At 64.4% G+C, this 55541-nt stretch carries 58 protein-coding genes (2 of these 58 only partly in view); 31 read left to right on the forward strand and 27 right to left on the reverse strand.

Annotated features, from left to right (window positions below):
• The 7 genes from fabG to IYW40_RS11175 form a co-directional block, all read left to right on the forward strand.
• Positions 1-9, forward strand: the final stretch of a protein-coding gene (fabG, locus tag IYW40_RS11145; protein ID WP_196400213.1) for a 3-oxoacyl-[acyl-carrier-protein] reductase. 729 nt of this gene lie to the left of the window's left edge; the window shows 9 of its 738 coding nt (coding positions 730-738); the start codon falls outside the window, past its left edge; the stop codon is at positions 7-9.
• 298 nt (positions 10-307) lie between these two features.
• Positions 308-547, forward strand: coding sequence for an acyl carrier protein (locus IYW40_RS11150; protein ID WP_014891668.1), 240 nt, complete (start codon positions 308-310; stop codon positions 545-547).
• A 90-nt stretch (positions 548-637) separates the two neighbouring features.
• A complete protein-coding gene (fabF, locus tag IYW40_RS11155; RefSeq protein WP_196400212.1) occupies positions 638-1900 on the forward strand; it encodes a beta-ketoacyl-ACP synthase II in 1263 nt (420 codons plus the stop codon).
• Between the two features lie 593 nt (positions 1901-2493).
• Positions 2494-4278 carry an endolytic transglycosylase MltG gene (gene mltG / locus IYW40_RS11160; protein WP_348644262.1) on the forward strand — a complete coding sequence of 595 codons (1785 nt, stop codon included), beginning with the start codon at positions 2494-2496 and terminating at the stop codon, positions 4276-4278.
• A 75-nt stretch (positions 4279-4353) separates the two neighbouring features.
• Positions 4354-5241, forward strand: coding sequence for a YicC/YloC family endoribonuclease (locus IYW40_RS11165; protein ID WP_196400210.1), 888 nt, complete (start codon positions 4354-4356; stop codon positions 5239-5241).
• Between the two features lie 72 nt (positions 5242-5313).
• Entirely contained in the window at positions 5314-5955 is a 642-nt protein-coding gene (gene gmk, locus IYW40_RS11170) for a guanylate kinase (protein WP_196400209.1), read from the forward strand.
• 31 nt (positions 5956-5986) lie between these two features.
• Complete coding sequence (locus tag IYW40_RS11175; RefSeq protein ID WP_196400208.1) at positions 5987-6346, forward strand: DUF488 domain-containing protein; 360 nt, start codon at positions 5987-5989, stop codon at positions 6344-6346.
• Here the strand turns inward: IYW40_RS11175 and IYW40_RS11180 are convergent.
• From IYW40_RS11180 to purL, 8 genes are all read right to left on the reverse strand, one after another.
• A complete protein-coding gene (locus tag IYW40_RS11180; protein ID WP_196400207.1) occupies positions 6340-7299 on the reverse strand; it encodes a 16S rRNA (adenine(1518)-N(6)/adenine(1519)-N(6))-dimethyltransferase in 960 nt (319 codons plus the stop codon). The two genes, IYW40_RS11175 and IYW40_RS11180, sit on opposite strands and share 7 nt — an antisense overlap.
• The gene (gene pdxA, locus IYW40_RS11185) at positions 7300-8301 is read right to left on the reverse strand and encodes a 4-hydroxythreonine-4-phosphate dehydrogenase PdxA (protein WP_196400206.1); all 1002 of its coding nucleotides are present in this window, start codon (positions 8299-8301) and stop codon (positions 7300-7302) included. It lies immediately after the preceding gene.
• Between the two features lie 144 nt (positions 8302-8445).
• Complete coding sequence (locus IYW40_RS11190; RefSeq protein ID WP_196400205.1) at positions 8446-8682, reverse strand: hypothetical protein; 237 nt, start codon at positions 8680-8682, stop codon at positions 8446-8448.
• Between the two features lie 221 nt (positions 8683-8903).
• Positions 8904-9251 (reverse strand): Grx4 family monothiol glutaredoxin, encoded by a 348-nt coding sequence (grxD, locus tag IYW40_RS11195; RefSeq protein WP_175093792.1) that lies wholly within the window; start codon positions 9249-9251, stop codon positions 8904-8906.
• A gap of 34 nt (positions 9252-9285) precedes the next feature.
• The gene (locus tag IYW40_RS11200) at positions 9286-9519 is read right to left on the reverse strand and encodes a hypothetical protein (RefSeq protein ID WP_196400204.1); all 234 of its coding nucleotides are present in this window, start codon (positions 9517-9519) and stop codon (positions 9286-9288) included.
• A gap of 42 nt (positions 9520-9561) precedes the next feature.
• Positions 9562-9747 (reverse strand): hypothetical protein, encoded by a 186-nt coding sequence (locus tag IYW40_RS11205; RefSeq protein ID WP_196400203.1) that lies wholly within the window; start codon positions 9745-9747, stop codon positions 9562-9564.
• Positions 9748-9862: 115 nt separating this feature from the next.
• Positions 9863-10102 (reverse strand): BolA/IbaG family iron-sulfur metabolism protein, encoded by a 240-nt coding sequence (locus IYW40_RS11210; RefSeq protein WP_196400202.1) that lies wholly within the window; start codon positions 10100-10102, stop codon positions 9863-9865.
• 1 nt (position 10103) lies between these two features.
• Positions 10104-12350, reverse strand: a complete 2247-nt coding sequence (gene purL, locus IYW40_RS11215) for a phosphoribosylformylglycinamidine synthase subunit PurL (RefSeq protein ID WP_196400201.1) — start codon at positions 12348-12350, stop codon at positions 10104-10106.
• A gap of 346 nt (positions 12351-12696) precedes the next feature.
• Between purL and IYW40_RS11220 the strand changes: the two genes are divergently transcribed.
• Positions 12697-14397, forward strand: a complete 1701-nt coding sequence (locus tag IYW40_RS11220) for an OmpW family outer membrane protein (RefSeq protein WP_196400200.1) — start codon at positions 12697-12699, stop codon at positions 14395-14397.
• A gap of 171 nt (positions 14398-14568) precedes the next feature.
• Here IYW40_RS11220 and IYW40_RS11225 read toward each other — a convergent pair whose 3' ends face one another.
• From IYW40_RS11225 to IYW40_RS11250, 6 genes are read right to left on the reverse strand one after another with little or no spacing between them, the layout of a single operon-like run.
• A complete protein-coding gene (locus tag IYW40_RS11225; RefSeq protein WP_196400199.1) occupies positions 14569-15462 on the reverse strand; it encodes a ParB/RepB/Spo0J family partition protein in 894 nt (297 codons plus the stop codon).
• A gap of 55 nt (positions 15463-15517) precedes the next feature.
• Positions 15518-16330, reverse strand: coding sequence for a ParA family protein (locus IYW40_RS11230; protein ID WP_196400198.1), 813 nt, complete (start codon positions 16328-16330; stop codon positions 15518-15520).
• On the reverse strand, positions 16327-16965 hold the full coding sequence (locus IYW40_RS11235; RefSeq protein ID WP_196400197.1) for a 16S rRNA (guanine(527)-N(7))-methyltransferase RsmG: 639 nt from the start codon (positions 16963-16965) through the stop codon (positions 16327-16329). Before IYW40_RS11235 ends, IYW40_RS11230 begins: the two co-directional genes overlap by 4 nt.
• Positions 16962-18803 (reverse strand): tRNA uridine-5-carboxymethylaminomethyl(34) synthesis enzyme MnmG, encoded by a 1842-nt coding sequence (gene mnmG / locus IYW40_RS11240; protein ID WP_246720720.1) that lies wholly within the window; start codon positions 18801-18803, stop codon positions 16962-16964. Before mnmG ends, IYW40_RS11235 begins: the two co-directional genes overlap by 4 nt.
• Before the next feature lie 39 nt (positions 18804-18842).
• A complete protein-coding gene (gene mnmE / locus IYW40_RS11245) occupies positions 18843-20141 on the reverse strand; it encodes a tRNA uridine-5-carboxymethylaminomethyl(34) synthesis GTPase MnmE (RefSeq protein WP_196400195.1) in 1299 nt (432 codons plus the stop codon).
• Positions 20138-20341 (reverse strand): hypothetical protein, encoded by a 204-nt coding sequence (locus tag IYW40_RS11250; protein WP_175093803.1) that lies wholly within the window; start codon positions 20339-20341, stop codon positions 20138-20140. Before IYW40_RS11250 ends, mnmE begins: the two co-directional genes overlap by 4 nt.
• Before the next feature lie 140 nt (positions 20342-20481).
• Here IYW40_RS11250 and IYW40_RS11255 point away from each other — a divergent pair, with 140 nt between their 5' ends.
• Complete coding sequence (locus IYW40_RS11255) at positions 20482-20940, forward strand: GNAT family N-acetyltransferase (protein ID WP_246720719.1); 459 nt, start codon at positions 20482-20484, stop codon at positions 20938-20940.
• Between the two features lie 23 nt (positions 20941-20963).
• Here the strand turns inward: IYW40_RS11255 and rho are convergent, their stop codons facing one another.
• From rho to hemE, 3 genes are all read right to left on the reverse strand, one after another.
• Positions 20964-22229, reverse strand: coding sequence for a transcription termination factor Rho (rho, locus tag IYW40_RS11260; protein ID WP_018406432.1), 1266 nt, complete (start codon positions 22227-22229; stop codon positions 20964-20966).
• Between the two features lie 342 nt (positions 22230-22571).
• A complete protein-coding gene (gene hemJ, locus IYW40_RS11265; protein ID WP_196400193.1) occupies positions 22572-22991 on the reverse strand; it encodes a protoporphyrinogen oxidase HemJ in 420 nt (139 codons plus the stop codon).
• Positions 22992-22993: 2 nt separating this feature from the next.
• On the reverse strand, positions 22994-24025 hold the full coding sequence (gene hemE / locus IYW40_RS11270; protein ID WP_196400192.1) for a uroporphyrinogen decarboxylase: 1032 nt from the start codon (positions 24023-24025) through the stop codon (positions 22994-22996).
• A gap of 395 nt (positions 24026-24420) precedes the next feature.
• Between hemE and IYW40_RS11275 the strand changes: the two genes are divergently transcribed.
• Genes IYW40_RS11275 through dnaQ form a run of 3 tightly spaced genes read left to right on the forward strand, consistent with a single transcriptional unit; the run spans position 24421 to position 26369 of the window.
• A complete protein-coding gene (locus IYW40_RS11275) occupies positions 24421-25047 on the forward strand; it encodes a Maf family protein (protein WP_348644256.1) in 627 nt (208 codons plus the stop codon).
• Between the two features lie 11 nt (positions 25048-25058).
• Positions 25059-25649 carry a dephospho-CoA kinase gene (gene coaE, locus IYW40_RS11280; protein WP_196400331.1) on the forward strand — a complete coding sequence of 197 codons (591 nt, stop codon included), beginning with the start codon at positions 25059-25061 and terminating at the stop codon, positions 25647-25649.
• A 3-nt stretch (positions 25650-25652) separates the two neighbouring features.
• Positions 25653-26369 carry a DNA polymerase III subunit epsilon gene (dnaQ, locus tag IYW40_RS11285; protein ID WP_196400190.1) on the forward strand — a complete coding sequence of 239 codons (717 nt, stop codon included), beginning with the start codon at positions 25653-25655 and terminating at the stop codon, positions 26367-26369.
• Positions 26370-26480: 111 nt separating this feature from the next.
• On the opposite strand, the gene secB is transcribed toward dnaQ, so the two are convergent.
• Both secB and IYW40_RS11295 read right to left on the reverse strand, forming a co-directional pair.
• A complete protein-coding gene (secB, locus tag IYW40_RS11290; protein ID WP_196400189.1) occupies positions 26481-26969 on the reverse strand; it encodes a protein-export chaperone SecB in 489 nt (162 codons plus the stop codon).
• An 85-nt stretch (positions 26970-27054) separates the two neighbouring features.
• On the reverse strand, positions 27055-27498 hold the full coding sequence (locus IYW40_RS11295; protein WP_196400188.1) for an FxsA family protein: 444 nt from the start codon (positions 27496-27498) through the stop codon (positions 27055-27057).
• Between the two features lie 115 nt (positions 27499-27613).
• On the opposite strand from IYW40_RS11295, the gene IYW40_RS11300 reads away from it, so the two are divergent.
• From IYW40_RS11300 to IYW40_RS11310, 3 genes are all read left to right on the forward strand, one after another.
• Positions 27614-28315 carry a Tim44/TimA family putative adaptor protein gene (locus tag IYW40_RS11300; RefSeq protein WP_196400187.1) on the forward strand — a complete coding sequence of 234 codons (702 nt, stop codon included), beginning with the start codon at positions 27614-27616 and terminating at the stop codon, positions 28313-28315.
• A gap of 2 nt (positions 28316-28317) precedes the next feature.
• On the forward strand, positions 28318-29433 hold the full coding sequence (locus IYW40_RS11305) for an MltA domain-containing protein (RefSeq protein WP_196400186.1): 1116 nt from the start codon (positions 28318-28320) through the stop codon (positions 29431-29433).
• Positions 29434-29618: 185 nt separating this feature from the next.
• Positions 29619-29981 carry a Smr/MutS family protein gene (locus tag IYW40_RS11310; RefSeq protein ID WP_246720718.1) on the forward strand — a complete coding sequence of 121 codons (363 nt, stop codon included), beginning with the start codon at positions 29619-29621 and terminating at the stop codon, positions 29979-29981.
• 2 nt (positions 29982-29983) lie between these two features.
• Here the strand turns inward: IYW40_RS11310 and IYW40_RS11315 are convergent, their stop codons facing one another.
• The 3 genes from IYW40_RS11315 to IYW40_RS11325 form a co-directional block, all read right to left on the reverse strand.
• Complete coding sequence (locus IYW40_RS11315; RefSeq protein ID WP_196400184.1) at positions 29984-31381, reverse strand: heme biosynthesis HemY N-terminal domain-containing protein; 1398 nt, start codon at positions 31379-31381, stop codon at positions 29984-29986.
• Between the two features lie 15 nt (positions 31382-31396).
• Entirely contained in the window at positions 31397-32761 is a 1365-nt protein-coding gene (locus tag IYW40_RS11320) for a hypothetical protein (protein WP_196400183.1), read from the reverse strand.
• Between the two features lie 66 nt (positions 32762-32827).
• Complete coding sequence (locus IYW40_RS11325) at positions 32828-33697, reverse strand: CoA ester lyase (protein WP_123174468.1); 870 nt, start codon at positions 33695-33697, stop codon at positions 32828-32830.
• Between the two features lie 158 nt (positions 33698-33855).
• On the opposite strand from IYW40_RS11325, the gene IYW40_RS11330 reads away from it, so the two are divergent.
• The 11 genes from IYW40_RS11330 (at position 33856) to IYW40_RS11380 (ending at position 46132) form a co-directional block, all read left to right on the forward strand.
• Positions 33856-34572, forward strand: a complete 717-nt coding sequence (locus IYW40_RS11330) for a carbonic anhydrase (RefSeq protein WP_196400182.1) — start codon at positions 33856-33858, stop codon at positions 34570-34572.
• Complete coding sequence (locus IYW40_RS11335) at positions 34569-35477, forward strand: TIGR01459 family HAD-type hydrolase (RefSeq protein WP_196400181.1); 909 nt, start codon at positions 34569-34571, stop codon at positions 35475-35477. The genes IYW40_RS11330 and IYW40_RS11335 overlap by 4 nt, the downstream gene beginning before the upstream one ends.
• A gap of 61 nt (positions 35478-35538) precedes the next feature.
• Positions 35539-36024, forward strand: coding sequence for a MaoC family dehydratase (locus tag IYW40_RS11340; RefSeq protein WP_123174465.1), 486 nt, complete (start codon positions 35539-35541; stop codon positions 36022-36024).
• 17 nt (positions 36025-36041) lie between these two features.
• Positions 36042-37025, forward strand: a complete 984-nt coding sequence (locus tag IYW40_RS11345) for a bifunctional riboflavin kinase/FAD synthetase (RefSeq protein ID WP_196400180.1) — start codon at positions 36042-36044, stop codon at positions 37023-37025.
• Between the two features lie 51 nt (positions 37026-37076).
• Positions 37077-37349: a hypothetical protein gene (locus IYW40_RS11350; protein WP_175093820.1), complete on the forward strand. Its 273-nt coding sequence runs from the start codon at positions 37077-37079 to the stop codon at positions 37347-37349.
• Between the two features lie 216 nt (positions 37350-37565).
• Positions 37566-40679 carry an isoleucine--tRNA ligase gene (gene ileS, locus IYW40_RS11355; RefSeq protein ID WP_196400179.1) on the forward strand — a complete coding sequence of 1038 codons (3114 nt, stop codon included), beginning with the start codon at positions 37566-37568 and terminating at the stop codon, positions 40677-40679.
• 229 nt (positions 40680-40908) lie between these two features.
• Positions 40909-42336, forward strand: a complete 1428-nt coding sequence (locus IYW40_RS11360; protein WP_196400178.1) for a lipopolysaccharide biosynthesis protein — start codon at positions 40909-40911, stop codon at positions 42334-42336.
• A 54-nt stretch (positions 42337-42390) separates the two neighbouring features.
• The gene (locus tag IYW40_RS11365) at positions 42391-43209 is read left to right on the forward strand and encodes a rhomboid family intramembrane serine protease (RefSeq protein ID WP_196400177.1); all 819 of its coding nucleotides are present in this window, start codon (positions 42391-42393) and stop codon (positions 43207-43209) included.
• A 145-nt stretch (positions 43210-43354) separates the two neighbouring features.
• Positions 43355-44101, forward strand: coding sequence for an electron transfer flavoprotein subunit beta/FixA family protein (locus IYW40_RS11370; protein ID WP_196400176.1), 747 nt, complete (start codon positions 43355-43357; stop codon positions 44099-44101).
• Positions 44102-44103: 2 nt separating this feature from the next.
• Positions 44104-45048, forward strand: coding sequence for an FAD-binding protein (locus IYW40_RS11375; protein ID WP_196400175.1), 945 nt, complete (start codon positions 44104-44106; stop codon positions 45046-45048).
• A gap of 202 nt (positions 45049-45250) precedes the next feature.
• Positions 45251-46132, forward strand: a complete 882-nt coding sequence (locus tag IYW40_RS11380; RefSeq protein WP_196400174.1) for a 3-hydroxybutyryl-CoA dehydrogenase — start codon at positions 45251-45253, stop codon at positions 46130-46132.
• A gap of 25 nt (positions 46133-46157) precedes the next feature.
• On the opposite strand, the gene IYW40_RS11385 is transcribed toward IYW40_RS11380, so the two are convergent.
• A complete protein-coding gene (locus IYW40_RS11385; protein ID WP_196400173.1) occupies positions 46158-46697 on the reverse strand; it encodes a DNA starvation/stationary phase protection protein in 540 nt (179 codons plus the stop codon).
• A 110-nt stretch (positions 46698-46807) separates the two neighbouring features.
• Complete coding sequence (gene trmD / locus IYW40_RS11390) at positions 46808-47515, reverse strand: tRNA (guanosine(37)-N1)-methyltransferase TrmD (RefSeq protein ID WP_196400172.1); 708 nt, start codon at positions 47513-47515, stop codon at positions 46808-46810.
• A gap of 107 nt (positions 47516-47622) precedes the next feature.
• On the opposite strand from trmD, the gene IYW40_RS11395 reads away from it, so the two are divergent.
• On the forward strand, positions 47623-48234 hold the full coding sequence (locus IYW40_RS11395) for a hypothetical protein (protein WP_232365972.1): 612 nt from the start codon (positions 47623-47625) through the stop codon (positions 48232-48234).
• A 22-nt stretch (positions 48235-48256) separates the two neighbouring features.
• Here IYW40_RS11395 and rimM read toward each other — a convergent pair whose 3' ends face one another.
• The 3 genes from rimM to ffh all read right to left on the reverse strand — a co-directional run bounded on the left by rimM (position 48257) and on the right by ffh (position 50940).
• Positions 48257-48793 carry a ribosome maturation factor RimM gene (gene rimM / locus IYW40_RS11400; protein ID WP_196400170.1) on the reverse strand — a complete coding sequence of 179 codons (537 nt, stop codon included), beginning with the start codon at positions 48791-48793 and terminating at the stop codon, positions 48257-48259.
• A 188-nt stretch (positions 48794-48981) separates the two neighbouring features.
• Positions 48982-49341: a 30S ribosomal protein S16 gene (gene rpsP / locus IYW40_RS11405; RefSeq protein ID WP_018406465.1), complete on the reverse strand. Its 360-nt coding sequence runs from the start codon at positions 49339-49341 to the stop codon at positions 48982-48984.
• 60 nt (positions 49342-49401) lie between these two features.
• Positions 49402-50940, reverse strand: coding sequence for a signal recognition particle protein (gene ffh / locus IYW40_RS11410; RefSeq protein ID WP_196400169.1), 1539 nt, complete (start codon positions 50938-50940; stop codon positions 49402-49404).
• 217 nt (positions 50941-51157) lie between these two features.
• Here ffh and IYW40_RS11415 point away from each other — a divergent pair, with 217 nt between their 5' ends.
• The 4 genes from IYW40_RS11415 to acnA all read left to right on the forward strand — a co-directional run.
• Entirely contained in the window at positions 51158-51454 is a 297-nt protein-coding gene (locus IYW40_RS11415) for a hypothetical protein (RefSeq protein WP_196400330.1), read from the forward strand.
• Positions 51451-53034: a RecQ family ATP-dependent DNA helicase gene (locus tag IYW40_RS11420; RefSeq protein ID WP_196400168.1), complete on the forward strand. Its 1584-nt coding sequence runs from the start codon at positions 51451-51453 to the stop codon at positions 53032-53034. Before IYW40_RS11415 ends, IYW40_RS11420 begins: the two co-directional genes overlap by 4 nt.
• Before the next feature lie 71 nt (positions 53035-53105).
• Complete coding sequence (locus IYW40_RS11425) at positions 53106-54542, forward strand: MDR family MFS transporter (protein ID WP_196400167.1); 1437 nt, start codon at positions 53106-53108, stop codon at positions 54540-54542.
• A gap of 91 nt (positions 54543-54633) precedes the next feature.
• Positions 54634-55541: the beginning of an aconitate hydratase AcnA gene (acnA, locus tag IYW40_RS11430; protein WP_196400166.1), read on the forward strand. 1804 nt of this gene lie beyond the right edge of the window; only the first 908 of its 2712 coding nucleotides appear in the window; the start codon lies at positions 54634-54636; the stop codon falls past the right edge of the window.

Consider the following 55541-nt stretch of genomic DNA (forward strand, 5'->3'; position numbering starts at 1 on the left):
ATGATCTAGGAGAGGCGAATCGCCCGGAAAACACGTCTGCGGCGACCTTTCGCCGCGTCCGTGAGAACGCGGGGACGCCTCTCGCCATGCCCAGGGAAGTATGCTACCAGACCTCGCCGCTGAGGGGCGGCGTCGCCGCGATTTAAACCCGGTGGAGCAAGCCGCAACGCGTCTCGCACACATCAGGGCGATCAGCGCGCGATTGCACGTTAAAGGGATGAAGGGCGATCATGGAGCACGCCAGCAGGCCTGCTCCAAATCGCCACACGGCGCGTGAGGCGCCAAACGCAGACAGGGATCAAAGAAGATGAGCGATGTCGCCGAGCGCGTGAAAAAGATTGTTGTCGAGCATCTCGGCGTCGAAGCCGACAAGGTCGTCGACAAGGCCAATTTCATCGACGATCTGGGAGCCGATTCGCTCGATACCGTCGAACTCGTCATGGCTTTCGAGGAAGAATTCGGCGTCGAGATTCCCGACGACGCCGCCGAGACGATTCTCACTGTGGGCGATGCAGTGAAGTTTCTCGAAAAGGCGAAGGCCGCCTGACGAACTGAACATCCAAGCGCGCGGCGAATCTTCTCGCGAGGCTTCGCCGACGCCGCCATTTCCGACAACATAAAGGTTGAGAGTAGAGCCATGCGCAGGGTGGTCGTCACCGGTCTTGGCGTCGTATCTCCTTTGGGCTGCGGCGTGGACACCAATTGGCGCCGTCTCGCCGCCGGAGAATGCGGCTTCAAACGTATCGACACATTCGAGGCCTCCGACCTCGCATGTCAGATCGCGGCGGTCGTGCCGCGCGGCGACGGCACGGACGGCACGTTCAATCCTGACGACTGGTTCGATCCCAAAGAGCAGCGCAAGGTCGATGATTTCATCATCTATGGCGCGAGCGCAGCGACGCAGGCGCTAAAAGACTCCGGTTGGGTGGCCGACACCCCAGAGAAGCAGGAATCGACTGGCGTTCTGATCGGCTCCGGCATCGGCGGCCTCGGCGGCATTTATGAGACCTCCGTCACCTTGAGGGAGAAGGGACCGCGCCGCGTGTCGCCTTTCTTCGTCTCGGGCAGAATCATCAATCTCGTGGCGGGCTATGTCTCCATCATGCATGGCCTGAAGGGCCCGAATCATGCGGTGGTGACGGCCTGCGCCACCGGCACGCACGCCATCGGCGACGCGGGACGCATCATCGCGGTGGGCGACGCAGACGTGATGGTCGCCGGCGGCGCCGAATCGCCCGTCAATCGCATTGGCGTCGCTGGCTTCGCCGCGTGCCGCGCGTTGTCGACCGGCTTCAACGATCGCCCCGAAGCCGCCTCCCGGCCCTATGACAAGGACCGCGACGGCTTCGTGCTTGGCGAAGGCGCAGGCTGCGTCGTGCTTGAGGAATATGAGCACGCCAAGGCGCGTGGCGCGAAAATCTACGCCGAACTCATCGGCTACGGCATGTCGGGCGACGCCTATCACATCACCGCCCCGGCGCCCGACGGCGACGGCGCCTATCGCTGCATGAAGGCGGCGCTGAAGCGCGCCGGCATTTCCGTGACCGACATCGATTACGTGAACGCGCACGGCACGTCGACGCCGCTCGGCGACGAGATCGAACTCAAGGCCGTCGAACGCCTTCTCGGCAACATCGAACCCAAGCTCGCCATGTCATCGACGAAATCTGCGATCGGCCATCTGCTCGGCGCCGCCGGCGCCGTCGAAGCGATCTATTCGATCCTGGCGATGCAGGCGAATGTCGCGCCGCCGACCCGCAACCTCGACAATCCCTCGGTTGCAACGACGATCGACCTCGTGCCGCACAAAGCACGCGAGAAGGAAATCAATATCGCTTTGTCGAACTCGTTCGGCTTTGGCGGCACGAACGCCTCGCTGGTGTTTCGCCGCGCCTCCTGAGCCCGGGCGCTCAGCCGGCGCATTCGAACGCCTATCTCGCGATACGCCGGAGCCTGCGAACGGAAGCGGCGCATTCCTGAATTCGCCACAATGAGGCATAGTGTAAGTCTTCGGCGATAATCGGCGTGAGATCTTCGACGTTTGATGGGCGTAGTGCGATGAGCGAAGCGGACAATAAAGGCGCGCCCGAAAAGCCAACAGACGCCGCAGTAGCGGCGCCGAGCGAGCCGACCCCGGCCAAAAACGCCGAAACCGCCGCCCCGCCACACGAAGATCTCGCAGTTCAACCGACCCTGAACGCGCCCGCAAAGGACTCTGGCTCGCCGCCGACGGAAGTTTCGCCGTCCGACGCCGCCTTGGTGAAAGGGCCGGCCATGGTCGCGTCCGCGCCGGAACCGCCAAGCCAGCCGCCGATCGCAGCGAAGGCTGAAGCGCCTCTGCCCGAGCCGCCGAAAGCTCCCGCACCGCCATCAGGCGACATCGCGAAGCCCGCGCCGCCGCCGTCGTCACCTACAGCCAAGTCTGAAGCGCCCCCGCTCCAACCGCCCGGCCAGCCCTCGGCGAAAAAGCCCGACGCCTCCCCCGTAGCCGGCATGTTCGGGCGGCGCGCCACGCCGCAAAGCGCTAAGCAGGTAGAACCCGCGCCTCCGCCAAAAAAGCGTAAGCGCCGCGAAGGAACGCTTTCGGTGGCGAGCGGCTTCCTGAGTTTCGTGCTCGTCGCGCTTGTCGCCGGCGTCTTCGGCCTCATCGCCGCCATGCACAAACTGAAAGAGCCCGGACCGCTCGCGGCCGACAAGGTCGTCTATATTCCGCCGCGCAGCGATTTGATTGAGATCATCTCCCAACTCGAGCGCGAAGGCGTCATCGCCAATTCGACGCTCATGCAGCTCGGGATCGTTCTCGAAGGCAAGCTCGGCAAGCTGAAACCCGGCGAATATGGCTTCAAGAAAAACATCAGCCTGCGCGACGTGATCAATCAGATCGCCTCCGGCCGCCAGATCATGCACAGCGTGACCATTCCGGAAGGTCTGACTTCGGAACAAATTGTGCAAAAGCTGAAAGAGGCCGAACTGCTGGCGGGCGATGTCGTCGACCTTCCGAAGGAAGGCGCTCTGCTGCCGGAGACCTATAAATACCCGCGCGGCTACCCTCGGGCGCGTCTCCTCACAAAGATGCAGGAGGATCAGCGCAAGACGCTCGATGCAATCTGGGCGAAGCGCTCCCCGGACCTGCCATTGCGCACGCCCTACGAACTGGTGACGCTGGCGTCGATCGTCGAAAAGGAGACCGGCAAGGACGAAGAGCGGCCGCACGTCGCCGCCGTATTCGTCAATCGGCTGCGCAAAGGCATGCGCCTTCAGTCTGATCCCACGATCATCTACGGCCTCGTCGGCGGAAAAGCGACGCTCGGCCGTCCGATCATGCGCGCCGAGATCGAGAAGTGGACGCCTTACAACACCTACGCCATCGACGGTCTTCCGCCAGGACCGATCGCCAATCCTGGCCGCGCAGCGCTTGAAGCCGCCGCGCATCCGGCGCCGACGCGCGATCTTTATTTTGTCGCCGACGGCACGGGCGGTCATGTCTTCTCCGAGTCGCTCGACCAGCATTCGCGCAACGTCCAGAACTGGCGGCGACTGGAGAAGGAGAAGACCGATGGCGCGGTTGATCGCGCCACGCCCGGCGTCCCCGCGCCGGCCGCGCCCAAGCCCGACAAGCGCACGCAGGCGCCCATCGGACGTCTCGTCACGCTTGCCGAGAGCCACGAAGACTTCCCGCCGAACCGGGCGATGGCGCCCGATGACGGCCCGACTCACCGGCTCGGCAAATTTGGTTACGCCGAAGCCGATTTTTTCCTCGGCGGCCATGGCGACCGCACGCAGGTCCAGGCGGCTGAATATGCCGCCTTAAGGCGGGCGCGGCCCTTCTTTACCGAGGACTCCGTGCAGCTGCGCGCCAAGGCGCTGTTCGACCCTATGCTTTTCGTCGGCCGCCCGCCGCCGCCCCGTGCGGAGGAGGAGCGGCTTAATCCGGATATGACGACGATCGCGCGCGAAAATCCTGACGCTCAGCCTGACGATGGCGGCGAGATCGCCGCCTATCCCGTCTCGCCGGCGCAGCGCGCCGAACAGAGGGCCCGCGCGGCGCGTCTCGGACTTGCGGCAGGCTCCGACGAGCTTCCCAGCGAAGCGCTCGGCGGACGGCTCGCCCAGGACGCCGCGCCGCCGGCGGGCGCCACGGCTTTGGCCGCGACGGGTCGGCCCCTTCGTCCCCGCGCCTTCGACGCCTCGGAAGGCACGCCGCTCGACCCGCTGCGTGACAAGAGCTGGGATCTCACCTCAGCTAAGACTGTCCCTATGACGAGCGATTTGCGGTAAGGCCGGCGCGGCGATAGTGAGGCGCGGCGCACGTCGGCCTCACGCCGATTCGCCGTCTCGGAGTCGCCGCCGCAAATGAGCATTCACAGCATGACGGGATTCGCCCGCGTTCAAGGCGCCGTCGCCGCCTTTCGCTATGCGTGGGAGCTCAAGAGCGTCAACGCCAAGGGGCTGGACCTGCGTCTGCGCGCCCCGCCCGATTTCGACTTCGTGGAGATCAAGGCGCGGGAAAAAATCGCGGCGCGGCTCGCCCGCGGGGCGGTCTTCGCCAATCTTGTCGCAAGGCGCGAAGACGAGAGCCAGGTCGCCCGTCTCAACCGCGCCGCTCTCGACGCCCTTCTTGCCGCGCTCTCAGAACGCCCGCCGCCCGCCCATGTCGGACCCGCGACGCTCGACGGTCTGCTCGCGGTGCGCGGCGTGGTCGAGATCGTCGAGCCGGAGCTATCTGAGGCAGAGCGCGCCGAGCTCGACGCGCATATTCTCGGATCGCTGGATGAAGCTCTTGACGCGCTGACCGCCTCGCGCGCCGCGGAGGGCGATGCTCTGGCGGCGGTTCTTCGTCAGCGGCTCGACCGCATATCGATCCTCGCCGCGCAGGCCGACGCGGCGCCGGCGCGCCAGCCCGAAGCGATTCGCGCGCGGCTGAAGCAGCAGCTCGCGCGCCTCTTGGAGAACGCCGAGTCCCTCGATCCGGCGCGACTGCATCAGGAGGCGGCGCTGCTTGCGGTTCGAGCCGACATCCGCGAGGAGCTCGACCGCCTGAAGGCGCATGTCGAGAGCGCCTCCAAACTGCTCGTCGCGGGTGGGCCGATCGGCCGTCGTCTGGATTTTCTGGCGCAGGAGCTTGGCCGAGAGACCAACACGCTTTGCGCCAAATCGAACGACGCTGGACTCTCGGCGATCGGGCTTGAACTGAAGATCGAGGTCGAGCAGCTGCGCGAGCAGGTTCAGAACATCGAGTGAGTCGCGAGTGGACAGAGAGGCCGCTACTCGCTAACTCGCTACTCACTATTGGCTACTACCTCTCGAAAAGTCATGCTTCCGACTCCATCCAGCCGCCGCGGCATTGTCCTCATCCTTTCCTCGCCCTCCGGCGCGGGCAAGACGACGCTGACGCGAATGCTGCTGCAGGACCGCGATCTCGATCTGACGCTGTCGATTTCAGTAACGACGCGCACAAGACGTTCGAGCGAAGTCGACGGCATCCACTACAGCTTCATCCCCGAGCGTCGATTCGTCGCCATGCGCGACGCCGGCGAACTGTTGGAATGGGCCGAGGTTCACGGCAATTTCTACGGCACGCCGCGCGGGCCGGTCGAAGACATCCTTGCGCAAGGCCGCGACTGCCTCTTCGACATCGACTATCAGGGCACGCGCCAGGTGCGGGAGAAGATGGGCGCTGACGCCGTCACCGTCTTCATCCTGCCGCCGTCGATGGATGAACTGCGCGCCCGACTTGAGCGGCGCGCAGAGGATTCGCGCGACGCGATGGCGCGGCGTCTGGAGAATGCGCGCAAGGAAATCGCGCGCTGGAAAGACTACGACTATGTGATCGTCAACGACGATCTGCAGCGCGCCTTCGACGATCTGATCGCGATCCTGCGCGCCGAACGGCAGAGGCGGCCAAGGCGCGACAAGGAAATCGAGCAATTCGTCGCCAAGCTATTGAGCGAATAGCTCTTCGCGCGCCGCGCGCTATCTCGTCACCATGGCGCCTATTGCTCTCAAGCGCGTTTACGAGCAAGCCGAAGCGGAAGACGGAACCCGCGTGCTCGTCGATCGGCTTTGGCCGCGCGGCTTGCGCAAGGACAAGGCGCAAATCGACTTCTGGGCGAAGGACGTTGCGCCAAGCAATACGCTGCGGCGCTGGTTCGGCCATAGACCTGATCGGTGGGAAGAATTCGCAAAGCGTTATCGCGCCGAGCTTGCCGCGCCCGAGACGCAGCCGCAGGTCGAGTCGCTTCGCGCATTGACGCGCAAGGGCCGCGTCACATTGCTCTATGCGGCGCACGATGAATCGATGAACAACGCCGTCGTGCTGCGAGACGATCTACGCAAGCGTCACTGAGCCGAAAGCGCGTTCGCCAGAGCGACGAAGCCGGCGACGTCGATCTCTTCCGCCCGCTTGGTTTCGCCTATTCCGGCCGCTTCGAGCAGCGCCGCCGCGTCGACGCCAAGCGACTTCAAACTTTGCCGCAACATTTTTCGGCGCTGTCCAAAGGCGGCTTGCGTGACGCGCGACAACGTCCGTGGATCGCAGTGAAGCGGATTCGGATTTGGCGTCAGCTCAATGACGGAAGAGGTCACTTTCGGCGGCGGCGTGAAGGCGGCGGGCGACACATCGAAAAGAATGCGCGCCTTTGTGCGCCAGCCGCACAGCACGGCGAGCCGACCATAATCGGCGCGCTCTTTCGGCGTCGCGACGATGCGCAATGCGACCTCTTTTTGAAACATCAGCACATAGCGATCGAAGACCGAGGGCCAGGGTTCCGCTGCGATCCACCTCGTCAGCAGCGCCGTCGCGACGTTATACGGAAGGTTGGCGCAGATGCGGGCGGACCGACGGCTGTTCTTCCCAACGGGCCGCAGGTCTGATCGGGGATCCAGAGCAGCGGCGTTGTTATCGGAATTTGCCCTGGATTCCCGATCGCTCGTTTCACGAGCGTCGGGAATGACAGGCGCGTGGGTCCGCACGAGCGCTGCAATGTCTATCTCCAAAGCATCGCCTTCGACGATCGTCAGCCGGCCTGGATAATGCGCCGCGATCTCTTCGAGCGCCGGCAGACAGCGAGGATCGCGTTCGACGGCGATGACTCGCGCGCCTTGCTCGAGCAGCGCACGCGTCAGCCCGCCGGGACCGGGACCGATTTCGACGATGGTCGTGTCGTCGAACGGCCCGGCGGCGCGGGCGATGCGCGCGGTGAGATTGAGATCGAACAGAAAGTTCTGTCCAAGCGATTTTCTTGCGTCGAGTCCGTAGCGGGCGACGACGTCTCGCAAAGGCGGCAGCGCGTCGACCACTTAACTGATGCGTCCTGCAAGTTTGATCGCCTCGATCAGGCTTGTCGGATCGGCGATTCCTTTGCCGGCGATGTCGAAGGCCGTTCCATGATCGGGCGACGTGCGCACGAAAGGAAGGCCGAGCGTGACATTCACGCCGCGCTCAAAGGCGAGCGTCTTGATCGGAATCAGCGCCTGATCATGCGTCGGACACAGCGCCACGTCATATTTCGCGCGAGCGGATTCGTGGAACATCGTGTCGGCGGGAAAAGGTCCAGACGCATTGACGCCGCGCGCGCGCAATTCGGCGATCGCCGGCGCGATGGTGTCAATCTCCTCACGGCCAAGCGCGCCCTCTTCGCCCGCATGAGGGTTGAGGCCGGCGAAAGCCAGGCGCGGCTTACTGACGTGAAAACGCGCGCGCAGATCATGGGCCACAATCTCTCCCGTCTCGACGATCAGTTTGCGCGTCAGGTTTTTCGAGGCGTCGGCGAGCGGAATGTGAATCGTGATCGGAACGACGGCGAGTTCGTCCGACCACAGCATCATCACCGCGCGGTAATCGCCGCCATAATGGCGATGCGCGAGCTCCGCCAAAAACTCGGTGTGCCCGGGATGTTTGAATCCGGCTTCATAGAGAACCGATTTCGCGATCGGATTGGTGACGACGGCGCGCGCTTCGCCCTTTGCGACGCATTCCACCGCCTTCTCGATCGAGCCAATCGTTGATTGAGCGTCTTGAGAATCGGGTCTGCCTGGCGCGCCGGCGACAACATGACGCCCCGTATCGACGACAGGCAGCGCGCGGGAGAAGACATCGCGGGCCTGCGCCGCCGTTGTGCTTTCAATCTGGATTTCGAGCGCGAGAGTGGCCGCGACGCGGGCGATAAAGGCGGGATGGCTGAGCAAAAAAAACGGTGGCAGATCGCGTGATTCGCGCAAGACATAGGCCATGAGCGCGAGCTCCGGCCCGATGCCTGAAGGGTCGCCTTGAGTGAGGGCGATGGGCGCTACGGCGTTCATCTCGCCGCGAAACGCAGCGAAGCGCGAAGGTCAAATTGGCCACAAGAAGACATTGCGCGAAATTGGCGCAATGCAGTCAGGAAATCAAATCCGTTCCAGCGCAAATCGCGTCCTGGCGGCGTCAGGACGCGCTGATCCGACTGCTCAGTCGTACATCATGCCATGTACGCCATAGTAACGCTGATCCGGCCAAGCATAGGTCTCGCGGCGCGGAGTGGCGGCGGGCCCCTGCGCAGGGTTTTGATCCGCGATCGCTGGGTGGCTGGGATGGGCAGAGCGACGAGCGCGAGCGGAGCCATAATTGTCTTGGGCGACGGCCGACGCGATTGATGCGGGCGCAATGAAAGCCGCCAGCGCGACAACCGTAAGCATGCGTTTCATGGGAGCGCTCCTTCGTCGAAGCTCATCCGCCTGAGGCGCCGGAAATCCGGACGCTCGGATACTCGACCCTTACTGTAATATCACTGTCATAAAACCGTGGTAGGGGCGCCGCCCGAAATTCTCATAGGTCCACGCACGCGCAAAAAATCCGGCGCGTGCATGCCACCAGCGCGCCGGATTATTCTAAAGACGTATTCGACCGAGATGTGTTGCGACGCGCGCTAGGCCTTGCTGGCCTGAGCGCGCGGCACGCCTTCCTTGTCGAGCAGCGCGACGAGCTCGCCGCTCTGGAACATTTCCTTGGCGATGTCGCAGCCGCCGATGAATTCGTTCTTCACGTAAAGCTGCGGAATCGTCGGCCAGTTGGAATAGGCCTTGATGCCGTCGCGTATCGCTCCATCGGCGAGCACGTTGATTGCCTTATAAGGCACGCCGAGGTGGTTGAGGATCTGAACCACCTGCATGGAGAAGCCGCACTGCGGCGCCTGCGGCGTGCCCTTCATGAAGAGCACGACGTCGGAGGATTCGATCTCGTTCTTGATGCGCGTGTTTGTGTCTGCAGTGCTCACTTTGTCTCCTCGCAGGGCCTGGTCGGCGCGGCCGTCAGTCGAACATCATCCCCTGACAGGCGCGCCTTGCGTCGACGTCATCGCCGTATTTGTACAGCTGCCGCAAATAATTGCAGCCCAGAAAATAGCCGTTGGCCCATTGCTGATACTGCACCCACGCCGGCGCGGCCGGCGCGCAGCAAGGCCCGCGCCAACGCTGTGCAAAAGCGTTGCCACTTGAGAGCGCGCAAACAAGGGCGAGAAGCGCTACCGTCAATGTCTTCCTCATGACCTATCTCCGACTCTTGAGCGCGCCTTCGCCCCAAGCGGATCAGTCCAGCGCCATTCCGTGATGCCGGCGCCGATCATGGTGATAGTAGTAGTGAGTGCTGTCTCCGTAGTGGCCGAGATGGGCGCAGGAGCGATGATTCCATCCGCTGCGCTCACAAGCGGCGTGGCTCGGATGGCGGTCCGGCGACACATGACGCTTGTGATCCGCAAGCGCGGACTGACTCAAGGCGGATGTTCCCAAAACTGCCGCCAACAACACGCGTTTTATCATTTTGAGAGCTCCCCAGCTGAGCGAAGGCTACGTGTCACAGATATGTCACGCGCAGTCCGCTTCAACGGGGCTAAACGCTTTCCGGCGCCCGCGTCGTCAGCTGCAACGCATGCAATTCGCCGCCGAGCCGGTCGCCGAACGCGGCGTTGACCAGTTGATGCTGCTTGACGCGGGTGAGACCGCGGAAACTTTCGGAGACGACCGTCGCCGCCCAATGATCGTCATCGTTGACGAGCGCGGTCAGCTCCACCTGCGCGTCGGGTATGGCGGACTTGATGAGACGCTCGATTTCAGCGGAGGGCATGGGCATTTTATGACACCTGTGTCGGGAAAGCGCACGAAAGCGCGTTGTCATCTCCGGCCATGAAGGCCGGCAGCGGGGCTTCATGCGCCTTGCGCAGCTCGGTCAGCAATATCGGCGCCTCGCCGGGCAGGATCAAGGCGCCGCCCCCGGCGCGGCCGATCGCCAGAATGGGCACGCCCGCCGCCGCGCCCTCTCGGACCACCTCGGCGGCGTCCTCGCCCTGTGGAATGGTGACGAGATAGCGGGCCTGGTCTTCTCCAAACAGCGTCGCGTGTCCAGGACCCGTTGGGAGCTCCGCGATTTCGGCTCCCATGTCGCCGGAGAGCGCCATTTCCGCCAGCGCCACGGCGAGGCCGCCGTCCGAGAGATCATGCGCCGCGCTGGCGCGCCCGGAAAGTATCAGCCCCCGAACGAAGTCGCCGTTGCGGCGCTCGGCGGCGAGATCGACCGGCGGCGGCGCGCCGTCCGTGCGCCCGCATAGATCGTGCGCATAGGCTGACTGGCCGAGCCAGCCTTTCGTCTCGCCGATGAGCAGGATCGCGTCGCCGTCTCTCGCAAAGCCGGTTTGCGCCGCCTTGGCGACGTCGGCGATCAGTCCGACGCCGCCGATCGCCGGGGTGGGCAAAATGCCGGCGCCCTGGGTTTCATTGTAGAGCGAGACGTTTCCCGAAACGATGGGGAAATCCAGCGTGCGGGCGGCTTCGCCGATCCCCTGAAGGCATCCGACGAACTGGCCCATATATTCGGGCCGCTCCGGATTGCCGAAATTCAGATTGTCGGTGAGCGCCAGCGGCGTCGCGCCGCGCACGGTGATATTGCGCCAGCTTTCAGCGACCGCCTGCTTGCCGCCCTCGTAAGGATCGGCGGCGCAATAGCGCGCGGTGACGTCGGTGGTCAGCGCCAGGCCTTTCGGTCCCTCCTTCAGCCGGACCACGGCGGCGTCGCCGCCGGGCGGCCGTACGCTATTGCCGAGTATGAGGTGATCGTATTGCTCCCAGACCCAGCGCTTCGAGCAGAGATTTGGCGTCGCCAGGAGTTTCAGCAGCGCTTCGCGGTTCGACAGGGGCGATTTGATCGACGCCGCGTCAAGCGCCGGCTGTTTCGGCGTCTGCGTCCAGGGACGGTCATAGAGCGGCGCCTCGTCGCCCAATTCCTTGATCGGCAGATCGACCTTCACCTCGCCCCTGTGCTTGACGACGAAGCGCAGCGTATCGGTCGTCCTGCCGATGATCGCGAAGTCGAGCCCCCATTTTTTGAAGATCGCCTCAGCCTGCTCTTCGAGTTCGGGCTTGAGAACCATGAGCATGCGCTCCTGGCTCTCCGAGAGCATCATTTCATAGGCGGTCATGCCCTCTTCGCGGCAGGGAACGGCGTCGAGGTCGAGCTCGATGCCGAGATTGCCTTTGGCGCCCATCTCGACCGCCGAAGATGTCAGTCCGGCGGCGCCCATGTCCTGGATGGCGATGACCGCGCCCGACGCCATGAGCTCCAGGCAGGCCTCTAACAGCAGCTTTTCCGAAAAAGGATCGCCGACCTGCACGGTGGGGCGCTTTTCCTCGGCGTCCTCCTCGAAGGACGCCGAGGCCATGGTGGCGCCATGGATGCCGTCGCGGCCGGTCTTGGAGCCAAGGTAAACGATCGGATTTCCGACGCCGGCGGCGGCCGAATAGAAAATCGAGTCGGCCCGCGCAAGCCCGACCGCCATGGCGTTGACGAGAATATTGCCGTCGTAGGAGGGATCGAATTCCGTCGAGCCGCCAACGGTGGGCACGCCGAAACTATTGCCGTAGCCGCCAACGCCGGCGACGACGCCCGCCACCAGCCGCCGCGTTTTCGGATGCGAAGGGCGGCCGAAACGCAGGAGGTTCAAGCAGGCGATCGGCCGCGCCCCCATCGTGAACACGTCGCGCAGAATGCCGCCGACGCCCGTCGCCGCGCCTTGATAGGGTTCGATGAAGGAGGGGTGGTTGTGGCTCTCCATCTTGAAGACGCAGGCGTCGCCATCGCCAATGTCGATGACGCCGGCGTTCTCGCCCGGACCGCGAATCACCCAAGGGGCTTGGGTCGGAAGCTTGCGCAGATGGACGCGCGACGACTTGTAGGAACAGTGTTCGTTCCACATCGCCGAGAATATGCCGAGCTCGGTGAAGCTCGGCGTGCGGCCGATGAGAGTCAGGATGCGCGCATATTCATCGGGCTTGAGGCCATGCGCGGCGGCGAGCTCCGGCGTAACGGCGGGTTCGGTCGCGCTCACTTAACCTCGCATTGACGTGAAAATCTCGGCCGCGCTTCGAAGGTCTTCGCCGCGCTGCGGCAGCGCAAGGATTACTGCGCGCCGTCTGGCGCGGCAAGCCGCGCATATGCCTAAAGTCGCATCTAAGATGCTGTGCACGGCAGCGGTTGCAGCAAAAGCGATGGTCGCTATCTCACATTAATTGCTAGGGAATGTTGCCCGAGAGCCACAGCGGCCAAGAATGAGCATGCCACAGCCTAATTTTGCATCAGACTTAGTTGCATTACAAAAATTTTATAGCAACGTGAAAGGGACTTCGGCGCCTTCGTCGTCGACCGTCGACCGCAGATTTAATCCGGGGGTTCCGATGAAGAATTTTGTTCGCGGCACGCTAGCCGCTCTTGTGGTCGGGAGCGTGGGCGTCGCCGCCCAGGCCGCCGACCTGCCCAGCTATAAGGCTCCGCCGCCGCCGCTTCCGCCGGTGTTCACCTGGACGGGTCTCTACGGGGGCGTCAACATCGGTTACGCCTTCGGGGCCAGCTCCTCGGAAACCGGCGGCCTGGGCTACCTGAGCGGCGTCACGCCAATCGGGCAAACGTTTGGCGGACCGGTAGCGCCGCTCGGCTCGGCCTGGACCACCGGACAAAATCTGCAAGGCGTCGTGGGCGGCGGACAGCTCGGCTACAATTATCAGTTCAACCCGTGGCTCGTCCTTGGCGCCGAGGCGGACATCCAGGCCGCCGATATCGGGTCCCACGGCAACGCGGTGGTGGGAATCGTCGATGGCCTAGGACCCCATGTGCAGTCGGTCAATTCGACGAAGAAGGTCGATTGGTTCGGCACGGTGCGCGGCCGGGTCGGCTTCACGCTGCCGTCCATGCCCAATCTGATGGTTTACGGCACGGGCGGCTTCGCCTATGGCCAGGTCGTCCACAATGCCGGCTTCGCCGATAATTTCCTCACTCAGGGAATAAGCTCCGTCGGCCACGGCTATTACGACAACACCAAAGTCGGCTGGGCGGCAGGCGGCGGCCTCGAATGGTCGCCTTCCATGTTCCCGGCGTGGTCGCTCAAGGCCGAATATCTTTATGTCGATCTCGGCTCGACGAATGCGAATTCCGTGCCGCTCAATGCTCTGCCTGGCTTGGCCGCCGGGGTTCCGATCTTCGCCGCGACGCAGAGTTCGCCGACCCGCTTTCATACGGTTCGCGCGGGCCTGAACTGGCACTTCGATCCCTTCGCGGTCGCGGCGCCTTCGAGCGCGGGCGGCGCTCTTCCGTCCGTCAAGGGACCCCCGCCGGCCTTCGTCGACAGCTACCAGCCGTTTCAGGTGCGCCTGAAGATTGGCGGCGTCATTCCGCTCAACGGCCATGGCACGGTTTACGACTCGGGCGCCGGACACCCTCTCTTGGGCTCCATCGGCGTGGGCACGGGCCTGACCGGCGCGAATGGCGTCATTGCCGGCGCGAGCACCAACACTTCGTCGGCCATCATCCCGATGATCGACGTGGCCTATTACCTCACCAAGAACTGGGCGATTGAAGCGATTTGCTGCATTGCGCCGGCTCACATTCAGGGCACCGGCACGATCGCCAGCGACTTCGCTCGCACCTGGGTGTTCCCGCCGTCCATCATGGCGCAATATCACTTCACCAATTTCGGCGCTTTCCAACCCTACGTCGGCGTCGGCGTGAACTTCACGACCTTCTGGAACACGCGCGTCAATAACGACACTTGGTCGATTCCCTTCGCCCCTGGCTCGCCGCTTGCGGGCGCCCAGGGAGTTCTCAGCACCTTCCAATACGCCACGGTTGCTCCTTCCTGGGGCGTGGTTGGACAGGCTGGCTTCGACTATATGCTCAACGACCATTGGGGCGTGAACCTCGACTTCAAATATGTCGGCTTGCACCCGATGGTTCACTCGACGGTGGTCTCCTTCGCGCCGGCGGTGCCTGCGCTGGGTGCGATCTTCATTCCGGTCAAGGTGTCGCTGCCGATCAATCCGATCGTCATCTCGGCGGGCCTCACCTATCGCTTCGGCGGCAGCCTCCTGTCGCCGCTGTTCTAAAATTAGCAGTCAAGGAGAAACCGGCCCTTGCGGGTCGGTTTCAGATTACAAAAAACCCCCGGCTCACGCCGGGGGTTTTTTTGGCCAGGGTATCGCTGAGTGGCGCGCTCGCCCTCTATCTGACCCTGGCGCCGGACGCAGTTTGACATCGACGTTGTGCTCAAGGGAAATCTATTTGGTCAGCAGCCCACAAATCGAGTCAAGCTGCTCCAATGATTCATAGCGAATCCGAAGCTCGCCCCTTTCATCCTCGGCGCGAAGCTCGACACGCATACCGAGGGCGTCGCTCAAGGTCTTTTCGATCGCGCGCGCGTCGGCGTCCTTGGCGGAATTCTTGGCCGAATTCTTGGCGGAACGCGGCGAACGTCCCGACGGGCCAGCCTCCTCGGCGTGGTCCTTCGCCAATCGCTCGACGTCGCGAACCGTCAATCCCTTTTCGACGATGCGGCGCGCCACTGCCGCCGGATCGGCGACGGCGAGGAGCGCGCGAGCGTGACCGGCCGAAATCGCGCCTTCGCCCAACAGCCTTTTCGCGTCCTCGGGCAAAGCGAGCAGGCGAATCGTATTCGCGATGTGAGACCGGCTCTTGCCGATGATTTTCGCGATGTCGCCGTGGGAATATCCAAACTCCGCGCCGAGCCGCTCATAGCCCTTCGCCTCCTCAACGGCGTTGAGGTCGGCGCGCTGCACATTCTCGATGATCGCGAGTTCGAGCGCTTCCTTGTCGTTCGCCTCGTGAATGACGACCGGCACGTCCGAGAGCCCCGCCATCTGCGCCGCGCGCCAGCGCCGCTCGCCCGCGATGATTTCATAGGCGTCGGCGACGCCGACGATGACGCGCACGATGATGGGCTGGATCACGCCCTTCTCGCGAATCGATGCGGTCAGTTCGGCCAGATCCTCTTCGCGAAAAGAAATGCGCGGATTGCGCGGGTTCGGGCGCAAAAATTCGATCGGCGCCTTTCGTGGCCCGCGCGGCCGCTCGGCCGGGGCGGCGTCAGCGGCGGCGTCGCCGAGAAGCGCCGCCAATCCCCGGCCCAGCCGGCGCCGCGATTCATCCGCCATCTTGAAAGGCTCCTTCTAGGCTCTTGGGCCGCTTGGCTTTTGGGGTGCTTGGCTCTTAGGCCGCGCGCAACCGCTTCTCGCGCTGGATCACCTCCGAGGCGAGCTTCAGATAGGCCTGACTGCCCGCGCATTTGAGGTCATAGAGCAGCACCGGCTTGCCATGTGAAGGCGCCTCCGAGACCCTGACGTTGCGCGGAATCATCGTCTGATAGACCTTCTCGCCCATGAAACGACGCACGTCGGCGACGACCTGATTGGCGAGGTTGTTGCGGGGGTCATACATCGTCAGAACGACGCCATGGATGGACAACTTATGGTTGAGAGTCTGCCGAACCTGTTCGACAGTCGAGAGCAGCTGGGAGAGGCCTTCCAGCGCGAAGAATTCGCACTGTAGCGGCACGACGACGGCGTCGCTGCTAGCTAACGCATTGATTGTCAAGAGATTTAGTGACGGCGGACAGTCGATCAGAATATAGCTGAAGCGCCGCTCATCATCGTGATCGGCCGCCAGCTCGGCGAAGGCGCGCTTCAACCTATAGGCGCGATCCTTGTCATTGGCGATTTCGAGCTCGACGCCAAGCAAATCCAGAGTCGACGGCGCGATCGAGAGCCGCGGCACCGCCGTGGCGATGATCGCGTCGGCGAGGCTCGATTCGCCGAGCAGCACGTCATAGGTGGAAATCGTTCGTTGGTGACGGTCGACGCCAAGGCCGGTCGACGCATTGCCCTGCGGATCGAGGTCGATGACGAGAACTTCCTCGCCGACCGCCGCCAGCGCCGTGCCGAGATTGATGGCGGTGGTCGTCTTGCCCACGCCGCCCTTTTGATTGGCCAGCACAAAAATGCGCGGCGAAGAGGAAGCGGTCACGATGGGGAAACCTTGTGCTTGACGACGACGACTCGCGCGCCCTTGCGGGTGCGGCTGTCCGCCGATTCGCAGCTCAAGCTACCGAGCGCCTCGACCGCGGTCAATTCGTCTCGCCACTCTTCCCCCTTTAAAAACACGCCAACAGCGCCTTTTTGTAGCGGCGCCTCGGCGAGCTGCACGAGGCGAGAGAGCGGCGCGAGGGCGCGGGCGCTGACGCCGCCGACTTCGGCGGTAAGATTCGGCAGAACGCTTTCTATCCGCTCGGCATGAATGACCGTTGGCGCTCCTGTTTCACGTGAAACAGCACGGAGGAATCCAGCTTTGCGCTGGTCGCTTTCAATCAGATGCACGACGACATTCGGCGTCGATTTCAATAAGAGCGCCGTCACCAGCCCGGGAAAGCCCGCGCCAGACCCCAGATCCGCCCAACATCGGACGTGAGGCGCGACAGCGTGAACCTGCGCCGAATCGGCGAAGTGCCGCAGCCAAATTTCGTCGAGGGTCGCCGAGGAGACCAGATTGATCTTCGCCTGCCAGCGACGCAGCAGGGACTCATAGATCTCAAGCTCCGCTTGAATCGGTTTGAGTTCCGGGAAAAGACCGAGCGCCTCTTCCCGGCAAGATCTGTCTCTCACGCCCGCCGCGCCCGCGCCGCCAGCAGCGTCAACGCCGAAGGCGTCATGCCGTCGATCCGCTGCGCCTGGCCGATCGTGCGCGGCCGCAGATAGCTCAATTTTCCGCGCAATTCCGCCGAGAGTCCGGCGATCGCCGCATAATCCAGCCCATCCGGCAGCGCCAGGCGCTCGTCGCGTCGATACGCGTCGATATCGGCCTGCTGGCGGTCGAGATAGACCGCGTAGCGCGCCTCGGTCTCGAGCCGCTCGGCAGTATCGGAATCAATTCCGCTAAACTCTGGCCAGATCGGCGCCAGGCGCTCCAGCGTGATGTCCGGAAAGGACAGCAGCGCATAGGCGCTGCGGCGCAGCCCGTCCTGATTGACCGGCAGCCCGTGCCGGCGCGCGGCGGCCGAGGTCAATTCGCTTGTCTGCAGCATGGTGCGCGCAGCCTCGAGGCGGGCGGCGCGGGCTGAGTGATGCGACGCCCGATCAGCGCCGACGCAGCCGATCTCGATCCCGCGCGGCGTTAGGCGCTCGTCGGCGTTGTCGGCGCGCAGCGACAGCCGATATTCGGCGCGCGAGGTGAACATGCGATAGGGCTCGCTAACCCCCCGGGTGACGAGATCATCGACCATCACCCCGAGATAGGCTTCCGCCCGGTCGAAGACGATTGCGGCAGCACCGGCGGCGCAGCGCGCGGCATTGATCCCGGCGAGCAGCCCTTGCGCGGCGGCTTCCTCATATCCCGTCGTGCCATTGATCTGCCCGGCGAAGAAAAGACCGCGAAAACGCTTGGTCTCGAGTGTCGCCGAAAGTTCGCGCGGATCGACATAGTCATATTCGATCGCATAGCCCGGCCGCAGAATGCGGGTGTCCTCCAGCCCAGGAATAGCGTTGATAAAGGCCTGCTGGGTCGTGAGCGGCAGCGAAGTCGAGACGCCGTTCGGATAGACGGTGTCGTCGTCGAGCCCTTCGGGCTCCAGGAAAATCTGATGGGCGTCGCGGTCGGCGAAACGCGTCACCTTGTCCTCGATCGAGGGACAATAGCGCGGTCCCGGGCCTGAGATGGCCCCTGTGCGCATGGGCGAGCGATGCAGATCATCGAGAATGATCCGATGCGCGGCCGGCGTCGTGCGGGTGACGCCGCAGGCGATCTGACGGTTCGCGATCGCCGTCGTCAGATAGGAAAAGGGCTCCGGCGTCGGGTCGCCCCATTGGACTTCGAGAGCGTCCCAGCGGATGGAGCCCCCGTCGAGCCGCGGCGGCGTGCCGGTCTTGAGCCGCGCGACTGCAAAGCCGGCGTCCCGCAACCGTCGGCTCAGCCCGTTCGACGGCGCGTCCCCCATTCGACCCGCGGGCGTGCGCTCATCGCCGATATGGATCACCCCGCCGAGAAATGTGCCGGTGGCGACGACGACGGACGCGGCCCTGATCTCGCCCTCGGCGGTGACGACGCCACGAACAGTTTCGCCCTCCATCAGCAGATCTTCGACGTCGGCCTCGACGATCGTCAGATTTTCCGTCTCATTCAGCGCCGCCTGCATCGCTGCGCGATAGAGCTTGCGGTCGGCCTGGGCGCGGGGACCGCGCACCGCTGGGCCCTTGGAGCGGTTGAGGACGCGGAACTGGATGCCGGCGGCGTCAGCGACCCGCCCCATTAGCCCGTCGAGCGCGTCGATCTCCCGCACCAGCTGGCCCTTGCCGAGCCCGCCAATTGCGGGATTGCAAGACATTTCGCCGATTGTCGCACGGTTCTGGGTCACGAGCGCGGTGCGCGCGCCAAGACGCGCCGCTGCCGCCGCAGACTCGCAGCCGGCGTGGCCGCCGCCGATCACAATGACGTCGAATTGCTTCATCCCGGAATTCATCGCTTGGCCTGTTTCACGTGAAACATATCATTTGCCAATACAGAAACGCGAGAAAACCGCGTCGAGAATTTCCTCGACGTCAACCGCGCCGACAATCCGGCCGAGCGCACGGCTGGCGCGGCGCAACGCCTCGGCCTGAATCTCGAGCGCTTCGCCGCCAACCAGTATAGAGTCAATGCTTTCAATGGCTTGCTCCAGAGCGTGACGATGCCGTTCTCGCACGATCAGCGACGTCGCGCCGTCGCCTAGGCGCGCCCGGGCGCGCGTTTCAATCGCCGCCACCAGCGTCTGGAGCCCCTCGCCGCTCAAGGCGCAGACGCCTATCGCGCCTTCAAGCGCCGGCGTCAGATCAGTTTTGGTCGCGACGCGGATCGTCTCGACGTCGTGTTCCGGCGGCGCTTCCGCAGAATCCGAGAGCCACAGCGCCAGATCGGCGGTTTCGACCCGGGCGAGAGTCCGATCGACTCCGATCCGCTCGATCGCGTCGGCCGCCTCGCGCAGACCCGCCGTGTCGATCAATGTCACCGGCAAACCGCCAATATCCAGATGGGCTTCGATCATATCCCTCGTCGTGCCGGGAATCGGCGAGACGATCGCCAGATCGCGCCGCGTCAGCGCGTTGATCAGCGTCGACTTGCCGACATTCGGCCGCCCCAGGATCATGACAAGGAAGCCGTCGCGCATGCGCTCCGAGGCTGGCGCGAGCTGCAGCGCCGCGCGCATGTCCTCGGCAAGCGGCGAAAGCAGCGCGCTGAGCCGCGCCGGCGAAAACGCGCCGACGTCCGCCTCGTCGCTGAAATCGAGCTCGGCCTCAACAAGCGCGAGCGACTCCACCAGCGCCGCCCGCCAGGCCTCGACCTTCCGGCGCAACGCGCCGCCCGCCACCCGCAAAGCCTGCCGCCGCTGCGCCTCGGTTTGCGCGTCGATGAGATCGGCGAGCGCTTCCGCTTGAGAGAGATCGAGCTTGCCATTGGCGAAGCCGCGGCGCGCGAATTCGCCGGGTTCGGCAGGCCGCAAGCCGGGGAGCCGATGCAAAGCGGCGAGCGCGCCCTCGACGACCGCGCGGCCGCCATGAAGCTGCAGCTCGCCGTAATCTTCGCCCGTTGACGACGCGGGACCGGGAAAGAACAGCGCGAGCCCCCGATCAAGCATTTCCCCGGTCTGGGGATCACGCAGAATCGCAAAACTCGCCTGCCGCGGCTTGGGGAGCTTGCCGACGAGCGCCGCGAGCGCGCCGCCGGCCCCCGGCCCCGAAATCCGGATGACGGCGATCGCGGCGCGACCGGCGCCCGTTCCGAGCGCGAAGATCGTGTCGGTCACCGTCATCGGCCGGCGGCCTCTCGGCAGTCCGGCGCAGCTATGTAAATTCCCGATCGCCTGCTCCCGTTCAAGGGGTCGAGACCGAAAATGCTGCAGCGCACAAACGGCGGGCTCCGGTCGATGAACGCACAGGACACGCCGGCGTCGCGCTTCCGATCACGCGCAACGCCGACCGTCATCCACACATTGGCGAAATCCTTGAACATGCGCGCCGCTTATTTCCTTCGCCGCTGGCATTCGCAAGGCCGCTCCGGCACAAAGACATATGCGAACGCGAGCAATATGTCGCCGGCTCAACGGCGCGGACGCGGACCTCTTTCAAGCGTTGCGACTTGAGGGCTTTACATTGGAGCCCCGAGCCTTTCGCTTCGCGCCCGAAGATGAAGTCCATGTCCCGTCGGAGTCGGTCGCCGCCCGCCTTCAGCGCGACTTTGTCATCGGCGCATTCAACGAAGAAGACTCGCAATTGATTGGCGTTGGCGGACTCGCATGGAGCGACGGCGTGAAGACGCGCCACAAGGCGCTGCTCTACGGCATGTATGTGAAGGCCGCTGAGCGCGGATCTGGCGTCGCCGACGCGATCATGAAAAGACTGATCGACGAGGCGCGCGGCAGCGTCGAGATCGTCACGCTTACCGTCGTCTCGACGAATTTTCGCGCGCTGCGTTTCTACGAACGATGGGGATTTCGCGCCTATGGCGTTGAAGAGCGCTCAGCGAAAAACGACGACGGCGATTATCTCGACGAAACGCTGATGGCGCTGCGTTTCGTTGATGAGAATAGGCGACAAGACGAGAGCCGATGATTCGGCTCGAACGCTTATCGCCGTTACGTATTCATCGAATCGAAGAAGCCCAGATTGTTCTTCGTCTCGCGCAGCTTTCCGAGCAGGAATTCGATCGCGTCGACCGTGCCCATCGGATTGAGGATACGACGCAGCACGTACATCTTCTTGAGGATGTCGGGCGCGACGAGCAGCTCTTCCTTGCGGGTGCCGGAGCGGGTGATGTCCAGCGCCGGGAAAATCCGCTTGTCGGAAACCTTGCGGTCGAGAATGATCTCGCTGTTGCCGGTGCCCTTGAACTCTTCGAAGATGACTTCGTCCATGCGCGAACCCGTGTCGATCAAGGCTGTCGCGATGATCGTCAGCGACCCGCCTTCCTCGATATTGCGCGCCGCGCCGAAGAAGCGCTTGGGACGCTGCAGCGCGTTGGCGTCGACGCCGCCGGTCAGCACCTTGCCGGACGACGGCACGACGGTGTTGTAGGCGCGCCCGAGCCGCGTAATCGAATCGAGCAGGATCACCACGTCGCGGCCGTGTTCGACGAGACGCTTCGCCTTCTCGATCACCATTTCCGCGACCTGCACGTGACGCACCGCCGGCTCGTCGAAGGTCGAAGAGACGACCTCGCCCTTCACCGAACGCTGCATGTCGGTGACTTCCTCAGGCCGCTCGTCGATGAGCAGCACGATGAGATAGCACTCGGGATGATTGGTCGTGATCGACTGCGCGATATTCTGCAGGAGTACGGTCTTGCCGGTGCGCGGCGGCGCCACGACCAGCGCGCGCTGCCCTTTGCCGATCGGCGCGACGAGATCGATGATGCGCGACGAGAGATCCTTGCGGGTCGGATCTTCGATCTCGAGCTTGAGGCGCTCGTCCGGATAGAGCGGCGTGAGATTGTCGAAGGGCACCTTGTGGCGCACCTTCTCGGGATCTTCGAAATTGATGCTGTTGACTTTTAACAGCGCGAAATAGCGTTCGCCCTCTTTGGGGCTCCGGATCATGCCCTCGACCGTGTCGCCGGTGCGCAGGCCGAATTTTCGGATCTGCGAGGGCGAGACGTAAATGTCGTCGGGACCGGCGAGATAATTCGCGTCGGGCGACCGCAGGAAGCCAAAGCCGTCCTGCAGCACTTCGACGACGCCGACGCCGACGATTTCGACGTCGCGACTGGCGAATTGCTTCAGAATCGCGAAGAGGAGCTCCTGCTTACGCAGGAGCGAGGCGTTCTCGACTTCGTGCTCTTCGGCAAAAGCGAGGAGTTCGGCGGCGGACTTGGCTTTCAAGTCCGAAAGTTTAATTTCCCGCATTCAGGAGGAACCTTGGGTATTAGCTGGCGCGCAGGTGGAAACGAGCCGGAGAGAAGCGGTGGGGCGGGGGAGGCGGCCTTACCGGAGCGCCGGCAAAAATCCGGCGATGCCGCTATAAGCAGACACGGGCCTCAGAGGGATAGAGGTCACTTAGACAATTTCCAGACATGAATCAAGAGTTCCGTTAAAGCGGCCCTAACGCGCCAAACAGGGCCCCGCCCCCGGCGAACCCCGGCGAAACTTTACGATCCGCGCGGTGCGCATCTCTGCTGTCTGCACAGGCAAGATGAACGGCGTCGCTAAGCCGATCGCGCCCGACCGGGAGAAGATCGCCCCCGAGAGTCAGAACGGCTTGACGATCACCAGAATAACGACGCCAATCATCAGCACGGTCGGCAGTTCATTGAAGATGCGATAGTAGCGCGGCGAATGAACATTGGCGTTTGCCGCGAAACGGCGCATCAGCGCGCCGTCATGAATATGCGCGGCGGTCAGCAGCACGACGAGCGTCGCTTTCGCATGAAACCATCCTGACGAGAGAGCGCCGCCCTCAATGGCCAGATAGATGCCGCTCATCCAGGCGACGAGCATCGCCGGCGTCATGATGTAGCGATAGAGACGCCGCTCCATGATCTTGAACGTCTCAGAAAGCGTCCCCTCGCCCGCGCTGGCGTGGTAGACGAAAAGACGCGGCAGATAGAGAAGCCCCGCCATCCACGAGATGATGGCGATCACATGCAGCGCCTTGATCCAGACGTACATCGTCAGGCTCCCCGTCGCACGCGCGCGACAAGCCGCTCGACGTTTTCGATCGGCGTCTGTTGCAAGATGCCGTGACCCAGATTGAAGATATGCGGACGGCCTTCGAAGGCGGCGAGAATTGAATCGATTTCGCGGTCGAGCGCTTCTCCGCCGGCGACAAGCACGAGAGGATCGAGATTGCCTTGCAGCGGCACGTTCGATTCGGTTTGCGCGACGGCCCATGCGGGATCGAGCGCCGTATCGATGCCGTAAGCATCCGCGCCGATCGTCTGCGTGAGCTTGGGCAGATGCGCGTCAGCGCCGCGTATGAAGGCGATCACCGGCGTTTGCGAATGGCGCGCCTTGACGCCTTCAACGATCCGCCGCACCGGCTCCGCCGACCAGCGCTGAAATTCATTTGCCGGCAAGACGCCCGCCCAGCTGTCGAAGATCTGCACGACCTCGACGCCGGCCTCGATCTGGCGCGCAAGATAGTCGATCGACGCCTCAACGACGCGATCGATCAGCTGCGCGAAAGCGTCGGGATAACGATAGGCGAACAGACGCGCCGGCGCCTGATCGGGCGTGCCCTGCCCGGCGATCATATAGCTCACCACCGTGAACGGCGCCCCGCAAAAGCCGATGAACGCGACGTCCGAAGGCAGCGCCGTTTTCACAAGATCGATCGTCTCGAACACCGGCGAAAGATGCTCGATCTTAAACTGACCGAGCCGCTGCGCCTGCTCCGGCGTTTCAATCGGCTCCAACCGCGGACCCGAGCCGCTCTCGAAGGAAACCCGTTGGCCCATGGCGTCGGGCACCACAAGAATGTCGGAGAACAGAATCGCGGCGTCGAAGTGGAAGCGACGGATCGGCTGCAGCGTCACGTCGGCCGCCTTCTGCGGCGAATAGCAAAAATCGAGGAAGCTCTTCGTCGTCGCCCGAACGTCGCGATATTCGGGAAGATAGCGGCCCGCCTGCCGCATCAGCCACAGCGGCGGAACGCTTCGCGCTTCTCTGCGCAGAACCGAAAGAAGCGCCTTCTCGTCCGCCATCGCGTTCGCTCCGTCTGTCGTCCTCGACAAGCGGGGTAGCGCGAAACGCCATTAAAACAAAATTCATTTTAATAAGAATTGATTCTTCAGTTGTATCGCGTAGCGGACAAAAGTTAATTTTCATTAACCAGTCGCCCACAGGCGAGCTGCGAAGACCCGGTCGTGGGGGCCGTAGCGGGAAAAATTCAGACAGCGAATGGAATCATGGATGTATCGGTCGTTCTCGGCGCAAGCGATTGTGGATGGCCTGTGAATCCCTTCTGTACCGGCGTCGGCGGGAATCCGTTCGACAGGGCTTCTCCTGTTGAGCGTTTGGGGACTCTATGCCCGCTAACCGAAGCGGAGCATTTTTTGACCGCGCTTTATCCCCGCTCTTCGGCTTACGCGGGAGGGCTGTGGACATGACCGGCAAGTCAACATCGACCTTCTGGCGCGAATCGGCGCCGCTGATTCTCGCCTCCAAGAGCGCCGGCCGGCGGCAGGCGCTGCTGCATTCGGGCGTCCCTTTCGAGATAATTCCCGCGGATGTCGACGAACGGGCGATCGAATCGCGGCTTGACGGCGCCGACGCCGACGCGATCGCTTCAGCGCTGGCGCGCGCCAAGGCGCTCGCCATTTCCGCTGAAGGCCGGCTCGTGCTCGGCGCCGATCAGGTCGCAAGCTGCGAAGGCAGGATATTCGGAAAGCCAGCGGATATGCGGGAAGCCGAAGCGCTTCTGCGGTTCCTCTCCGGCCGCCGGCACCGCCTGCATTCGGCGATCGCTCTCGCGCGCGACGGCGCCGTGGTCTTTGCGACGGTCGGCATTGCCGACCTCACTATGCGCGCGCTGAGCGAAGACTTCATCGCCGCTTATCTGGCGGCGATCGGAGAGAATGCGCTGACGTCGGCCGGCGCCTATCAGATCGAAGGCCTGGGCGCGCAACTTTTCTCGAAGGTCGAAGGCGATTACTGGACCATCATGGGGCTTCCGCTGCTGGAGCTCCTCGAGGCGCTTCGGCGCCAGGGGGCGCTCCTCTCATGAGACAGCCAAAGATGCTGCGCGTGGGGCTGACCGGGTCGATCGGCATGGGCAAGTCGACGACGGCCGACATGTTTCGCGCCGAAGGCGTTGCGGTTCTCGATTCCGATCAGCTCGTGCATGATCTCTATAAAGGACCGGCGGCGGCCGAGATTGAGCGTGCGTTTCCCGGCGTCGTCGTCAATGGCGTCGTCGACCGTCGTCGGCTCGCCGCCCGCGTGCTTGACGATCCCGCGGCGCTCAAGCGCCTGGAAGCGATCGTGCATCCGATGGTGTGGGCGGCGCGCGACGCTCTGATCGAAGAACGTCGACATCAGGGCGACCACATCGTCGTCTTCGACATCCCGCTGTTGTTCGAAACAGGCGCCGAAAAGGATTTCGACGTCATTGTCGTCGTCACCGCGCCGGAAGATGTGCAAAAAGCGCGCGTTCTTGCCCGGGAAGGCATGACGGTTGAGAAATTCGCGTCCATTCTGTCGAAGCAGACGCCTGATTCAGAAAAGCGCGCCCGCGCCGATTTCGTGGTCCATACCGACCGGGGTCTGGACGCAGCGCGCCAAGAGGTGCGAAACATCGTGAAAGCGCTTGAAGCGCGGCTCGGGTGAAAAATGCGGGAGATCGTTCTCGACACTGAAACGACGGGGCTCGATCCCTCGAGCGGCCATCGCGTGGTCGAGATCGGCGCGGTCGAGATTTCCAATCTCATCCCGACAGGCAGGCATTTCCACTGCTACGTCGATCCACAGCGCGACATGCCGGACGAGGCCTTCCGGGTGCATGGCCTCTCGCGCGAATTTCTGGCGCAGCACAAGATCTTCAAGGAAATCGCCGCCGAATTTCTCGACTTTATCGAGGATGCGCCGCTGGTCATTCACAACGCCGAATTCGATACGCGCTTTCTCAACGCCGAATTCGCGCTCATGAATTTGCCGCCGCTCGGCGGCGCGCGCATCATCGACACGCTCGCCATGGCGCGCCGCCGCCACCCTGGCGGCCCCAATTCTCTCGACGCTTTGTGTCAGCGCTACGCGATCGATCACTCGCGGCGCGAGAAGCATGGCGCCCTGCTCGACGCCAATCTTCTCGCCGAGGTCTACGCCGAGCTTTGCGGCGGGCGGCAGTCGGCGCTGTCGCTTCAGACGGTTCACGCGGTGCGCATCGCCGCGTCGAACGATCTGCTGCTCAGCCGCCCCGAGCCGCTGGCGCCGCGGTTAAGCGCGGCCGAGGAGACGGCCCACCTTGCCTTCGTCGCGACGATCAAAGCGCCGATTTGGGATCGCTATCTCGCAAGCGACGAAGACGCGGCGCCGAGCGTCGCTGGCTAGAGCGCTTCCCGATCACATGGAATCATGTGATCGACAAGGAATCGCTCAAAAGAAAAATGTTGGAGCAGGTTTTCTCATCGAAAAAGTCTGCCAACTTTTTCGGAACCTGCTCTAATTGCCCTGAGTAGCGCTTTGGACGCCCGCTTCGGCGGCCTTTTGCTGATAGAGCGCGACGAAGTCGATCGGATCGATATAGAGCGGCGGATAGCCGCCCTTGCTCGTGGCGTCGGCCACAAGTTGGCGCACGAAGGGAAACAGCATGCGCGGGCATTCGATCATCACGATCGGATGCACCTGCTCTTCGGGAATGTTCATCAGTCGGAACACGCCGCCATATTCAAGGTCGAGCTTGAAGAGGAGTCCGTCTCCCTCGCCGGCCTTGCAGTCGAGCATCAGACTGACTTCGAAGTCGGTCGGCGCCAACTGCTTGGCGTTGACGTTGACCTGAATCGAGATGTTTGGCGCCTTCTCCTGCGCGCCGAGCGAGCGCGGCGCATTGGGATTCTCGAAGGAGAAATCCTTCAGATATTGAGCGAGCGAATTGAGGGCCGGAGCGCCGCCCGGCGCTCCTTGCGCGCCGTTGCCATTGGTGTCGGTCATGTAGGATCTCCAGCAAAGCCGTTGTCATGAGAATTCGCGCCCGCCTAACACGTCTGTCAGAAGCGAACAAGGCGCGCCCCCGGTTCTACTTCGCGGCGCTTCGGCGCGCTCTGCGCGCTTCGCGTCGCCATTCGCGCGGGTCGAGGTCGATGATTCGCGGGTCTGCGTCGCTGGACCGCGCCCGCAGCCGCCGCGCCAGGCTCTGCCGCACGGACGGGGACTTCAGCGCCAGCCCGACAAAATCCGAGGCGAAGCCCGGGAGAATGAGCAGGATCGAGGCGAGCGCCTGCAACGCCCCGTCAAGCATGGCCCCGTCGAGCATGGCGGAGCTTTCGCCTTTCGCCTTGGCGGCCAATCCGGCGCGGACAAAATCGAGGAGGCGCCGCACGTCGGAGAGGCCAAGCAGCGAAGCGCCGATGGCGAGCGCAATCGCCGCGAGAAGCCCGACAGCGCGGACGACGAGCGCGAAACACAGAATCTCGAGCACGATCCATGTTGCGAGGACGGCGCCGACAAGCTTAGATTTCACCGAATCATCCGATCTTTGTGGTCCTTCGTCGCCCGCGGCGATACGCCCGCCCCTTGATTCGTGACATGTACGAAGCGACATGATAGCCGACGACAAATTTATTCGGGAGTTGCCAATGCCGGCCTCCGGCGATCTCTTCGATCCCAGCCTTATCGTTTTCGCAGCGCTCGCGGTTTTCGTCATCTGGAAACTGCGCTCGGTGCTCGGAATGCGGGTGGATCGCGATACGCCGCCCCCGGCGCGCTTCGCGCCGCGCGGTCCGGCCCCGGCGGCAGTCGCCGCGGCGCCTGGCGTCGCGCCGATCGCTGAAGCGCCGTCGCGCCCAACTGGCGCCGATCGCTGGGAGGGCGTGGCCGAGAAAGGCGTCGCCTCCGCCTGGAGCGGCCTCGACGCCGTGGCGGCGTCGGACCCCAATTTCGACGGCAAATCCTTCGTCAGCGGCGCGCGCCGCGCCTATGAACTCATCGTCACGGCCTTCGCCAAGGGCGACCGGGAAACCTTGAAGCCGCTGCTGGCGCAGGACGTCTTCGACGGGTTTTCGGCGGAGATCACCCGGCGTGAGCAGCAGGGCGAAAGCATGGAGACTGCCGTGGTCGCGATCGACTCGGCGACGGTCGACGCCGCCCGCGCCATCGGCGGCCGCAACGAGGTGACGGTGCGTTTCGTCGTTCGGCTGATGAGCGTGCGGCGTGACCAGGCCGGCGAAACCATCGACGGCGGGCAGACCCGCAAGGTCGTCGAGCGCTGGACCTTCGCGCGCGATGCAAAGGCGAATGATCCCAATTGGAAACTCGTCGCGACGCAAACCGAAGACTGAGCATGTCGCGGAATGCGCCGCCGTTTTCCGCCTCCGATCTGCTGCAAAAGATAGAATTTGAAGAGATCGACGGCTTTGCGGCCGACGATCTCGCCGCCGCATTCGACGCCTTCCGACGCTCCGCCGAGATCATCGGCGCCAAGGCGCAAGAGCAACGTAGCGCCGTCGCGCCGCCCTCCTCGCTCCTCGCCGCCGCGCGCGCGGCGCTCGGCGCCATCGATCATCCTGGCCGCTTCTTTCAGGACTGGTTTCGCCCTCACGCCATCAAGGCGCAAGGATTCGTGACCGCCTATTACGAGGTGGAGGTCGACGCCAGATTGGCGCCCGAGCCGGGCTTCACGACTCCGGTCCTGTCGCGTCCGCGCGATCTCGTCACTTTGAACGAATCGCCGCTCTCGCTGCCCTCCGGCGAGACGCTGACCAGCGCGCGACGGCAGGCCGATGGCGCGCTCGTGCCCTATCCCGATCGCCGCGCGATCGAAGAAGAAGGCGCGGCGCCGAGCGCGCATCCTCTCGCCTATGTTCGCGACCCAGTCGAACTGTTCCTCATCCAGGTGCAGGGTTCGGCGCGGTTGCGGCTGCCCGGCGGCGGCGTCATGGCGCTGACCTATGCGGGGCGCAACGGCTGGCCCTATACGTCCGTGGGCCGGCTGATGATTGAGCGTGGGCTCGTCAAGAAAGCCGAGATGTCGCTCGATCTGATGAAGGAGATGTTGCGGCGGCTCGGAGTTGCTCCCGGCGAAGCGGGTCGCCGGCTGATGCAGGAGAATCGCTCCTATGTGTTCTTCGAGATCGATGCGTCCGAGCGGCGCCGGATCGGCCCGATCGGCGGGCAGGGCGCGCCGCTGACGCCGTTCCGGTCGATCGCCGTCGACCGCTCGATCTGGTGCTACGGCCTGCCGTTCTGGATTGCGGCGCGAATTCCATGGCAAGGAGAGGCGGAAACGCCATTTCGTCGACTGATGATCGCGCAGGACACCGGATCTGCCATAATTGGTCCTGCGCGCGCCGATCTTTTTTTCGGCGCGGGCGAAGCGGCGGGCCGGCGCGCCGGCGACATCCGGCACGCCGCCGAAATGATCGTGTTGCTGCCGAAGGATGTTGGGGACGATCCGTGAGCGAGGAGAATTCCCGCCGATATGCGCGCCGGCTGTCGCAGGCCGAAGCCGAGCTTTGGATGGTTGCGACGGCTGACGTTCGACCTGCTCGGGCGCGTCCAAAAAAGCACGTGTCGCCCACGCCGGCGGCCGAAGGCCCCGCGCCCTTGCCGCCTTCGGGGCCTTCGGTGGCCTGCGATCGCCCAATGGCGCCGAAGCCTCCGCCGCGGCCGATCGACATCGACCCGCGCACCTTCGTGAAGATCAAGCGCGGCCGGATTGAAGTCGACGCCAAGCTCGATCTTCACGGCCTCCGGCAGGCGGAGGCGCAGCGCTCGCTAACGGCCTTCCTGCGCAGATGTCAGGCGAATGGCGCGCGAATCGCGATCATCGTGACGGGCAAGGGTCTGACGCGGGATGAAGGCGGCGTGCTGCGGCGCGTCGTGCCGATGTGGCTCGAAGCGCCGAATCTGCGCGACGTTGTCGTCGGATTTGGCGAAGCCGCCCGCCATCACGGCGGCGAAGGCGCGCTCTATGTGCGCATCCGCCGCGCCGATCGTGGGCGCTAAACCTACTGCCCGGCCGCGCCCGAGACCTCGGCCGCAGGCAGCGCCACGGGTTCGGCGGGACGGGTCAAAAAGGCGGCCGGAATGTTGGGCTTGCCTTCTTCGGTCAGATGTTGCGCGGAGTCCGGCGGCGGCTTCCATTCGAAGGCGTCGAGCCGGCCGGTGACCGGCGACATCGGCAGCCAATTCTTGGAGACGACGCCATCGGCGATCCAGACAGGATCGCGCGGCGCGCGCGATCCGCGGGCGAGCCATTCGCGCACCGGACCTGACGGTCCCTGCTCTCCATCTTCGATCTCCGCCATCATCAGACAGGTGTGCGCGGTCGGATGACGGCCGGCGGCGATCAGCGGCGCGAGCGCGTCGCGGGCCTTGGCGAAATCGCGCGCCGACAGTGCGACCTCCGCGACGATATGCCGGCTCTCCGGCGCGTTGGGGGCGGCGCGGGCGAGCCTCTCCACCCGCGCGAGCTTCGTCGTATTCGATTCTCCCGACAGCGCCTCGAGATAGGTGGCGGCGAGGTCAGGATGCGGCTTCGTCGCCCAGACCGTTTCGATCAGCTTCAGCGACTGCTTCTGGTCGCCATGGCGGGCAAGCACTCGCGCCGCGGCGACGGCGGCTGGCGCGAAGCCCGGCCGGCGCTTCAACGCCTGGCGTGCGAGATGGAGCGCGTCATGGGGATGGTCGCGCTCCTTCTCCATCGCCATGGCGGTTTCCATCACGGCGCGAAGGTTCTGCGCCGTCGGCGCGTCGATCGCCTTGGCGGTAAAACTGGCCTCGATCGCTTCGCGCGCCTTCTGCCAGTCGCCTTGCGCGGCGAGATGTTCGAGCATCGCGGCGCCCGCCCAGGGCACTGGCGCGATGTCATGCGCCTCCTTGGCGAAATGATGCGCCGCGTCGGCGTCCTCGCGTCGGCGCGCCTCGATGTGCAGCCCGCGCAAGCCGAGCAGCTTTGTCTCCGGCTTCAACGTCATTTTGTGGAAGGTCTCTTCCGCAACCCGCCGATCGCCGGCGAGCTGCGCCGCCTGGGCTTTCAAAACCTGTGTGAGCGGCTCGCTCGGCAGCAGCCGTTCGGCGACATGCGCGGCCTTGCGGGCGCGGGCGGCGTCGCCGGAGCCGACGGCGATGAATCCCTGCGAAAGCGCGTCGAATCCCTTGTCCCGGCGCTTCGTCCGCGACCCGCCGCTCCAGCGGCCAGGCAGCCGCAGCAGCGCCATGGCGATCGCCCAGAGGACGACCGTCGCGGCGATGACCAGCAGCAGACCCGCCACCGCCACCGGTATCGACGCTTCGAACTGATAGCCGGCGAAATCCAGCGTCAGCGACCCGGGCTGTTCGATCAGCCATTCGAGGCCATAGGCGACCGCGGCAAGCGCGATAATGAAGAACAAGAGAAACAGCATGGCGATGGATCCCGCTTACTCTTTCGTTGCGCCGAGCGCGGCGATCGCGCCATGCAGCAGATCGTCGGCCGCCCGTCCTGCGTCGACGCGGGCGCGCAAGGTCGCGCCGAAGTCTTTGGCTTCGTTCTGGGCCGCTTCGGGGAGCGCCGCGAAAACGGCGCTCGCCTGAGCGAGATCGCCATGGGCGAGCGCCGCTTCGATGTGAGCGACTTTTTCTTCCACCGTCTGAGCCTCGGTCGTCGGCGCTTGACCGGAGGGACGAACGCGCACGAGTTTGCTGGCGCCCTTCATCAGATGCTCTGTAAGATCGCCGGAGGCGCCGCTCTCAAGCGCGTGGATGCGCTTGGCGGCCGGCGCGAAGTCCGCCTTCAGTTGCGCCGCGGTCGGCGCGCCCTTTTCCGCGAATGGCGAGAGGGCCGCCAACGCGGCAGGATCGGTGCCGAGCCGCGTCAGCACCTTCGTCTCGACAGCATAGGGCCGGCCCGACTCCAACTCGCGTTGAAGCGCATAGGCGACGACGACGATCGCCGCCGGTCCGTCCGGAGTTTTGGCCGCCGTGGCCTCTGGCGCCGCGCGCGTCTCGCCCTTCGCAGACTCGAGGCGCTCACGCAGCGCCTTAGTCTCATTCCCGAGTTCGTCAATGCGGCCTTCAAGCGCCGTCACCTGCTCGTTGGCGGTTAGCGCCCCGGGTTCACCCTGTTCGGCGGTAGCGACGGGAGCCGGGCTCGCCTTCCCCGCCGCTTCGGCGGTGGTCTTCGCGGCGTTGGCGGCGGCCTCGGCGACGCGCAAGGCGCGTTGCGCGAGCTCTTCGGCCGAATCGACGCGGCTCTGCAACGCTGCGACCGCTGCTTTTTGCGATTCGATCGCCGTCTTCTGCGATTCCATAGCGGCGTTAGGCGCTGGCGTGGGCGGCGCCAGCGGCGTCGGTTCGACCGCCGGTTCGGCGGATTTCACGGGCGCCGTGGAGGGCGGGGGTGTGGTGGAGGGCCGGGGCGCTTCCGCGACGGTCGTGGCAGGCTCGCTTGGCGGGGTTTCGAGCGGGAGCGTCGTCGTCTGCGTCGGTTCGGTCTCGCCGATGAGCGAACGGACCCGGTCCTTCAACTCGCCTAAGGCGCCGCTCGCCTGATCCACATAAGGCTGGGCATAGTCCGCGACGATCTTCAGCCGCTCGTCCCGGTCCTTGAACGCGATCGACGCATAAAGAGCTGCGCCCGCGAGGAGCACGAGCAGCAGCAATGTCGCCGCCAGGGGGCCAAAGAAGGAGCGCCGCTTGCGTCTGACCGGCGGCGGAGGCGGCGGGTCAGACGGCGATACTGCAAAATCGATGGGCGCTTCCGAAGGTTCGACGCGCTTCGGTTCTTCGTCGTTCGGCAAGACCATTGGCTCATCCTTGCTGTCCCGCATCCTTATAGTTGATGCGTTCGGCGCCCGCAAAACAGGCGGCCCTCAGCCTGACGCCTCGACAAGCTGCAACGTGCGGCGCGCAATGTCGAGATGCAGACGTTCGACCATCTTCCCGTCGATCTGCACCACGCCCTTGTCCGCGTTGTCCGGCTCGTCGAACACGGCGATGATGCGGCGGGCGAAATCGACCTCCTCGGCGCTCGGCGCGAAAATTTCATTCACCGGACCGATCTGGCCTGGATGAATGAGCATTTTCCCGTCGAAGCCGAAGTCGCGCCCCTGCTCCGCCTCGCGGCGAAGGCCGTCGAGATCATTGAAGTCGTTGTAAATCCCGTCGATGATCTCGATGTTGTGGACCCGCGCCGCAAGCACGCCGGCCGAAAGCCAGGACAACAGCGCCGGCCGTCCGGGCGTGAGCCGCGCGCGCGTCGATTTGGCGATGTCATTGGGGCCAAGCACCAGGACCTCGAGACGCGAAGCCCGATCGTCCGCGGCGCTGGCGATTTTTTCGATGTCCAGGACGGACCGGGGCGTCTCGATCATCGCCCAGAGGCGCGTCTTATACGGGGCGCCTGCGGCGACGAGATCGGCGGCCGCCTTCAAAATCTCGTCGCGTGAACTGACCTTGGGAATGACGATGCCGTCTGGGCCGAGCGGCGCGATGGCGGCGATGTCGGGCTTATACCACTCGGAGCCGCGGGCGTTGACGCGCACGACGAGTTGCCGCGCGCCATAGCCGCCGCCGGCCACCGCCGCCGCGACCTGCGCGCGCGCCGTCGCCTTGGCGGATTCCGCGACCCCGTCTTCAAGTTCGAACATCAGGACGTCGGCGGCGAGCGTCTTGCCCTTCTCCAGCGCTCGGGCGTTCGAGCCCGGCATCGCCAGCACGCTGCGCTTTAGTCGGGAAATCATTCAAAACTCCAGCATCGAAACGAACCGGCCTGCTCTTGACCCCGCCGCGTGATCTACACAATAACCCCGGGGTCCGCCATCCGCTTGGCCAAGGCGAACTTAGCCAAGGTGGACCTGGCCGAGGCGGACCTGGCCGAGGCGCGCGAAGGGAACGATAAATGGCGGATCACGAGCAGTCGTTCGGCGCGGCCGGTCTGCCGGAAACGCTCATTGAGGGCTATGAGTCCTTCATTCGCGGGCGTTTCCTGGCTGATCACGACCGATTCGAAGAGTTGGCGGTCAGGGGCCAGACGCCCAAAACGATGATCATCAGCTGCTGCGATTCGCGCGTCGCGCCCGAGACCATCTTCAGCGCCGGCCCCGGCGAACTTTTCGTCTTGCGCAACGTCGCGGCGCTGGTGCCGCCTTACGAGCCCGACGATCATTATCACGGCGCTTCCGCGGCGCTGGAATACGCCGTCATGGCCCTAAAGGTTTCAGACCTCGTGGTGCTCGGCCATGGGCAATGCGGCGGAGTGCGCGCCTATGCGGAAATCGCCGCGGATCCCGACGCGCCGCGGCTGAGCCACAGCGACTTTATCGGCGACTGGATCAAAATGCTTGGCCCCGCGGCTGATCGCCTGGGCGTTCGGCCTAATCCCAAGGACGCCGACTATGTGGAGCGCCTGGAGTTCGAGTCGGTGAGGCAGACGCTGCGCAACTTGCGCTCCTTTCCCATGATCCAGGTGCTCGAACATCACCGGCATCTGCGGCTGCACGGCGCCTTGTTTCGAATCATGGACGGGCGATTGTTGCTGCTCGACGAATCGACCGGGACTTTTAATCCCGTCTGCGACGGAGCCTACGCCGCCGCGTTCGCCGAGGCGCGCTTTTGACGGCGGGCGCCTCGGCAGACCGCGGCCGCATTCCGTTCATCGCCGGCCTGCGCGACATCGCCAACGGATATGACGCGATTCTGTGCGACGGCTGGGGCGTGCTGATTGACGGCCGGCGCCACTTCCCGGAAGCCGCTGAGGCCTTGCGGCGCTTCCGCGCGCAAGGCGGGATTGTCGTGCTGATCACCAACGCCTCGCGCCCGGACGAAGAAGTGCGCCGCCAGCTCCTCGGCCTTGGCGTGCCGCAGGACTGTTTCGACGATCTCCTCTCGGCGGGGGAGCTTGCGCTGCGCGAGATCGTCGCGCGCGCCGGACAGGCGGTCTACCACCTGGGCCCCGCACGCGACGACGGTCTGTTCCGGGCGGCCGCGCGGCGTCTCGGCGCGCCGATCATGCGCGTCGGGCCGCAAGCCGCCGATTACATCGTCTGCACCGGCCTCTTTGACGAGCGCAACGAAACGCCCTCGGACTATGACGAACAGCTCGCGGCGTTGAAGGCGCGCGACCTGACGATGCTGTGCGCCAATCCCGATATTGTCGTCGCCATCGGCAATGATCTCGTCTACTGCGCCGGCGCCATCGCCGAACGCTATGCGGCGATCGGCGGCCGCGTTCTGACCTTCGGCAAGCCCCACGCCCCGATCTACGCCGCCGCCCTGGAGCGGCTCAAGAATTTGCGCGGCGGCGAAGTCGACAAGGCGCGCACGCTGGCGATCGGCGACGGCGCCTTCACCGACCTTTCCGGCGCGGGCCGCGCCGGGCTCGACTGCCTCTTCATCATCCATGGCGTGCATCGCGCCGAGCTGCATCCCGGCGGCGGCGCGCTTGACGAAGCGGCGCTCGAATCGCTCTTCGCGCGCGCCGGGGCTCGTCCCAAGGCTTTGGCTCGCGAGCTTTTCTGGTAAAAGGGGGCTGCACAGGCCTCATCTGCGGTCACGATCCGCAACACAACTTTCCGGTGGCTCCATGTCGACGCCGTTCAAAATCTACTATTTCGAGGATCTGAGCGTCGGCATGCGCGAGACGCTGATGAAGGCGGTGATGGACGACGACGTCATCGCCTTCGCCGATCTTTCCGGCGACCGCAATCCGATTCATCTTTCGGATCACTTCGCCTCGAAGACGCGCTTTGGCGAGCGCATCGTGCATGGCCTTTATACGGCCTCGCTCATTTCGACGGTCATCGGCATGTATCTGCCTGGCCCCGGCGCGGTCTATCTGTCGCAGACGCTGAATTTTCGCGCGCCGGTGAAGATCGGCGACGTCATCACCGTCATTGTCGAAGTGGTGGAGCTGATCGAAAAAGGCCGGCGCGCCAAACTCAAATGCGAATGTCTCGTCGACGGCAAGGTCGTGCTCGACGGCGAGGCCTTCGTCATGGTGCCGAGCCGCGAGCAGGCGATCCGCGCCGCAACGCCAGCGCCAGCAGAGGTGAAGCCGGCCTCAGCTTAGATCTTCCGGCCCGGGCCGTGTCCGCCTCCTTCATCTTTGCGCGCGACCCTCAAGCGCCGCCGCCTGGACTGGAAGGCGCGGTCGCGGCGGTGGGCAATTTCGACGGGTTGCACAGAGGCCACCGCGGCGTCATCGCTCGGGCCCAGGCGCTCGCCGCGAAACTCTCGCGTCCCTGCATTCTGCTGACCTTCGAGCCCCATCCGGCGGATTTTTTCGCGGGGCGGACGGTGATCTTTCGTCTCACGCCGCCCGACGCAAAGGCGGCGCAGGCGGCGCGGCTCGGCCTCGACGGGATCGTCGTGCTCACCTTCGACAAGGACTTCGCGCAGAGCCCGGCGCGCGTCTTCACGCAAGAGATCCTGCACAAGCGCCTGCAGCTTTCGGCGGTCGTCGCGGGCTATGATTTTCGCTTTGGCGCCGGCCGCGAAGGCGGACCGGAGTTCCTGCGCGCCGAAGGCGAACGGCTTGGGATGATCGTGGAGATCGTCGACCGCATCACCCAGGACGAAGAGGGCAGCTTAGAGGCCGTCTCCTCGACAGCGACGCGGGAAGCGCTGGAACGCGGCGACGCGGCGCTGGCCCGCCGGCTTCTCGGCCACCCTTATTTCATTCGCGGCGTCGTGCGCCACGGCGACAAACGCGGGCGCGCGCTCGGCTTTCCGACCGCCAATATCGCGCTCGATCCCGCCAATCGGCTCAAGCACGGGATCTACGCGGTGACGATCGAGGTCGATGGGAAGGTTCATCAGGGCGTCGCCAGCTTCGGACGCCGGCCGACCTTTGACAATGGCGCGCCGCTGCTTGAAGTCTTCCTCTTCGATTTCGATGGCGACCTCTACGGCAAGCAGGTGGAAGTGGCCTTCTACGGCTTCATACGGGCCGAAGCGAAATTCGACAGCGTCGAGGCGCTCGTCGAAAGAATGCGCGTCGACGTCGAAGAGGCGCGAAGACGATTGGCCGAAAGCGGCGCTTTGAGCCGGGCGAATGATCTGTTGCCATAAGTTGCGCGCGATCTAGCTTGGAGACATCGTCCTCGACAGGAGGGAGCCGTTATGAACGAAGAGCCCAAGGGACGGGTCGAAATCATCTTGCCGGGCGAGGAGACGGACGCCTCGCGGATCTGGGTCGCGACGGGCGCCGGTCGCGTCAAGGTCGTCAAGCTCTCGCCATGGCAGAGCCTGATGGTCACCGCGGCGCTGCTGTTGTTGCTCTTCATCGGGTTCACGCTGTTGTCCGGCGCATTTCTGGTGTTGCTGGTCATCGCCGTTGTGGCGGGAGGCTTCGCTTATCTCGCCGGACTGCTCGGGCTGAGGCGACCCCGCTAGGGGCGCCGGCCGTCTTTTCCCGTTCGGTCTGCGCTGCTATTAAGGACCAGATGCCTTTCCTGAGCGCCCTTCGAATTACCGGACCCTGCGCTTGGAGCTAAGGCTCGCGCAGGGTCCGGGTGCGGCGCGATTGGCGCTCTTCCTAGAAATCCTCTAATCAGCGCGCAATAGCGGCGCTTATGGCGCCTGCGTCCGCCCCAGCCGGTTTTCACGACGATGAACGACGACAGCCCGAAAGGGCCCGACTATTCGAAAAGCCTCTATCTGCCGGTCACGGATTTTCCGATGCGCGCCGGCCTGCCGCAGCGCGAGCCGGAAATCCTCAAGCGCTGGCAGACCATCGGCCTGGAGCAAAAAATGCGCGAATCGGGCGAAGGTCGTCCGAAATTCACGCTCCATGACGGCCCGCCCTACGCCAACGGCAATATTCATATTGGCCATGCGCTCAATAAGATCCTCAAGGATCTGGTGACGCGCAGCCAGCGCATGACCGGCAAGGACTGCGTCTATGTGCCGGGCTGGGACTGCCATGGCCTGCCGATCGAATGGAAGATCGAGGAGGAGAATTATCGGGCCAAGGGCAAGCAGAAGCCGGACTTCACTGATCCAGACGCGATGATCGCCTTCCGGCGCGAATGCCGCGCCTATGCGGAACATTGGCTCGGCGTTCAGCGCGAGGAGTTCAAGCGCTTAGGGGTCGCCGGCGATTGGGGCCATCCCTATTCGACGATGGCTTTTCCGGCGGAAGCGACGATCGCGCGCGAGATCATGAAATTCGCCGCGAACGGCCTGCTCTATCGCGGCTCGAAGCCGGTGATGTGGAGCGTCGTCGAAAAGACCGCGCTCGCCGAAGCCGAAGTCGAATATGAGGATTATACGAGCGATCAGGTCTGGGTGGCGTTTCCGATCCCGCGGGGCGCCGAGGGCGAACTGAGCGACGCGCGCATCATCATCTGGACGACGACGCCCTGGACGCTTCCCGGCAATCGCGCGATCTCCTTCTCCTCGAAGATCGACTACGGCCTCTATCACGTCACCCATGCGCCCGCAGGCAACTGGGCGCTTCCGGGCGCAACCTTCGTCATCGCCGACAAGCTTGCGAGCGAGGCGTTCAAGGCGGCGAAGGTCGATGGCTACGAGCGTTTGCACGACGTGCCCGCCGCGATGCTCGCCGAACTGATTTGCGCGCATCCGCTGGCGCATCTTGGCTATGATTTCGACGTGCCGCTGTTTGATGGCGAGCATGTCACCGACGACACGGGCACCGGCTTCGTGCACACCGCGCCGGGCCACGGCCGCGAGGACTTCGACATCTGGATGGCGAACGCGCGCGCGTTGCAGGCGCGCGCCATCGATTCGCGCATTCCCTATACGGTCGACGAGGACGGCTTCTACACGAAGGACGCGCCGGGCTTTGAAGGCAAGCGCGTCATCACCGACAAGGGCGAGAAGGGCGACGCCAACGAAGCTGTGATCGCCGCGCTGGTTCAGGCCGGCAATCTCGTCGCGCGCGGAAAATTGAAGCACCAATATCCGCATTCATGGCGCTCGAAGAAGCCGGTGATCTTCCGCAACACGCCGCAATGGTTCATCGCGATGGATAAATCCATCGCCTCTGGGTCCATCGCGATGGACCGGCCATTCTCTCAATCGAACCCTCATCCTGAGGAGGCGCGCAGCGCCGTCTCGAAGGACGAGGGTTCGGCGGCCGCATCCTTCGAGACGCGCGCTTCGCATGCTCCTCAGGATGAGGTTCGTGGAAATCGATCGACGCTCCGCGAGATTGCGCTCGAAGAGATCGCCCGCACGACATGGACTCCGGCGGCGGGAGAGAACCGTATCCGGGGGATGATTCAGAATCGTCCCGATTGGGTCGTCTCGCGCCAGCGCGCCTGGGGCGTGCCAATCGCCGTCTTCGTCAAGAAGGGGACGCATGAGCCGCTTGTCGACGCGCGCGTCAACGCCCGCATTATCGAGGCTTTTGAAAAGGAAGGCGCCGACGCCTGGTATGAAGCGAAGGCCGCCGAGCGTTTTCTTTCGCCCGATTACAAGGCGGAGGATTACGAGAAGATCTCCGACGTTCTCGACGTCTGGTTCGATTCAGGCTCGACCCACGCCTTCACGCTCGAAGACCCGCAGCATTTTCCGATGCTCGCCGGCATCCGCCGCAAGCGCGACGGCGGCGAAGACGAGATCATGTATCTTGAAGGCTCCGATCAGCATCGCGGCTGGTTTCATTCCTCGCTCCTCGAAAGCTGCGGCACGCGCGGCCGCGCGCCCTACGACGCCGTGCTGACGCATGGCTTCGTGCTGGACGAGCGGGGGCGCAAAATGTCGAAGTCGCTCGGCAATGTCGTCGCGCCGCAAAAAATCATCGCCGATTCCGGCGCCGACATCATGCGGCTCTGGGTCGCGGCGTCGGATTATGCCGACGATCTGCGCGTCGGACCCGAAATCCTCAAAACCTTCGTCGAGCTTTATCGCAAGCTGCGCAACACAACCCGCTGGATGATCGGCGCGCTGGCGCATTATCAGCCAAATGACGATGCGGCGATGCGCGAGGCGGGAGAACTCGAACGTCTCATGCTGCATCGTCTGCATCAGCTCGACGAGTCGATCCGCGCGTCCTATGCGGCATACGACTACAAGCGCGTCGTCGCGCTGCTCACCCATTTCATGACGAGCGAGCTGTCGGCTTTTTACTTCGACGTGCGCAAGGACGCGCTCTATTGCGATCCGCCCTCGAGCGTCAAACGCAAGGCGGCGCTCGCGACCATCGATCGCATCTTCCGCAGCGTCACGACATGGCTCGCGCCGATTCTCGTCTTCACCGCCGAGGAGGCGTGGCTTTCGCGTTTTCCGAACGCGCAGTCCGTGCATCTCGAGCATTTTCCGACCATTCCCGACGCATGGCGCGACGACGCGCTTGCAGCCAAATGGGAGAAAATTCGCAAGATCCGCTCGGTCGTCACCGGGGCGCTCGAAATCGAGCGCGCGCAAAAGCGCATCGGCTCTTCGTTAGAGGCGGCGCCGATCGTCTACATCGCGGACGAGTCGTTGCGCGCGGCGTTGGAGGGCGTCGATCTCGCCGAAATCTGCATCGCCTCGGATATTCGCGTCTTGCCGGGAGAAGCGCCGATGGACGCCTTCCGCCTGCCGGAAGCGCCGGGGGTCGGCGTGGTTTCGCAACGCGCCGCCGGCGTCAAATGCGCCCGCTCGTGGAAATATTTCGATCCCGCGACGGCGGACTTGGATTATCCCGACGTGACGCCGCGCGACGCACAGGCGTTGCGCGAGCTTGTCGCGCTCGGCCGCTGGAGCGCTTTGTGATCCTGGCAAGAGAGACATTGCGCCGACCCGTCGCCCCCTCCCTGTCCCTCCCCCGCTCTCGCAAATCGGGTGTTCCAGATTTGCGCATCGACTCCGAAGTCGGCGACAGCCGACTTCGGATGGGAGAGGGGACGCAAGCGATCGGCGGCGCGCGCGTTCCTTGTCGCGACCCGAGCCTGAATCCCTCTCCCGCGCAGCGGAAGAGGGTTGGGGTGGGGGTTACGCCTAAGTGAACGTTCTTCTCGCATTTCTCGCCAATACGATCGTCAATTTCGTCATCGGCCTCACGGTGGCGAAATTTCTCGGCCCCGAGGAATATGGCCGCTTCGCGCTCGCCTTCTCTATCGCGGTGGTCGTGCAGACGGCGCTCTATGATTGGCTGCGTCTTTCGGCGACGCGCTTTTACTCAAAGCGCACGCGCAACAAAGAGCCGGTGGTGCGCTCGACGCTCGACGCGGCCTTCATCGGCGTCACGCTCTTCCTCACATTGGCCACGGGCATTTATGCGCTTGCCGGGCCGCCGCTCGACTTCGAAACCAATCTCATTCTGCTTGCGCTGCTGACGTCGGTGGCCAATGGGCTTTTCGATTATTGTACCGCTTTGGTGCGCGCGCGTTTTCATGACCACGCCTATGTGCGCCTCATGCTCGTCAAGAATGCGCTGTCGCTTGTCCTGATTGGCGGCGGCGCCTTTATTTTTCACTCGGCTGCGGTGGCGCTCGCTGGCGGCGTCGCGAGCCTGTTCGGCACGGTCATTCTCGGACGTCGCGCGCTGCTCGATCCCGGCGCCGACATTCGCGCCGCTTCGAGTCAGAATGCGCGTGCGCTTGCGGCCTATAGCGCGCCGATCGTGACCGCGCATCTTCTCTATCAGGCGATGCCGCTTGTGGCGCGCTCCATCGTGGCAAGCGTCTTCGGTTTCGCCGAAACCGGCCAGTTCGCGCTGGCCTATGATCTTGGCGTGCGTGCGGTGCAGGCGCTCGGCTCGGCGCTCGACGTGCTCTTGTTTCAGATCGCCGTCGCCGCGCATGAACTCCACGGCGTCGACCGCGCCAAGGAGCAAGTCGCGCGCAACATGGGCATCGTCGTCGCCTTTTTACTGCCGGCGTGCGCCGGCCTCTGGTTCGTCATGCCGTCGATCGAAGCGCTCATCGTGCCGGCGCAATATCGCGGTCCCTTCGGCCATTACCTCGGCCTGCTGCTTCCGGGACTTTTCGCGATGGGCGTCATTCTGTTCGGCGTCAATCCCGTCTTTCAGATCGAAAAGAAGACGGCGCCATTGATGGTCGCGGCGCTTGCCGCGGTCGCCTTCGGCCTGGCGCTGCTCGTGATCCTGCCCTGGGGCGAGGACGCTTCCAATCTCGCGATCGCGCAAGCCGGCGCCTACATCGCGGCGCTTGTGGCGACGGTCTATTTCGCACTGCGCACGCAGCCGGTCTGGCCGTCGTTCTGGGACATGTTCGCTGCGCTTGTGGCGACGGGCGCAATGTCGCTCGCGCTCACGCCCTTGCGCGAGATGAGTCCGGGCATTCTCGCGCTCATCGCTCAGATCCTGGCCGGAGCGGTCGTTTACGGGCTGCTGACCGTCGCCTTCGACATCGCCGGGCTGGGCGTGCTCGCGACGACGTGGCTCGATCGGCGGTTCGCGCGGTCGTGACGCGGCTCGTCGGCGTCGCCATATGTTAGGCTAGCGATTGATAAGGAGCGCGCCATGGTGATGCCGATCTATGACGACGCGCCGCTGCGCTATTTGCGGCGGCCGATCGTGAATTGGATGCTGATCGCGCTCAACGTCGTCATATTCCTGGTGGTGCAGAGCGAGATTTTCGGCGATCCGCTGACCGTCGTGCGCGGATTCGCGATCATCCCGCGCGTGCTCTTCGGCGAGGCCCAGCTCGCCGACTGGATTGTCGGACCGCCGGCTGCGCTGACGCTTGTCACCGCGCTGTTCTTTCATTCGTCGGTGGTGCACCTCGGCTCGAACATGCTGTTCCTTTACGTCTTTGGCGACAATGTCGAAGACGCCATGGGGTCGCTCCACTATCTGCTGTTTTATCTTTCCTGCGGCGTCGCCTCCGGCGTGTTCTACATCTACGCCACGCCGCATTCGATCTTGCCGCTCGTCGGCGCGTCGGGCGCGATCTCCGGCGTCTGCGCGGCCTTTTTGCTGCTCCATCCGCGCGCGACGGTCGCGGGAATCTTTCCGCCGCTCTCGCTGGCGCTCGCGCCGATTTATCTCGGCGCCTGGCTCTCCGGGGCGCGGCCGAGGTCGATCCTGGGGCTGCGGGCGCCGCTGTTCTCCTTCGTCGCCTCGGGCTGGCTCTTCGTCGGCGCCTGGATTTTGATGCAGCTCATCAACGCCTCTATGGGCGAGGGTGGCGCGGTCGCCTGGATGGCGCATGTCGGCGGCATCGCCGCGGGTCTGGTGCTGACGCCGATCTTCAAGCGCCGCCGGCACAGGCTTTTTGACCGGGGCGGCGCGCTCGCTCCCGCGCCGCGCGCGCCGGACGCCGGCGACGACGGGCCCTAATCGCGGGGCCGCGGTCGCTTTGTTTGACTTGCGCGCGCGCCCCCGCTACCAGACCGCGCGACGGCTTTAGCCAGAGTGGCGCGCGCGCAAGCGGCGCTCCGACACCGTCTCGCCAAAGGGGTCAGAAGGACCAAGGGGTCGCGCGATGAAGATTCTCGTGCCCGTCAAACGGGTCGTCGATTACAACGTCAAGATCAGGGTGAAGGCGGACGGTTCGGGCGTCGATCTCGCCAATGTGAAAATGTCGATGAACCCCTTCGATGAGATCGCCGTCGAAGAGGCGCTGCGGCTCAAAGAGGCCGGCAAGGCGACGGAAGTCATTGTGGTCACGATCGGTCCGGCCAAGGCCGACGAGACCTTGCGCACCGGCCTCGCCATGGGCGCCGACCGGGGCATTCTGGTCAAGACCGACGAGACCGTCGAGCCGCTCGCCGTCGCCAAGATCCTCGCCAAGATCGTCGCCGAGGAACAGCCGCAGCTCGTCATCATGGGCAAGCAGGCGATCGACGACGATTGCAATCAGACGGGTCAGATGCTCGCGGCGCTGCTCGGCTGGGGCCAGGGCGCCTTCGCGTCGAAGGTCGAGATGGCTGAGGGCGCCGTCGACGTGACGCGCGAGATCGATGGCGGGCTGCAGACCGTCAGCTTGAAGCTGCCGGCGGTCGTCACCACGGATTTGCGTCTTAACGAGCCGCGCTACGCCTCGCTGCCCAACATCATCAAGGCAAAAAAGAAAGAAGTCGCCGTGAAGTCGCCGGCCGATTACGGCGTCGACATTTCGCCGCGCCTTGAAGTGTTGAAAACCTCCGAGCCTGCGAAACGCAAGGCGGGCGTCAAGGTCGGCTCTGTCGTCGAGCTCGTTGGCAAGCTCAAGGAAGCGGGAGTGCTTTGAAGATGACGATTCTGCTTCTTGCCGAAACCGCCGGCGACGCGATCGCCCCGGCGACCGCCAAGGCGCTCACCGCCGCCAAGGAGATCGGCGGCCCCGTTCATGTCCTCATCGTCGGGCCCGGCCTCAAGGGCGCGGCCGAGCAGGCGGCGAAGCTCGCCGGCGTCGAGAAGGTCCTCGTCGCCGAAGACGCGTCGCTCGATCATGTCCTGGCCGAGACGGTCGCCGCGCTGATCGTCTCGCTCGCCGGCGCTTATGACCTCATCATCGCGCCGTCGACCTCGGCGACGAAGAATGTGCTGCCGCGCGTCGCGGCGCTGCTCGACGTGATGCAGGTCTCGGACATCATCAAGGTCGTGTCGGCCGACACTTTTGAGCGGCCGATCTACGCCGGCAATGCGATCCAGACCGTGCGCGCGAAGGACGCAAAGAAAGTGATCACCGTGCGGACCACCGCCTTCGCGGCGGCCCCCGAAGGCGGCTCGGCGCCCATAGAGGCGATTGCGGCGCCCGCCGATCCCGGCGTTTCCGCCTTCAAGAGCGAAGAGCTGGCGAAGTCCGAACGCCCCGAGCTCACCTCGGCGCGGATCATTCTTTCCGGGGGGCGGGCGCTCGGGTCGGCGGAGAATTTCCAGAAGGTGCTGGATCCGGTCGCGACGCGGCTTAACGCCGCGATCGGGGCGTCTCGCGCCGCGGTCGACGCCGGCTATGCGCCAAACGACCTGCAGGTGGGGCAGACCGGAAAGGCGGTGGCGCCCGATCTCTACATCGCCGCCGGCATTTCTGGGGCGATCCAGCATCTCGCCGGCATGAAGGATTCGAAGGTGATCGTGGCGATCAACAAGGACGAGGAGGCGCCCATTTTCCAGGTCGCCGACTATGGCCTCGTCGCCGACCTCTTCACGGCCCTGCCGGAGCTCGAGGCCGAGCTGGCGAAGATCGGCCGCTGACCGCGAAAAACGGCCGTCGCTTCGGTCCACTTGGTCCGGCGCGGCGGCTGTGAGTTTGGCGGAGCGTCGGCGCTCGGGGCTCCGCAGTTTCTTTTCTTTGTTTTCTTTGCGAAGGATCGCAAGTTATATTGCACTGCGGCACGCACTCAGCGCGGGCGGGCCGCTTGCTATCCGGCGCGAGCTTGGCTGACGGTGGTAAAAAATGGGCTTCGAAATTCGCAAGATCGGCGTCATCGGCGCGGGCCAGATGGGGAAGGGGATCGCCCATGTCTGCGCGCTTGCCGGCTATGACGTCGCCCTGAACGACATTTCGCAGGAGCGTATCGACGCCGGCATCGCCGATGTCGCCGCGCAGATGCGCCGCGCCGTCGAGCGCGGCCAGATCGACGCCGCGGCGGTCGAACCGGCGCTGGAGCGCATATCCGGCGCGCCAAAAATGGCCGACTTCGCCGACGCCGACCTATTGATCGAGGCGGCGACCGAGGTCGAAGACCTCAAGCGCAAAATTCTGACGGAGCTCGCGCAGTTCGTAAAGCCCGGCGCGATCATCAGCTCCAATACGTCGTCGATTTCGATCACCCGCCTTGCCGCGGTCACCGGTCGGCCGGAGCGCTTCATCGGCATTCATTTCATGAATCCGGTGCCGCGCATGCAGCTTGTCGAACTCATTCGCGGCATCGCGACCGATGACGTCACTTTCGAGGAGACGAAGGCGTTTGTCGCCAAGCTCGGCAAGACGATCAGCGTTTCGGAGGACTTCCCCGCTTTCATCGTCAACCGCATTCTGCTGCCGATGATCAATGAGGCGATCTACACGCTCTACGAAGGCGTGGGCTCGGTCGACGCCATTGACACGGCGATGAAGCTCGGCGCCAACCACCCGATGGGTCCGCTGCAGCTCGCCGATTTTATCGGCCTCGACACCTGTCTTTCGGTCATGCAGGTGCTGCATGAGGGCCTGGCGGATTCAAAATACCGCCCCTGCCCGCTGCTGGTGAAATATGTCGAAGCCGGCTGGCTCGGCAAAAAGACTCAGCGCGGCTTCTATGATTATCGCAGCGGCACGCCGGTTCCGACGCGCTAGCGTCTCGAGAGAGGCGCGTCCGCGCTCAGTGGCCGCCGGGGCCGGCGCCGCGCGCCGCCTCGAACAGGAACCAGGTTCGCTTCTCGGTCTCGTCGAGAAAAGTTTCGAGAAGGCTCGCCGTCGCGATGTCTTCGTTGTCGTCGCAGACTTTATGGGCGTTGCGCAGCGACTCGGCCATCCCCTTGTTGTCGTCGAGCAATTCGCACAGCATGCCGAAAGGCGAAACGAATTCCTCATTATTGTCCTTGATGCGCGATAATTTCGCGATCTGCCCGATCGAGCGCAGCGTCGGTTGCCCAAGCTTGCGCACCCGTTCGGCCAACGGGTCGACGGTCGCGTAGATCTGTGTCGCCTGCTCGTCGAGCAGCAAGTGGTAGTCGCGGAAATGCGGGCCGCTCATGTGCCAGTGGAAATTCTTGGTCTTGAGATAAAGCGAAAGGGCGTCGGCGACGAGCTTGTTGATTTCCGCGGCGATCTTCATCGTCGACTGCTTTTCAAGATCGGTCGGCGTATCCAGCGCCGAACGTTCTGTGTCGGGATTCATCGGCGTTTTTGTTTTCTGCATGTGCGGACCTCCTTGCGCCCTCGCTTCAGGCTCAAGCTCGGGTGAGCTGCTCAATAGCTAGATCGCGCGCCTTGGCGGACCAGATGAAAAATAGAGCAGCGCGCCGAGAGTCAGCGGCGTCGCACGGCGTCGCCTGTCTGGGGCGCCAAGAGGTCCGGGCGTCGGGCGCGGGTGAGCGCCAGCGCCTGTTCATGGCGCCATTTGGCGATCCTGGCGTGATCGCCGGAGAGCAGCGCCTCGGGGATGTCGCGTCCCTCGAAATCGCGGGGCCGCGTGTAATGCGGATATTCGAGGAGGCCGGCCTCAAAACTTTCCTCGACGCCTGAGGCTTCTTCGCCCATCACGCCGGGAATGAGCCGCACGCAGGCGTCGATCAGCGCCAGCGCCGCGATCTCGCCGCCCGAAAGCACGAAATCGCCGACCGACATTTCTTCGAGCGCGCGGGCGTCGATGATGCGCTCGTCGACGCCTTCGAACCGCGCGCAAAGAATGATCGCGCCGGGGCCTTGGGCGAGCGCGCGTGCGCGCGCCTGCGTCAGCGGCGCGCCGCGGGGGGTCATCAGCAGGCGCGGGCGCGGATCGTCCTTGGGCGCGGCGGCGTCGATCGCCGCCGCCAGCACGTCGGCGCGCATCACCATGCCGGGACCGCCGCCGGCCGGCGTGTCGTCGACGGCGCGATGGCGGCCGAGCCCATGCTCGCGGATCTGACGAGGCTCAAGCGTCCAGATGCCACGCGAAAGCGCGTCGCCGGCGAGCGACAGGCCCAGGGGACCTGGAAACATTTCGGGAAAAAGGGTGAGGACCGTTGCGCGGAACATGGAGCGGTTATGGCATGGCCTGCGCGGAGGCGAGAAGCAGTTTCATTCTTGCTGAGATCAAGCCTCGGCCATAGTGTCGCAGACATTGCGACAGCTTGGGGCCAACGATGAAATTCTTTCTTCGAATAGGCTTTCTATTGTGGGCTTTCGGCGGCCTCTTCGCGGCGCGCGCGACGCCAATTGACGCGCCGCCAACGCTCACGGTCGGGCAGATGCACGGCAGTTGTCAGAAAACCTGTTGGGCCGTGCGCGAGGGCGCGAAGGGCTCCGAGTCGCTGCGCGATTCACTGACTTTGACCTGCTTGAACGCGTGCTTCAAGTGCTTCCTGCAACTGCGAAGCTGCAGCCAATCCAATGCGAACTCGGCGCCGTCGGAATGCGCCGCCGCCTTCCTTCAGTGTTACAAACAGAGCTTCGCCGAAAGGCTCAAATCAAAACCGCTCGTGAGTTTCGACGGCGGCGATGGCCACAGCCGCGAAATGGCTGTGAAGATCGTGGGCGCGGCCAGTTCCCTCGAAGGGGTTCCGGCGGAGGATTTCTGGATCCAGCTGAAGCATCCCGGCTGGCGAAAAAAGGAGCGGCGTTTCGTCAAAGAGGGCGGAATTTATGACGTCATCGTTTACGACACGCCGAACGGGCCGCAGACGGTGTGGTTCGACGTTAAGGACTTTTACGTAAAGAATGGCGAGGAGGACTTGCGCCTTTTGGCGCCGAAATAAGCCGAGAGATGCGCGGCGGGGCCTAGTGTAGATCCGGCTCGGCCGAGACCTCCGCCGGCGGCGTGATCACCACGCGCCCTTGAGCGATGTCGACTACCGGAACGACGGCTCCGGTGAACGGGTAAAGCAGCGATTCGCCGCCGGCGGCTGGCGCAATTTCGAGAATGTCACCCGCGCCGAAATTGCGCACCGCGACGACGACCCCGATCGCCTCGCCATCCGGCGTTTCGGCGCGAAGGCCAATGAGATCGGCGATATAGAATTCGTCCTCTTCCGGCGCGGGGAGCATCTCGCGTGCGACGTAGAGTTCGATGCGGTTTAGCGCCTCGGCGCCGGCGCGGTCGTCGACGCCCTCGACTTGCGCGACGAGCATGTCCTTGCCCTGCCGGCGCAAGGCGCGCAGCCTGAAATTGCGCGTCCCGCTTTTATCGGTGAGGCCGTCATAGGCTGCGATCGCCAGCGGATCGCTCGTGAAGCTCTGCAGTCGGACCTCGCCGCGCACGCCATGCGCTGCGCCGAAGCGGCCGAGAAGAACGCGCCCTTTCGCAGGCCCTTTCATTCGATTTCCTCATCCTGAGGAGCGTGCGCAGCACGCGTCTCGAAGGACGAGGAAATCGCCGCACGCGCTGTCCGCCCTCGTGCTTCGAGACGCGCCCGTTGGGCGCTCCTCAGCATGAGGGCGAATGAAATATCGCGCATGGCGTTCCGCCAACTCCCTCTCGAGGGCGAGGCAAAGATGCGCCCCAGTTACGCCGCCGGGGCTTCCGCCGCGCCCGCGGCCTCGGCCGCCGCGGCGGCGCGCTCCTGCGCCTTCTTCTTGGGCTGCGCCTTCTGCGGATTGCTGCGCGCTTCGCGCTTCATCACGCCGAGACCATCGAGCAGACGCGCGACGCGATCGGTCGGCTGCGCGCCCTTCTCCATCCAGGCCTTCGCCTTTTCGGTGTCGAGCACGAGGCGGTCGGCCGCGTCCTTCTCCTTCAAGGGATCGAAATAACCGATCTTCTCGATGTAGCGGCCGTCGCGCGGCGAGCGCGAGTCGGCGACGACGACACGATAGAAGGGACGCTTCTTGGCGCCGCCGCGGGCGAGACGAATTTTAAGGGACATGTTTTCGTTCCTGTTGCGTTGAGGTGAGTGAGGGGACCGGCGACGACAATCGCCGGTTTGCTATTTCTTCTTCCCGAAGGGGTTCAATCCGCTGAACAAGCCGCCGCCGAGCCCCGGCAGGCTTGGCTTGGCGAGAAGATCGGGGGGCGGCGCCGCCGGAATGCCGCCGGGTGACGCCTTTGGCTGCGGCACGCCGAGCTTCTCCTGCAGTTTCTGCAGCTCTTCCTGGGTGGGCGTCGGCATGCCGGGGCCAAGCCCCATCATTTGCGCCGCCTTGCCCATCATGCCCCCGCCGCGCTTGCCGGCGCCGAAGGACTTCATCAGATCGGCCATCTGCCGATGCTGCTTGAGGAGCTTGTTGACTTCCTCGACCTTCACGCCCGAGCCTGCGGCGATGCGCTTCTTTCGCGAGGCTTTCATCAGATCGGGATTACGCCGCTCCCTGGGCGTCATCGAGAGGATGATGGCGCGCTGGCGCTTCACCATTTTGTCGTCGAAACCGGACGCGGCGATCTGATCCTTCATCTTGGCGACGCCGGGCAGCAGACCCATGATGCCGCCCAATCCGCCGATCTTTTCCACCTGGGCGAGCTGATCGCAGAGGTCCTGCAGATCGAACTTGCCCTTGGCCATCCGCTCGGCGGCCTTGCGGGCCTGTTCGGCGTCGATCGCCTGGGCGGCTTTTTCGACCAGCGCGACAATGTCGCCCATGCCGAGAATGCGGTTGGCGATGCGCGTCGGCGAGAATTCGTCGAGCGCGTCCATCTTTTCGCCGACGCCGATGAGCTTGATCGGCTTGCCGGTGACATAGCGCATGGAGAGCGCCGCGCCGCCGCGGCCGTCGCCGTCCATACGCGTCAATACAATGCCCGTCAGCCCGACCCGCTCATCGAAATTCTGGGCGAGATTGACGGCGTCCTGGCCGGTGAGCGCATCGGCGACGAGCAGGATTTCATGCGGGTTGGAGGAGGTCTTGATCTCCGCCATCTCGGCCATCAGCGGCTCGTCGATATGCGTGCGGCCGGCGGTGTCGAGCAACACGATGTCGTAGCCCTGCAAACGCGCCGCCTCCATCGCGCGCTTGGCGATCTGCACCGGCGTCTGGCCGACGACGATCGGCAGCGTGTCGACTTCGACCTGCCGGCCGAGCACGGCGAGCTGTTCCTGGGCCGCCGGACGCTTGACGTCGAGCGAGGCCATCAGCGTGCGCTTGCCGTGGCGCTCCTTGAGCCTTTTGGCGATCTTGGCGGTGGTTGTGGTTTTGCCGGCGCCTTGCAGGCCGACCATCATGATGGCGAGCGGCGGCGCGGCGACGAGATCGATCGGCTCCGCGTCCTGGCCGAGCGTCTCGATCAGCACGTCATTGACGATCTTGACGACCATCTGGCCGGGCGTCACCGATTTGATGACGCCGGCGCCGATCGCCCGGTCGCGGACCTTATCGGTGAAGGAGCGCACGACGTCGAGCGCGACGTCAGCCTCGAGCAGCGCGCGGCGGATTTCGCGCAGCGCCTCGTTGACGTCGGCCTCGGAAAGCGCGCCGCGCCGTGTGAGCTTGTCGAAAATGCCGGAGAGCTTATCGGAAAGGCTCTCGAACATGCTGTTCTCCCGCGAGCGCGAAGGCTCCAAAGCAAAACGCGCCCGGGGGCGCATCGCGCTGCCGGGCGTTGGCCTACCGCCTCTCGGACGGCTCGGCGTGTGTTAGGGTTCTCTTTCGAGATATGCGCCGATGTTTAGGCGGGGCGCACGCGGGAGTCAACGTCGGGCGTATTTGCGGCTAACATGACGCTCTTTGATATATTTTATGCTGGAACTCATGACCCTCAACGCTTTTCTCGAATCGCTTTCGGCATCCGAGGCGCCGGCTCTCCCCCCGCCGCTGCGGGCGCTGTGGTTCGACGCTAAAGGCGACTGGAACGCGGCGCATAAATGCGTCGACGACAAATCCGACCCCGACAGTATGTGGGTTCACGCTTTTCTCCATCGCAAGGAGGGCGATCGCTCGAACGCCTTCTATTGGTACCGCCGCGCCGGGCGAGAGCCCCACAAAGGCCTGCTCGAAGACGAATGGCGCGAAATCGCCGAAGCGCTGCTGTCTCAAGCGGCGCCATGACGGGGGTGTCCGCGCAAGAATTGCTGCGCAGCATTTTCGGTTTTGCGGACTTTCTGCCGGGTCAGGCGGAGATCGTCGAGGCCGTGCTCGCGGGGCGCGACGCCATCGCCATCATGCCGACGGGCTCCGGCAAATCGCTCCTCTATCAGCTGCCGGCCGCAGCTCCGGGGGGCGGACTCGTTCTCGTCTGCTCGCCGCTGATCGCGCTGATGCGCGACCAGCTTCGAACCCTCGCCGATTCGGGCGTCGGGGCCGTCGCGCTCCACTCCATGCAGGAGGACGATGAAGCGGCGGCCGCGATCGACACCATCGCGTCGGGCCGGGCAAAGCTGCTTTACGCCGCCCCCGAACGTCTTGCCCAGGACGGAACGCAGAATTTATTGCGCAGCATTCGCATAAAACTCTTCGCGGTCGATGAGGCGCATTGCGTCTCGCATTGGGGCCATGAATTTCGCCCCGACTATCGCGCGCTGGGCGAGATTGCGCGAAAGCTCGGCGCGCCGCCGATGCTCGCCGTTACCGCGACGGCCGGTCCGCGCACCCGCGAGGACATCGCCCGCACGCTGTTTGCGCGGCCCCCGCAGATCTTCCAGCGCTCCTTCGCGCGGCCCAATCTTGCGCTCGATTTCGCGCAGAAGCGCGCCGGCCTGCGGCAGATCGTCGAATTCGCGCGCAAAGGCCGCGGCGGCGCGAAGGAAAGCGGCATCATTTATTGCAACTCGCGCAACAAGACCGACGCGCTCGCCCGCGAACTCTCGCGGCTCGGCTTCGACGCGCTTCCCTATCACGCGGGGCTCGACGCCCACACGCGCGCGGAGAGCCAGGACGCTTTCTTTACCCGCAAGGGCGCGGTGATGGTGGCGACCATCGCCTTCGGCATGGGCGTCGATAAGCCGGACGTGCGCTTCATCATTCACGCCGATCTGCCGACCTCGGTCGAGGGCTATTATCAGGAGATCGGCCGGGCCGGGCGCGATGGCGCGCCGGCCCGCGCGCTGACGCTGTTCTCGCCCGCGGAGCTGGCGCTGCGCTGGCGCATTCCGGGTGCGGCGCAAGAAGACGACGCGGCCGCCGGCGATTACGCCAGACGCCAGGCGATGGCGCGGCTCGCGGCGGCGCCGGGCTGCCGCTTTCAGCGCCTCCTCGCCGAATTCGGCGAAGAGAGCGGGCCCTGCGGGAGATGCGACCATTGCCGCGGCGGACCGATGGCGTGGCCCCGGCGCTTGTCATCATTCGCGCTCGGCTGGCGCGCCGCGCTCGCGAGCGGCTTCGCCGCGCGCGCCGACCTTTCGGAAGACGATGCCGATCTCCCTGAGCTCGCGCCTGCGCCGATCGACATCGACACGCCGAGGCGGCAGGAGGAGCCGCCGCTGACGGTGGCCGAGGCGCGTCTGCTGCGCGCGCTCGAGGCCGAGCGGCTCGCCATCGCAAAACGGCGCCGGCTGGCGCCGCGAATTGTGGCGTCCGAACAGGCGCTGCGCGCCCTCGCGCGCGAAAGGCCGCACAGCGCCGACGACCCGCTGCTGCGGGGGCTCGAAGACGCGGCGGCGCTGCTGCGGGTGATCCGCGAAGCCCTCTAAAGCCGGCGTGAGGGTTTCGTTCGGCGCCGCAACACTGTAGTTAGGGCTCCCCGTGCTGTTCCCTCGAGGCCATGTCCGCTAACCCGCCGCCAAACGCCGCCGAACTGCGACAGGTCATGTTCGGGCTCGGCCTCGCGATGCTGCTCTCGGCCCTCGACCAGACGATTGTGGTCACGGCCATGCCGACCATTGCGGCGGACCTCGGGGATCCTCAGGATCTGCCCTGGATCGTGACCGCCTATCTCATCGCGGCGACGGTGGTGACGCCGCTCTACGGCAAATTCGCCGATGTCTACGGGCGGCGGCGCGTCATTTTGGTCGGGGTGATCACTTTCGTGATCGGATCGGTCGCTTGCGCTTTGGCCCCGAGCATGGCGGCGCTCGCCGGCGCGAGGGTCATTCAGGGACTTGGCGGCGGCGGCCTGATATCGCTCGCGCAGACGATCGTCGCCGATCTTGTCTCGCCCCGCGAGCGCGGCCGGTATCAGTCCTATTTCGCCGCGGTGTTCATCACCTCCAGCATCGCCGGTCCGGCGCTCGGCGGGGTTTTTGCGCAATATTGGCATTGGTCGCTGATCTTCTGGATCAATCTGCCGCTGGGCCTCGCCGCGCTCCTGATCGTCAATTCGAGGTTGAAGCGGGTGCCGGAGCGGCGCCATCCGCATCGCGTCGATTACCTGGGCGCGTTTTTGCTGATCGCCGGATCCGGCCTTCTCGTGCTGGCGCTTGGCTGGGGCGGCGTGCGCTATCCATGGCGGTCGGCTCCGATCGTCGGGATCCTTGCCGCCTCCGCTCTCGCCTGGGCGCTTTTCGCCTGGCGCACGGCGCGCGCCGAGGAGCCGCTCATTCCGCTGCGCATTCTCCGACTTCGAATCGTGCGCGACGCCATTCTGTCGAGTTCCTTTGGGCTCGGCGGGTTCGTCGGACTTTCGGTCGTGATGCCGATCTATTACGAAATCTGCGGCGGGATGAATGCGAGCGAATCGGGGCTGACGCTTATTCCCCTGATGGTCGGCACCGTCGCCGGCGCCACAGTGTCCGGACGATTGATGGGGCGTTTGACGCATTATAAGACCGCTCCGCTCCTCGGGCTCGGCGCCGGCGCTCTCGCCGCTCTGGGCGCGGCCGCGATGATGGGCTCGGGCCGCTCGCTGCTTTTGCTCAACGCCCTGCTCACCGTCACGACCTTCGGGATCGGCGCGATGCTGCCTGTCGCGACCGTTTCGGTGCAGAACGCGGTCGATTCGCGCGATTTGGGGACGGCGACGGCCTCGATGCAATTCTTTCGGCAGCTCGCGGCCGGGGCGGCCGTCGCGCTTTTCGCCGCCTTGGCGATTGGCGGCGGCCGCGCGCAATTGCTTGAGGAGATGAAGACGGACGTCGACGGCGCCGCTTTGTTTTCGAGCTTTCGCCTCGTTTTTCTGGCGCTTGCCGTTTGCGTGGGCCTGTCCCTGCTTTTCCTCACGCGTATGGAGGAGCGGCCGCTGCGCGGCGAGCGACGCAGCTGACGGTCGATTTTGCTCGCGTCTTTTCTATTTGCCCCCATGGCATGGAATTTTCTAGAAAGATTCCGCCTTCCAGCGCCGCAAGGACCTTTCCATGGCTTCGCTCAATAGTTTCAACGCCTGCCAGACGCTCGTCGTCGGGAATCGGTCCTATCAATATTTCTCTCTGAGGGCGGCGGAGCAAAACGGGCTTCGAGACGTCTCCCGCCTGCCCTATTCGCTCAAGGTCGTTCTCGAAAATTTGCTGCGCAACGAGGACGGCCGTTCGGTCACCAGGGAGTCGATCGAAACCTTCGCGAAATGGCTCGAGGAGAAAGGCAAGACGGAGCGCGAAATCGCCTTTCGGCCGGCGCGCGTGCTGATGCAGGACTTTACCGGCGTGCCGGCGGTCGTCGATCTTGCGGCGATGCGCGACGCCGTCGTCGCGCTCGGCGGGACCGCGCAGAAGATCAATCCGCTGGTTCCCGTCGATCTTGTCATCGACCATTCAGTGATCGTCGACAGTTTCGGCACGCCGCAGGCCTTCGCCCGCAACGTCGAACTCGAATATGAGCGCAATGGCGAGCGCTACCGATTTTTGAAATGGGGCCAGTCGGCGTTCGACAATTTCCGCGTCGTGCCCCCCGGCACCGGCATCTGCCATCAGGTGAATCTGGAATATCTCGGGCAGACCGTCTGGACGCGCACCGAGCGCATCGACGGCAAGACGGTCGAACTCGCCTATCCCGACACGCTGGTCGGCACCGATTCGCATACGACCATGATCAATGGCCTCGCCGTTCTTGGCTGGGGCGTCGGCGGCATTGAGGCCGAGGCCGCCATGCTCGGCCAACCTTTATCGATGCTCGCGCCGGAAGTGATCGGCTTCAAGCTCACCGGCGCGCCGAAGGAAGGCGTGACGGCGACGGACGTCGTCCTGACCGTCACGCAAATGCTGCGCAAAAAAGGCGTGGTCGGAAAATTCGTGGAGTTCTTTGGCGAAGGGCTTGATCATCTCAGCCT

The organism is Methylocystis sp. H4A, assembly GCF_015709545.1.
Classification (GTDB): domain Bacteria; phylum Pseudomonadota; class Alphaproteobacteria; order Rhizobiales; family Beijerinckiaceae; genus Methylocystis; species Methylocystis silviterrae.

Excerpts from the sequence above, each read along its gene's own strand:
- IYW40_RS11425 (WP_196400167.1), top strand. The coding sequence starts at position 53,106 with ATGTCCGCTAACCCGCCGCCAAACGCCGCCGAACTGCGACAGGTCATG.
- IYW40_RS11330 (WP_196400182.1), top strand. The coding sequence starts at position 33,856 with ATGGCGGATCACGAGCAGTCGTTCGGCGCGGCCGGTCTGCCGGAAACG.
- IYW40_RS11385 (WP_196400173.1), bottom strand. The coding sequence starts at position 46,697 with ATGCAGAAAACAAAAACGCCGATGAATCCCGACACAGAACGTTCGGCG.
- IYW40_RS11340 (WP_123174465.1), top strand. The coding sequence starts at position 35,539 with ATGTCGACGCCGTTCAAAATCTACTATTTCGAGGATCTGAGCGTCGGC.
- fabF (WP_196400212.1), top strand. The coding sequence starts at position 638 with ATGCGCAGGGTGGTCGTCACCGGTCTTGGCGTCGTATCTCCTTTGGGC.
- ileS (WP_196400179.1), top strand. The coding sequence starts at position 37,566 with ATGAACGACGACAGCCCGAAAGGGCCCGACTATTCGAAAAGCCTCTAT.
- IYW40_RS11415 (WP_196400330.1), top strand. The coding sequence starts at position 51,158 with ATGACCCTCAACGCTTTTCTCGAATCGCTTTCGGCATCCGAGGCGCCG.
- hemJ (WP_196400193.1), bottom strand. The coding sequence starts at position 22,991 with ATGTACGTCTGGATCAAGGCGCTGCATGTGATCGCCATCATCTCGTGG.
- IYW40_RS11365 (WP_196400177.1), top strand. The coding sequence starts at position 42,391 with ATGGTGATGCCGATCTATGACGACGCGCCGCTGCGCTATTTGCGGCGG.
- IYW40_RS11190 (WP_196400205.1), bottom strand. The coding sequence starts at position 8,682 with ATGAAACGCATGCTTACGGTTGTCGCGCTGGCGGCTTTCATTGCGCCC.
- IYW40_RS11315 (WP_196400184.1), bottom strand. The coding sequence starts at position 31,381 with ATGCTGTTTCTCTTGTTCTTCATTATCGCGCTTGCCGCGGTCGCCTAT.
- IYW40_RS11250 (WP_175093803.1), bottom strand. The coding sequence starts at position 20,341 with ATGTTCAAGGATTTCGCCAATGTGTGGATGACGGTCGGCGTTGCGCGT.
- IYW40_RS11325 (WP_123174468.1), bottom strand. The coding sequence starts at position 33,697 with ATGATTTCCCGACTAAAGCGCAGCGTGCTGGCGATGCCGGGCTCGAAC.
- mnmE (WP_196400195.1), bottom strand. The coding sequence starts at position 20,141 with ATGACGGTGACCGACACGATCTTCGCGCTCGGAACGGGCGCCGGTCGC.
- rimM (WP_196400170.1), bottom strand. The coding sequence starts at position 48,793 with ATGAAAGGGCCTGCGAAAGGGCGCGTTCTTCTCGGCCGCTTCGGCGCA.
- IYW40_RS11200 (WP_196400204.1), bottom strand. The coding sequence starts at position 9,519 with ATGAGGAAGACATTGACGGTAGCGCTTCTCGCCCTTGTTTGCGCGCTC.
- IYW40_RS11350 (WP_175093820.1), top strand. The coding sequence starts at position 37,077 with ATGAACGAAGAGCCCAAGGGACGGGTCGAAATCATCTTGCCGGGCGAG.
- mnmG (WP_246720720.1), bottom strand. The coding sequence starts at position 18,803 with ATGAAGCAATTCGACGTCATTGTGATCGGCGGCGGCCACGCCGGCTGC.
- mltG (WP_348644262.1), top strand. The coding sequence starts at position 2,494 with ATGTTCGGGCGGCGCGCCACGCCGCAAAGCGCTAAGCAGGTAGAACCC.
- IYW40_RS11310 (WP_246720718.1), top strand. The coding sequence starts at position 29,619 with ATGGCGCCGAAGCCTCCGCCGCGGCCGATCGACATCGACCCGCGCACC.
- dnaQ (WP_196400190.1), top strand. The coding sequence starts at position 25,653 with ATGCGGGAGATCGTTCTCGACACTGAAACGACGGGGCTCGATCCCTCG.
- gmk (WP_196400209.1), top strand. The coding sequence starts at position 5,314 with ATGCTTCCGACTCCATCCAGCCGCCGCGGCATTGTCCTCATCCTTTCC.
- coaE (WP_196400331.1), top strand. The coding sequence starts at position 25,059 with ATGCTGCGCGTGGGGCTGACCGGGTCGATCGGCATGGGCAAGTCGACG.
- IYW40_RS11175 (WP_196400208.1), top strand. The coding sequence starts at position 5,987 with ATGGCGCCTATTGCTCTCAAGCGCGTTTACGAGCAAGCCGAAGCGGAA.
- IYW40_RS11370 (WP_196400176.1), top strand. The coding sequence starts at position 43,355 with ATGAAGATTCTCGTGCCCGTCAAACGGGTCGTCGATTACAACGTCAAG.
- IYW40_RS11375 (WP_196400175.1), top strand. The coding sequence starts at position 44,104 with ATGACGATTCTGCTTCTTGCCGAAACCGCCGGCGACGCGATCGCCCCG.
- IYW40_RS11220 (WP_196400200.1), top strand. The coding sequence starts at position 12,697 with ATGAAGAATTTTGTTCGCGGCACGCTAGCCGCTCTTGTGGTCGGGAGC.
- pdxA (WP_196400206.1), bottom strand. The coding sequence starts at position 8,301 with ATGAACGCCGTAGCGCCCATCGCCCTCACTCAAGGCGACCCTTCAGGC.
- secB (WP_196400189.1), bottom strand. The coding sequence starts at position 26,969 with ATGACCGACACCAATGGCAACGGCGCGCAAGGAGCGCCGGGCGGCGCT.
- IYW40_RS11210 (WP_196400202.1), bottom strand. The coding sequence starts at position 10,102 with ATGCCCATGCCCTCCGCTGAAATCGAGCGTCTCATCAAGTCCGCCATA.
- IYW40_RS11380 (WP_196400174.1), top strand. The coding sequence starts at position 45,251 with ATGGGCTTCGAAATTCGCAAGATCGGCGTCATCGGCGCGGGCCAGATG.
- IYW40_RS11300 (WP_196400187.1), top strand. The coding sequence starts at position 27,614 with ATGCCGGCCTCCGGCGATCTCTTCGATCCCAGCCTTATCGTTTTCGCA.
- IYW40_RS11150 (WP_014891668.1), top strand. The coding sequence starts at position 308 with ATGAGCGATGTCGCCGAGCGCGTGAAAAAGATTGTTGTCGAGCATCTC.
- IYW40_RS11420 (WP_196400168.1), top strand. The coding sequence starts at position 51,451 with ATGACGGGGGTGTCCGCGCAAGAATTGCTGCGCAGCATTTTCGGTTTT.
- IYW40_RS11395 (WP_232365972.1), top strand. The coding sequence starts at position 47,623 with ATGAAATTCTTTCTTCGAATAGGCTTTCTATTGTGGGCTTTCGGCGGC.
- hemE (WP_196400192.1), bottom strand. The coding sequence starts at position 24,025 with ATGGCGGACGAGAAGGCGCTTCTTTCGGTTCTGCGCAGAGAAGCGCGA.
- IYW40_RS11165 (WP_196400210.1), top strand. The coding sequence starts at position 4,354 with ATGAGCATTCACAGCATGACGGGATTCGCCCGCGTTCAAGGCGCCGTC.
- rho (WP_018406432.1), bottom strand. The coding sequence starts at position 22,229 with ATGCGGGAAATTAAACTTTCGGACTTGAAAGCCAAGTCCGCCGCCGAA.
- IYW40_RS11305 (WP_196400186.1), top strand. The coding sequence starts at position 28,318 with ATGTCGCGGAATGCGCCGCCGTTTTCCGCCTCCGATCTGCTGCAAAAG.
- IYW40_RS11225 (WP_196400199.1), bottom strand. The coding sequence starts at position 15,462 with ATGGCGGATGAATCGCGGCGCCGGCTGGGCCGGGGATTGGCGGCGCTT.
- rpsP (WP_018406465.1), bottom strand. The coding sequence starts at position 49,341 with ATGTCCCTTAAAATTCGTCTCGCCCGCGGCGGCGCCAAGAAGCGTCCC.
- ffh (WP_196400169.1), bottom strand. The coding sequence starts at position 50,940 with ATGTTCGAGAGCCTTTCCGATAAGCTCTCCGGCATTTTCGACAAGCTC.
- trmD (WP_196400172.1), bottom strand. The coding sequence starts at position 47,515 with ATGTTCCGCGCAACGGTCCTCACCCTTTTTCCCGAAATGTTTCCAGGT.
- IYW40_RS11320 (WP_196400183.1), bottom strand. The coding sequence starts at position 32,761 with ATGGTCTTGCCGAACGACGAAGAACCGAAGCGCGTCGAACCTTCGGAA.